Origin of the sequence: Methylacidiphilum sp. Yel (assembly GCF_004421185.1) — a bacterium.
GTDB lineage: Bacteria > Verrucomicrobiota > Verrucomicrobiia > Methylacidiphilales > Methylacidiphilaceae > Methylacidiphilum.
Genome location: NZ_LXQB01000011.1, coordinates 1 through 57,671, shown reverse-complemented (window position 1 = coordinate 57,671; position 57,671 = coordinate 1). Strand labels below are relative to the sequence as shown.

General features: G+C 41.3%; 48 protein-coding genes, 3 tRNA genes, 3 rRNA genes and 1 pseudogene (1 of these 55 running past the window's edge). 30 read left to right on the top strand and 25 right to left on the bottom strand.

The window, feature by feature from the left end:
• The 3 genes in view from A7Q09_RS01950 to A7Q09_RS01940 are tightly spaced (at most 20 nt apart) and all read left to right on the top strand, a layout consistent with a single transcriptional unit that may run on beyond the window.
• Positions 1–860: the 3' portion of an amylo-alpha-1,6-glucosidase gene (locus tag A7Q09_RS01950; RefSeq protein ID WP_134389638.1), read on the top strand. It extends 1,342 nt beyond the left edge of the window; only the last 860 of its 2,202 coding nucleotides appear in the window; the start codon falls outside the window, past its left edge; it ends in the stop codon at positions 858–860.
• Between the two features lie 20 nt (positions 861–880).
• Complete coding sequence (gene aceA, locus A7Q09_RS01945) at positions 881–2,101, top strand: isocitrate lyase (protein ID WP_134389637.1); 1,221 nt, start codon at positions 881–883, stop codon at positions 2,099–2,101.
• 3 nt (positions 2,102–2,104) lie between these two features.
• Positions 2,105–3,649 (top strand): malate synthase, encoded by a 1,545-nt coding sequence (locus A7Q09_RS01940; RefSeq protein WP_134389636.1) that lies wholly within the window; start codon positions 2,105–2,107, stop codon positions 3,647–3,649.
• 116 nt (positions 3,650–3,765) lie between these two features.
• Here the strand turns inward: A7Q09_RS01940 and A7Q09_RS01935 are convergent, their stop codons facing one another.
• Positions 3,766–4,236 (bottom strand): hypothetical protein, encoded by a 471-nt coding sequence (locus A7Q09_RS01935; RefSeq protein ID WP_134389635.1) that lies wholly within the window; start codon positions 4,234–4,236, stop codon positions 3,766–3,768.
• A gap of 230 nt (positions 4,237–4,466) precedes the next feature.
• Here A7Q09_RS01935 and A7Q09_RS01930 point away from each other — a divergent pair, with 230 nt between their 5' ends.
• The 3 genes from A7Q09_RS01930 to glcF are packed head-to-tail and all read left to right on the top strand — an operon-like array spanning position 4,467 to position 8,301.
• Entirely contained in the window at positions 4,467–5,951 is a 1,485-nt protein-coding gene (locus tag A7Q09_RS01930; RefSeq protein ID WP_134389634.1) for an FAD-linked oxidase C-terminal domain-containing protein, read from the top strand.
• A gap of 17 nt (positions 5,952–5,968) precedes the next feature.
• Complete coding sequence (gene glcE, locus A7Q09_RS01925) at positions 5,969–7,045, top strand: glycolate oxidase subunit GlcE (RefSeq protein WP_134389633.1); 1,077 nt, start codon at positions 5,969–5,971, stop codon at positions 7,043–7,045.
• Between the two features lie 8 nt (positions 7,046–7,053).
• Positions 7,054–8,301 (top strand): glycolate oxidase subunit GlcF, encoded by a 1,248-nt coding sequence (glcF, locus tag A7Q09_RS01920; protein ID WP_134389632.1) that lies wholly within the window; start codon positions 7,054–7,056, stop codon positions 8,299–8,301.
• 21 nt (positions 8,302–8,322) lie between these two features.
• On the opposite strand, the gene A7Q09_RS01915 is transcribed toward glcF, so the two are convergent.
• The 4 genes from A7Q09_RS01915 to A7Q09_RS01900 form a co-directional block, all read right to left on the bottom strand.
• Positions 8,323–9,240: a hypothetical protein gene (locus A7Q09_RS01915; protein ID WP_244228456.1), complete on the bottom strand. Its 918-nt coding sequence runs from the start codon at positions 9,238–9,240 to the stop codon at positions 8,323–8,325.
• Positions 9,241–9,301: 61 nt separating this feature from the next.
• Complete coding sequence (locus A7Q09_RS01910) at positions 9,302–10,594, bottom strand: efflux RND transporter periplasmic adaptor subunit (protein WP_134389631.1); 1,293 nt, start codon at positions 10,592–10,594, stop codon at positions 9,302–9,304.
• On the bottom strand, positions 10,578–12,062 hold the full coding sequence (locus tag A7Q09_RS01905) for an efflux transporter outer membrane subunit (protein WP_134389630.1): 1,485 nt from the start codon (positions 12,060–12,062) through the stop codon (positions 10,578–10,580). Before A7Q09_RS01905 ends, A7Q09_RS01910 begins: the two co-directional genes overlap by 17 nt.
• Before the next feature lie 81 nt (positions 12,063–12,143).
• Entirely contained in the window at positions 12,144–13,712 is a 1,569-nt protein-coding gene (locus A7Q09_RS01900; RefSeq protein ID WP_134389629.1) for an MFS transporter, read from the bottom strand.
• A 315-nt stretch (positions 13,713–14,027) separates the two neighbouring features.
• Between A7Q09_RS01900 and A7Q09_RS01895 the strand changes: the two genes are divergently transcribed.
• Positions 14,028–15,557 carry an MFS transporter gene (locus A7Q09_RS01895; RefSeq protein ID WP_134389628.1) on the top strand — a complete coding sequence of 510 codons (1,530 nt, stop codon included), beginning with the start codon at positions 14,028–14,030 and terminating at the stop codon, positions 15,555–15,557.
• Between the two features lie 19 nt (positions 15,558–15,576).
• Here A7Q09_RS01895 and A7Q09_RS01890 read toward each other — a convergent pair whose 3' ends face one another.
• The 8 genes from A7Q09_RS01890 to lptB all read right to left on the bottom strand — a co-directional run bounded on the left by A7Q09_RS01890 (position 15,577) and on the right by lptB (position 29,726).
• Positions 15,577–17,946, bottom strand: a complete 2,370-nt coding sequence (locus A7Q09_RS01890) for a phosphoketolase (RefSeq protein ID WP_134389627.1) — start codon at positions 17,944–17,946, stop codon at positions 15,577–15,579.
• 331 nt (positions 17,947–18,277) lie between these two features.
• Positions 18,278–20,851 (bottom strand): DNA topoisomerase III, encoded by a 2,574-nt coding sequence (locus A7Q09_RS01885; RefSeq protein WP_134389626.1) that lies wholly within the window; start codon positions 20,849–20,851, stop codon positions 18,278–18,280.
• A gap of 99 nt (positions 20,852–20,950) precedes the next feature.
• Positions 20,951–21,175 (bottom strand): hypothetical protein, encoded by a 225-nt coding sequence (locus A7Q09_RS01880; protein ID WP_134389625.1) that lies wholly within the window; start codon positions 21,173–21,175, stop codon positions 20,951–20,953.
• A gap of 120 nt (positions 21,176–21,295) precedes the next feature.
• Entirely contained in the window at positions 21,296–21,793 is a 498-nt protein-coding gene (locus A7Q09_RS01875) for a DNA-processing protein DprA (RefSeq protein ID WP_244228459.1), read from the bottom strand.
• A gap of 302 nt (positions 21,794–22,095) precedes the next feature.
• Entirely contained in the window at positions 22,096–23,178 is a 1,083-nt protein-coding gene (gene aroB, locus A7Q09_RS01870) for a 3-dehydroquinate synthase (RefSeq protein WP_134389623.1), read from the bottom strand.
• On the bottom strand, positions 23,175–26,660 hold the full coding sequence (gene dnaE / locus A7Q09_RS01865; protein ID WP_134389622.1) for a DNA polymerase III subunit alpha: 3,486 nt from the start codon (positions 26,658–26,660) through the stop codon (positions 23,175–23,177). Before dnaE ends, aroB begins: the two co-directional genes overlap by 4 nt.
• Positions 26,661–26,672: 12 nt before the next feature.
• On the bottom strand, positions 26,673–28,652 hold the full coding sequence (locus A7Q09_RS01860) for an ATP-dependent helicase (RefSeq protein WP_244228455.1): 1,980 nt from the start codon (positions 28,650–28,652) through the stop codon (positions 26,673–26,675).
• 90 nt (positions 28,653–28,742) lie between these two features.
• Positions 28,743–29,726 (bottom strand): LPS export ABC transporter ATP-binding protein, encoded by a 984-nt coding sequence (gene lptB / locus A7Q09_RS01855; protein ID WP_208526659.1) that lies wholly within the window; start codon positions 29,724–29,726, stop codon positions 28,743–28,745.
• A 136-nt stretch (positions 29,727–29,862) separates the two neighbouring features.
• On the opposite strand from lptB, the gene A7Q09_RS01850 reads away from it, so the two are divergent.
• The 3 genes and pseudogenes from A7Q09_RS01850 to tnpA all read left to right on the top strand — a co-directional run bounded on the left by A7Q09_RS01850 (position 29,863) and on the right by tnpA (position 31,478).
• Complete coding sequence (locus A7Q09_RS01850; protein ID WP_134389621.1) at positions 29,863–30,660, top strand: chlorite dismutase family protein; 798 nt, start codon at positions 29,863–29,865, stop codon at positions 30,658–30,660.
• 29 nt (positions 30,661–30,689) lie between these two features.
• The gene (locus A7Q09_RS01845) at positions 30,690–30,980 is read left to right on the top strand and encodes a glutaredoxin family protein (RefSeq protein WP_134389620.1); all 291 of its coding nucleotides are present in this window, start codon (positions 30,690–30,692) and stop codon (positions 30,978–30,980) included.
• 108 nt (positions 30,981–31,088) lie between these two features.
• Positions 31,089–31,478, top strand: a pseudogene (gene tnpA / locus A7Q09_RS01840) (IS200/IS605 family transposase).
• On the opposite strand, the gene A7Q09_RS01835 reads toward tnpA, so the two are convergent.
• The 5 genes from A7Q09_RS01835 to A7Q09_RS01815 form a co-directional block, all read right to left on the bottom strand.
• The gene (locus A7Q09_RS01835) at positions 31,437–31,886 is read right to left on the bottom strand and encodes a hypothetical protein (RefSeq protein ID WP_134389619.1); all 450 of its coding nucleotides are present in this window, start codon (positions 31,884–31,886) and stop codon (positions 31,437–31,439) included. The pseudogene tnpA and the gene A7Q09_RS01835 sit on opposite strands and share 42 nt — an antisense overlap.
• A gap of 687 nt (positions 31,887–32,573) precedes the next feature.
• Complete coding sequence (gene def, locus A7Q09_RS01830; RefSeq protein ID WP_134389618.1) at positions 32,574–33,146, bottom strand: peptide deformylase; 573 nt, start codon at positions 33,144–33,146, stop codon at positions 32,574–32,576.
• Positions 33,147–33,159: 13 nt separating this feature from the next.
• A complete protein-coding gene (locus tag A7Q09_RS01825) occupies positions 33,160–33,582 on the bottom strand; it encodes a biopolymer transporter ExbD (protein WP_134389617.1) in 423 nt (140 codons plus the stop codon).
• Positions 33,583–33,617: 35 nt separating this feature from the next.
• Positions 33,618–34,292 (bottom strand): MotA/TolQ/ExbB proton channel family protein, encoded by a 675-nt coding sequence (locus A7Q09_RS01820; protein ID WP_134389616.1) that lies wholly within the window; start codon positions 34,290–34,292, stop codon positions 33,618–33,620.
• Between the two features lie 49 nt (positions 34,293–34,341).
• Positions 34,342–35,559, bottom strand: a complete 1,218-nt coding sequence (locus A7Q09_RS01815) for a hypothetical protein (RefSeq protein ID WP_134389615.1) — start codon at positions 35,557–35,559, stop codon at positions 34,342–34,344.
• Between the two features lie 149 nt (positions 35,560–35,708).
• On the opposite strand from A7Q09_RS01815, the gene A7Q09_RS01810 reads away from it, so the two are divergent.
• The 8 genes from A7Q09_RS01810 to A7Q09_RS01775 all read left to right on the top strand — a co-directional run bounded on the left by A7Q09_RS01810 (position 35,709) and on the right by A7Q09_RS01775 (position 42,090).
• A complete protein-coding gene (locus A7Q09_RS01810; RefSeq protein ID WP_009058904.1) occupies positions 35,709–35,936 on the top strand; it encodes a PUR family DNA/RNA-binding protein in 228 nt (75 codons plus the stop codon).
• A gap of 150 nt (positions 35,937–36,086) precedes the next feature.
• Positions 36,087–37,163, top strand: coding sequence for a polyprenyl synthetase family protein (locus A7Q09_RS01805; protein WP_134389614.1), 1,077 nt, complete (start codon positions 36,087–36,089; stop codon positions 37,161–37,163).
• 38 nt (positions 37,164–37,201) lie between these two features.
• Positions 37,202–37,375 carry a 50S ribosomal protein L34 gene (gene rpmH, locus A7Q09_RS01800; RefSeq protein ID WP_134389613.1) on the top strand — a complete coding sequence of 58 codons (174 nt, stop codon included), beginning with the start codon at positions 37,202–37,204 and terminating at the stop codon, positions 37,373–37,375.
• A 64-nt stretch (positions 37,376–37,439) separates the two neighbouring features.
• Positions 37,440–37,799: a ribonuclease P protein component gene (gene rnpA, locus A7Q09_RS01795; protein ID WP_244228454.1), complete on the top strand. Its 360-nt coding sequence runs from the start codon at positions 37,440–37,442 to the stop codon at positions 37,797–37,799.
• The gene (gene yidD, locus A7Q09_RS01790; protein WP_134389611.1) at positions 37,796–38,062 is read left to right on the top strand and encodes a membrane protein insertion efficiency factor YidD; all 267 of its coding nucleotides are present in this window, start codon (positions 37,796–37,798) and stop codon (positions 38,060–38,062) included. The genes rnpA and yidD overlap by 4 nt, the downstream gene beginning before the upstream one ends.
• A 106-nt stretch (positions 38,063–38,168) precedes the next feature.
• The gene (gene yidC / locus A7Q09_RS01785) at positions 38,169–39,944 is read left to right on the top strand and encodes a membrane protein insertase YidC (protein WP_134389610.1); all 1,776 of its coding nucleotides are present in this window, start codon (positions 38,169–38,171) and stop codon (positions 39,942–39,944) included.
• 30 nt (positions 39,945–39,974) lie between these two features.
• Positions 39,975–41,549 (top strand): L-aspartate oxidase, encoded by a 1,575-nt coding sequence (nadB, locus tag A7Q09_RS01780; RefSeq protein WP_134389609.1) that lies wholly within the window; start codon positions 39,975–39,977, stop codon positions 41,547–41,549.
• A 163-nt stretch (positions 41,550–41,712) separates the two neighbouring features.
• Complete coding sequence (locus A7Q09_RS01775) at positions 41,713–42,090, top strand: helix-turn-helix domain-containing protein (RefSeq protein ID WP_244228453.1); 378 nt, start codon at positions 41,713–41,715, stop codon at positions 42,088–42,090.
• A gap of 159 nt (positions 42,091–42,249) precedes the next feature.
• Here A7Q09_RS01775 and A7Q09_RS01770 read toward each other — a convergent pair whose 3' ends face one another.
• From A7Q09_RS01770 to A7Q09_RS01750, 5 genes are all read right to left on the bottom strand, one after another.
• Positions 42,250–43,179, bottom strand: coding sequence for a multicopper oxidase domain-containing protein (locus A7Q09_RS01770; RefSeq protein WP_134389607.1), 930 nt, complete (start codon positions 43,177–43,179; stop codon positions 42,250–42,252).
• 22 nt (positions 43,180–43,201) lie between these two features.
• On the bottom strand, positions 43,202–43,621 hold the full coding sequence (locus tag A7Q09_RS01765; protein ID WP_208526657.1) for a cytochrome c: 420 nt from the start codon (positions 43,619–43,621) through the stop codon (positions 43,202–43,204).
• Positions 43,618–44,316, bottom strand: a complete 699-nt coding sequence (locus A7Q09_RS01760) for a cytochrome c (RefSeq protein ID WP_134389606.1) — start codon at positions 44,314–44,316, stop codon at positions 43,618–43,620. The genes A7Q09_RS01765 and A7Q09_RS01760 overlap by 4 nt, the downstream gene beginning before the upstream one ends.
• A 2-nt stretch (positions 44,317–44,318) precedes the next feature.
• Positions 44,319–45,398: a multicopper oxidase domain-containing protein gene (locus A7Q09_RS01755; RefSeq protein WP_134389605.1), complete on the bottom strand. Its 1,080-nt coding sequence runs from the start codon at positions 45,396–45,398 to the stop codon at positions 44,319–44,321.
• A 226-nt stretch (positions 45,399–45,624) separates the two neighbouring features.
• The gene (locus A7Q09_RS01750; protein WP_134389604.1) at positions 45,625–47,373 is read right to left on the bottom strand and encodes a glycosyltransferase family 39 protein; all 1,749 of its coding nucleotides are present in this window, start codon (positions 47,371–47,373) and stop codon (positions 45,625–45,627) included.
• 333 nt (positions 47,374–47,706) lie between these two features.
• On the opposite strand from A7Q09_RS01750, the gene A7Q09_RS01745 reads away from it, so the two are divergent.
• The 9 genes from A7Q09_RS01745 to A7Q09_RS01705 all read left to right on the top strand — a co-directional run bounded on the left by A7Q09_RS01745 (position 47,707) and on the right by A7Q09_RS01705 (position 55,866).
• A 16S ribosomal RNA gene (locus A7Q09_RS01745) occupies positions 47,707–49,230 on the top strand.
• A 406-nt stretch (positions 49,231–49,636) separates the two neighbouring features.
• Positions 49,637–49,712 (top strand) — tRNA-Ala (locus A7Q09_RS01740).
• A gap of 34 nt (positions 49,713–49,746) precedes the next feature.
• Positions 49,747–49,820 (top strand) — tRNA-Ile (locus A7Q09_RS01735).
• Between the two features lie 146 nt (positions 49,821–49,966).
• Positions 49,967–52,815 (top strand): 23S ribosomal RNA (locus A7Q09_RS01730).
• Between the two features lie 95 nt (positions 52,816–52,910).
• A 5S ribosomal RNA gene (gene rrf / locus A7Q09_RS01725) occupies positions 52,911–53,026 on the top strand.
• Together the 16S, 23S and 5S rRNA genes with 2 tRNA genes alongside form the textbook arrangement of a ribosomal RNA operon.
• 173 nt (positions 53,027–53,199) lie before the next feature.
• Positions 53,200–53,727 carry a hypothetical protein gene (locus A7Q09_RS01720; protein ID WP_134389603.1) on the top strand — a complete coding sequence of 176 codons (528 nt, stop codon included), beginning with the start codon at positions 53,200–53,202 and terminating at the stop codon, positions 53,725–53,727.
• 27 nt (positions 53,728–53,754) lie between these two features.
• Positions 53,755–54,243 carry a hypothetical protein gene (locus A7Q09_RS01715; protein ID WP_134389602.1) on the top strand — a complete coding sequence of 163 codons (489 nt, stop codon included), beginning with the start codon at positions 53,755–53,757 and terminating at the stop codon, positions 54,241–54,243.
• A 65-nt stretch (positions 54,244–54,308) separates the two neighbouring features.
• Positions 54,309–55,754: an NADP-dependent isocitrate dehydrogenase gene (locus tag A7Q09_RS01710; protein WP_134389601.1), complete on the top strand. Its 1,446-nt coding sequence runs from the start codon at positions 54,309–54,311 to the stop codon at positions 55,752–55,754.
• A 38-nt stretch (positions 55,755–55,792) separates the two neighbouring features.
• Positions 55,793–55,866, top strand: a tRNA-Gln gene (locus tag A7Q09_RS01705).
• A gap of 28 nt (positions 55,867–55,894) precedes the next feature.
• Here the strand turns inward: A7Q09_RS01705 and A7Q09_RS01700 are convergent.
• Together A7Q09_RS01700 and A7Q09_RS01695 are read right to left on the bottom strand one after the other, a co-directional pair.
• A complete protein-coding gene (locus A7Q09_RS01700; RefSeq protein ID WP_134389600.1) occupies positions 55,895–56,218 on the bottom strand; it encodes a hypothetical protein in 324 nt (107 codons plus the stop codon).
• A complete protein-coding gene (locus tag A7Q09_RS01695; protein ID WP_279636281.1) occupies positions 56,215–56,532 on the bottom strand; it encodes a zinc ribbon domain-containing protein in 318 nt (105 codons plus the stop codon). The genes A7Q09_RS01700 and A7Q09_RS01695 overlap by 4 nt, the downstream gene beginning before the upstream one ends.
• A 10-nt stretch (positions 56,533–56,542) precedes the next feature.
• Here A7Q09_RS01695 and A7Q09_RS01690 point away from each other — a divergent pair, with 10 nt between their 5' ends.
• From A7Q09_RS01690 to A7Q09_RS01680, 3 genes are all read left to right on the top strand, one after another.
• The gene (locus tag A7Q09_RS01690; protein ID WP_134389598.1) at positions 56,543–56,893 is read left to right on the top strand and encodes a hypothetical protein; all 351 of its coding nucleotides are present in this window, start codon (positions 56,543–56,545) and stop codon (positions 56,891–56,893) included.
• Positions 56,887–57,093: a hypothetical protein gene (locus A7Q09_RS01685; protein ID WP_134389597.1), complete on the top strand. Its 207-nt coding sequence runs from the start codon at positions 56,887–56,889 to the stop codon at positions 57,091–57,093. Before A7Q09_RS01690 ends, A7Q09_RS01685 begins: the two co-directional genes overlap by 7 nt.
• A 128-nt stretch (positions 57,094–57,221) precedes the next feature.
• A complete protein-coding gene (locus tag A7Q09_RS01680) occupies positions 57,222–57,572 on the top strand; it encodes a type III-B CRISPR-associated protein Cas10/Cmr2 (RefSeq protein WP_134389596.1) in 351 nt (116 codons plus the stop codon).
• Positions 57,573–57,671: the final 99 nt, after the last annotated feature.

Here is a 57,671-nt window from a genome sequence, read left to right as displayed (position 1 = left end):
TTGATTCTGTCTTCCAGAAGGATGGTTCATTTCCCGTAGGTCCAATTGCTTTATGTGAAGTGCAGGGGTTCGTTTTTGCCGCAAAGAAAAAAATTGCTTATCTTGCTTCTGTTTTAGGTCAGATCTCGCTGCATGACAGGCTGCTAAAGGAAGCTGAGATATTGAAAGAAAAATTCGAAAAGGAATTTTGGGTTGAAGAACTTTCTTCTTATGCTCTAGCCTTAGACGGACGAAAAGAAAAATGTAAGGTTCTTGCTTCAAATGCTGGCCTCTGCCTTTATTCAGGGATCGCCAAACAAGATAAAGCTGAGCTAATTGGCAAGCTTCTTATGAGCGATAAATTTTTTACCGGTTGGGGCATCCGTACTGTGGCCTCTACAGAAATACGCTATAATCCTATTTCCTATCACAATGGTTCGGTATGGCCTTTTGATACCGCTTTTATTGCTGCTGGAATGATGTCCTACGGAATGAAAGAGATGGCTATAAAACTTTTTAAAGGACTTTTTGAAGCCTCCCTTTTTTTCGACCTTCAACGGTTACCTGAACTTTTTGGAGGGATAGCTAAAAGAGGCCAAGAAGGACCAACACTTTATCCAGTTGCATGTGCACCCCATGCTTGGTCCAGTGGCGCTGTCTTTTTGCTCTTACAATCAGCCATTGGATTGAAAATTGACGCCACCAAAAATTTAGTGATTTTTGAGCAACCAAGACTACCTGACTTTCTGGAAAAAGTCATTATTCAAGACTTAAGGGTGGGTAATTGGAGAATCGATGTTGAACTATCGCGTTATCCACATAATGTAGGGGTGAGACTTCTCAAAAAAGAAGGTGAGGTGAAACTCATTGTTATCGATTAAGCTTTTCTAAAACTCTTCCTATGCTTTCTCTAGTTGAAAAAATATCGGAAGAATGGGCTTGTTCAGATCGATGGAAAGGGATCAAAAGAGCCTATACAGCAGCCGATGTTGTAAGACTTTCAGGATCGCTTTCTATTGAATATACCCTTGCTAGGCATGGAGCAACACGACTTTGGGAACTTCTCCAGGACAATGAACCAGTCATTGCTCTTGGAGCTGCAACAGGAATGCAAGCGGTTCAGATGGTCAAAGCAGGGCTTAAAGCTATTTATTGCTCAGGCTGGCAGATCGCTGCTGATGCTAATTTGGCTCAAGAGACATATCCTGATTTTTCTCTTTATCCTTCTAATTCTATGCCTTTACTTGTAAAAAGGATCAATGCTTCATTGAGAAGAGCCGATGCGATCGACTTTGCCGAAAACAAAAAAGATATCAATTATTTTGTGCCGATTGTTGTTGATGGGGAAGCAGGATTTGGAGGGGTATTGAATGCTTTCGAGTTGACAAAATGGTTAATTGAAGCAGGAGCGGCTGCGGTGCATTTTGAAGATCAGCTTCCTTCGGCTAAGAAGTGCGGACACATGCGTTCTAAGGTATTGGTTCCGACTAGAGAGGCTTTAGAAAAACTGATAGCTGCACGACTTGCCTCTGATATATTGGGAGTGAGCACCATTCTTATAGCACGGACGGATGCCGATGGGGCTTCTTTTTTGTCTTCGGATGTGGATGAAAGGGATCGAGAATTTATAAAGCGGAGAACTGAAGAAGGATTTTTTGAAATTCAAGGAGGATTGGACTTAGCAATAGCTCGTGCACTGGTTTTCGCTCCTTATGTGGATATGTTATGGTTTGAAAGCTCAAAGCCCGATTTATTGGCTGCCCAACGATTTGCTGAAGCTATCCATAGAACCTTCCCAGGGAAGTTGCTTGCTTATAATTGTTCTCCATCTTTTTATTGGAAAGAATATATGAAAGAAGGACAGATGGCAGCTTTTCACAATAAGTTGGCTTCCTGGGGCTATAAATTACAACTGATTACTTTGGCCGGTTTTCATGCCCTCTGTTATGGCATGTTTACAATGGCCAAGGAAATTAAAGAAAAAGGTTTGGTAGCTTATTCTGTATTTCAAGAAAAGGAAAAAGAAGCACAACAGGAGGGATATACTGCTCTCAGTCACCAACATGAAGTCGGAGCAAGCTATTTTGAACTGATTTATAATACCATTGTGGGTAAGATATAAAACATGAGTATTTATTCAGCCCCTTTAGGAGTAACGATTGTAGGTTCCTATCATAAGGAATGGGAAAAGATCCTTAGGTATGAGGCACTCCGTTTTATTGCTTCTCTTCATAGGCAGTTTGATGCCTTGCGTTTGGAACTACTGGAAAGAAGAAAAAAAATACAGAAAGCCTTAGATAATAATAGTCTTTCTTTAAACTTTCTTTCGGACACTCGTCTGATTCGTGAAGATAAATGGGAAGTAGCTGCGTTGCCTCAAAACTTGCCAGAGAGAAAAGTTGAGATTCTGGGAACTGCTTCTTTGGACTTTCTGAAGGATGCTGTGCAGTCAGGTGCCAATGGGATCATTATTGATTTAGAAGATTCTTTATCGCCGAGCTGGGAAAATATCATCGAAAGCCAGATTTCTTTGTTTGATTTCTTGAGGCAAAAAAATGATAGCAATACAAACTATCAGCCTCTTCTTCATCTTAGGCCAAGAGGAATACATCTTTTGGAAAAACATGTTCATGTAGATGGCAAACCCCTTGCGGCGAGTCTTTTTGATTTTGGTCTTTATGCATATCACAATGCTAAACTGCTTGTAGAAAGACAAAGTGGACCTTTTTTTTATGTTCCAAAAATAGAAAATTTTTATGAGGCCGAATTTTGGTCTTCTCTTTTTTCCTTTACTGAAAACGCTCTTTCCCTTCCTTCTGGGAGTATACGGGCAACTGTCATCATAGAGACTATTACGGCTGTTTTTGAAATGGAAGAAATCCTTCATTCCATGAAAAACCATGCTTGGGCCTTGAGCGTAGACCCACGAGACTATGTTTTCAGTGTCATAAAGAAATTCCGGAGGCGAAGAGAAGCACTTATACCTGACAGGTCGGAAATTACAATGGATGCAAACTTCCTGCAAGCCTATAGGAAGCTTCTTGTGGGGAGCTGTCATAAAAGAAAAGCTCTTGCCATCGGAGGAGTCTCTCTGTTAGAACCATCAGTCATTTATGAGGATGCAGAGCTCTTCGAAAAAATAAAGTTCGAAAAACAAAGAGATATTGCTCTAGGAATGGATGGTTGTATCGTTAATCATCCAAAGCTTGTTCCTGTGATAAGAGAAGCTTTTAAGAATGTTGCAAGAAAAGCCACTACGGAAGCAAAGGAACTTCCAGAGAGCATCTTAGTGAAACCGGAGGATTTGCTTGATTTTAAGATCCCTGGGGCTATTACTGAATCTGGTGTTAGAAACAATATTAGCCTTCTTTTCATGTATCTTTCTTCTTGGCTTTCTGGTCATGGAGCCGTAGATATCTTTAATCTTAAGGAAGATATTTCTTCTGCTGAAATTGCGCGCAGTCAGCTATGGCAATGGGTTCATTTGGAAGCTGAGATGGATAACGAAATTCCTTTTGACAAAGAACTTTTTCTATGCTGGAAAAGAGAAGAAAAAGAGCTACTCAAGCATCTTCCTTTTTTAGATCAAATAGATCGAGTGATTGAAGAAGTTGTGTTAACAAAAGATTTCGTAGAGTTTTTGACACTCATTACTTACGAGTATTTATAAGAGAAGCTAAATTTTCTCTTTGCCTGCCAGAAGAGCCCATCTTTTTGGAAGGTAAGAGGAGAAGCTGCGGAAAAAAAGCTGGTTATAAATTGTTTTGAGTCAAGAGAAGAGATGCTTTAGCTTTTAAGTTCCTTGACCACACCTAAGGCAAACAGAGTAACGAAGAAGACAATTAAGAATTCAATTTTTTCGTGAACTAGGTAATGGAGAGAAACAATTCCTGAAGGTATGAGCACAGAAGGCAGGATTTTGGGATGAATGGTTCTTGGAGAGAATCTTTTGATTAGTAATAACAATAGAGATAAACCAAGCAAAATTCCAATCCATCGATAGTCTTCAGGGATTGGTTTCCAAAATAACATTCCCAAAAAACTGAATAAAGCAAAAATAGAAAATAAAACGAGGGTCAAAGTATCAGGTTTTGCTTTCAATTTTCTTACATTCAATATTTGAATGGCAAAATAGGAAGCAATGGAGGATCCAAGTAATAATAAAGAAATGCTAATATAGCCTTGAAAAGAATTCCTATAGGAAATAGTATCAGGGGTGGGAGTAATGGCTAAAAAATAACTAGTAAAGCAATCCATAGACATTATAAATTACAAAAAAAACAGTCATTTCTCAAGATTACTGAATAAGGAATACCTCCTTCTTTTTTTCTTTTTCGTTGCTTTCCAAAGCAAAATAAAATTATTAGAAACGGTGTTTAGGGCTACTACATAGCTATTACGAATGCAATTTTATCTTTTTTGAATCTCAACGTTTATCTTGAAGCAATAGCAAATAATGTATTAATAGGATATTTTTTATATATATAATGTTTAAGGAAAGAAAAACAAAAAATTCTAAAAACCATTCGGAGTTAATCAAAACACTCTTACACTCTTTACCTAAAGAGGAAGTGATCCATGAACCTGAAGAACTCTCTGTGTATGAGTGCGATGGACTGACCGCTTTTAAGGTATTGCCTTTAGCTGTGGTGATTCCACAAAAAATTGCAGAGATCCTTGTGATCTTGTCTGCTTGCAAGCGATTCGGAGTACCCATAGTGGTGCGAGGAGGGGGTACGGGGCTTTCGGGAGGTGCAACACCTGTGGAGGGAGGGATTGTTCTTAGCCTGTCTAAATTCAATCAGATTCTTGAAATCGATCCTATAAATCGGATTGCTAGAGTAGAGCCTGGGGTCACTAATATGCAGGTAAGCCAGGCTGCTGCTCCTTATGGACTTTATTTTGCACCAGATCCTTCCTCTCAGATTGCTTGTACGATTGGAGGAAACATTGCTGAGAATGCTGGAGGAATCCATTGTTTGAAATATGGCCTTACAGTCAATAATGTGCTTGCGATAAAGATGCTGACTGTAGAAGGGGAGATTGTATCAATAGGGAATGTGGGGGGTGAAAGCCCTGGTTGTGATCTTCTTTCTTTAATAGTAGGATCCGAAGGAATGCTTGGAATAGTTATAGAAGCTACACTACGTCTTGTGCCAAAGCCGGAATGTGCAAAGCTTGTTGTAGGGTGTTTTGATGATATCACTAAGGCTAGTAAAACAGTAAGCCAGATTATTGCTTCAGGCATAGTGCCTGCAGGACTTGAAATTATGGACAAGCTAGTTATTGAAGCAGTCCAATTCTATATTCAAGTAGGCTTTCCAATTTCAGTTGCAGCCGTTCTGCTGTGTGAGCTTGATGGGATGTTTGAAGAGGTGGAGGAAGAGTGTAGGCTGGTGGAACAAATGATGATTCAGATGGGAGCTACGGAGATCATCCTCTCTAAGAATGAGGAAGAGAGGTTGCTCCTTTGGAAAGCAAGAAAATCAGCCTTTCCGGCTGCTGGGAGAATTTCTCCTGATTATTATTGTATGGATGGAACAATTCCAAGAAAAAGCCTTGCTTTTGTGCTCAACAGGATTGCCGAATTAGCCGCTCAATATAATCTTAGAGTTGGAAATGTTTTTCATGCGGGCGATGGGAATATCCATCCCCTTATTCTCTATGATAATAGTATTGCTGGGGAGAAGGAAAGAGTCGAAAGCTTAGGGGAAAAGATTCTTGAACTCTGTGTAGAAGTTGGAGGATCGATTACTGGAGAACATGGAGTGGGTCTTGAAAAGCTTGGGCCAATGTGCTTCCAATTTTCCTTGGAGGAAATTTGGCAGTTCCATCGGCTAAAAAGAGCTTTGGATCCACACGCATTGCTTAATCCAGGGAAAGCTATTCCCACGCTTCATAGATGTGCGGAATTTGGAAAGATGCATGTGCATCAAGGACAGATTGCTTTTAGAAATGTAGAAAGATTTTAATTTTTTACTAATTGAAAATGATAGACTTTCCTTCTTCAACCACCTCCTCAATCACAAACGAGCTTATAGAAAAAATAAGAAGGCTTATTAGTCTTAAAGAGAAGATAAAAATCATTGGCGGGGGAACGAAAGAAAGATTAGGTAGAAAAGTTTTTGGGAATCCTATTAACGTTTCTGAAAATAGAGGAATCATTACATATGATCCGGCGGAACTATTTGTAACAGTAAGGAGTGGGACTCCTATCGCCTACCTGGAAGCAGTCTTGAAGCAGCATGGCCAGTATTTACCTTTTGAACCTCCCCATCTGGGAGAACAAGCTACTGTAGGTGGAGTGGTTGCGTGTGGACTTTCTGGTCCATCAAGACCCTACAAAGGAGCATTGAAAGATTATCTTTTAAAAGTGAAGATCATTAATGGAAAGGGAGAGGTGCTAACCTTTGGTAGTCAGGTCATCAAAAATGTGGCTGGCTTTGATCTCTTCAGGCTTATGGCTGGAGCACAGGGAACCCTTGGGATAATTCTGGAAGTGACTTTTAAAGTACTTCCCCTCCCTCCATTTTCTACTACCGTAGTTTTAGAAAAAAATGCTACTGAGGCACTTCGTTTTCTTTCAATCATTGCAGCTAAATATTTTCCGATTTCTGCCAGTTGTTATTATAACAATCGACTTTATGTGAGAGTTTCTGGTTATGAAAAACCTGTAAGGAGGGCTGCAAAAGCAATTGGGGGAGACATCTTAGCCAACGATCATCAATTTTGGAACTCCGTCAAAGAAAGAACCCATCCTTTTTTTAGAAATAGCCAAAGACTCTGGCGCTTTGTCCTTCCCCAAGCTGCCCCTTTGACGCCGATTGAAGGGGAATGGTTTTTCGACTGGGGTGGAAGTCAGAGATGGTGGAAGGGAGAAGGAGACAATAGGGAGGCCATTTTTCGTTGGGCACGTGATCAAGGAGGATATGCTTGGTACCTTGATAAGGAAGAGACTTTGGCTTCTCCTTTGGATACTGCTCTTATGCGGATTCATAGAAGGATTAAAGAGGCTTTTGATCCTTTTGGGCTTTTAAATCCAGGTAGAATTTATGAGGAGTTTTAAATCATCTCATGGATACACAACTGCACCTAAAGTATAGCAAGCTTCAAGCCGGGAAGGAAGCCAAGGAACTTATCAAAGCATGTGTGCATTGTGGATTTTGTAATGCCACCTGTCCAACATACCAATTAATAAGCGACGAACTAGACGGACCGCGAGGAAGAATATATTTGATAAAGGCTTTTTTAGAAGGCAAGGCTTCTGGAGAAAAGACCAGAATGCATCTTGATCGTTGTCTGTTATGCCAAGGTTGTGAAACGTCTTGTCCTTCCAATGTGCAATTTGGAAGAATTGCAGATATTGGCAAAGAACTCGTTGAGCAGGTAAAAGAACGACCTTTTTTGGACAAAGCCTTTCGTTGGCTTCTTCTCTATTTTGTGTCAGAAAGGAAAAGGTTTTTTTATCTGTTTAAAATTGGAAATCTTTTGAGAGCTTTTTTACCTCCACATTTGCGCAGCAAATTACCTAATCTTTCTAACATCCAGAAAGGATGTTATGAGAAGCCTCAGTGGATGAGGGAAAGACAAGCTCAAATGATTCTTTTTAAAGGATGTGTTGAACCTGTGTTGTATCCTTTTGTTTTTGAAGCGACTAGAAGACTATTCGGCAGTTTGAATATTCAACTGATTGATGTTCAAAACGAAGGTTGTTGTGGGGCATTGGCTTATCATTTATCCTACAAAAAAAAGGCAAAGGAACAGATGAAAAACAATATCGACTTATGGACTCGCTACCTAGAAAAAGGAATAAATGGGATTATTGTCTGTTCTTCGGCCTGCTGTCAGATGATTAAAGACTACGGAGTTGTTTTTAAAGATGATCCAGTTTATAAAAATAGAGCTTTGAAGATAGCTACATTGACTTTTGATCCTGTCGAAATTTTAGAAAAAGAGGAGCTTCCTTTAAAACTTGCTGCGGACCTATTTCCCTCTGTGGCCTTTCACAGTCCTTGTACTTTACAACATGGGATGAAAATGAGGGGGAGGGTAGAAGCCCTTTTAAAAAAATTAGGTATTCACCTAATAGATATTCCAGATAATCACATTTGCTGCGGGGCAGCAGGTGCTTACTCCTTGTTCCAAAAAGATTATTCTCAAAAACTACTGGATGCAAAAATAAAAAATATTCTTTCTGGAAAACCAGGAGTGATTCTTACGGCTAATGTTGGCTGTCGGCTGCAGTTGCAATCGGCTACCACTCTTCCCGTTCTTCATTGGATAGAATACGTAGATAGCTTGTGGTTCAATAAGCCTGAATAAGAATAAAGTATTGTCGCTGTTTTACCAGAAAACATATTTGACACCAGCGACACCAATGTATTGGAAAAAGTTACCTAAAGCGAAAGAAGCTTGTGCCGGCGTATTTGTCATTACATTAAAGTGAGCCAAATTTTTGAAGATTGAAATTGAACTATCAAAGTAAATGAATTTCCCTTCAATAAAAACACTTAGATGATCAGTGATGTAATATTCTGCTCCCATAATTTCAGCAAGAACAAAGACTCCGGTTGTGCTGGAATGGGAAGTATCGAATCCACCAACTGGAGCAATCCCAGTAATATTAGAAGCTGTAACGATTCCTCCACCAACTCCAAATCCAATATATGGGGCAAAACGATAGGGAGTGATTAATTTGGTTAAAGAATTAATTGTCATAATCCCCACATTCAATTGCATGTCAGGAGTCACGCTGCTACCATGGAATACTGGCCCAGAAAAAGTCCCTATGTACCCATTCATTGGATTCGAATAGCCAGCATAGAACCCATCGAATTCCACTGCTTCGGTTACTCTATAAGGGGAATGACCGATCTGCCAACCTTTATATTGGTAACCGACTTTTAGCCCTCCAATTCCTCCCCAAGAGCCACCATAATTTCCCATCCCTATATTTCCTTTTGTATCTGTATAGGTCCATTGGCCTGAATCTAGGTATCCTCCACCCCCATACAGAGCCGCATAAACTCCTTGATGATAGTGAAAGGTATCGATTTTAGATAAATTCTTTAAATTTTTTGATAATTCTTCTTTTGCTTTAGGATCAGAATTTTCCACAGATACACTGTTGTCATCCCCAAAATCGGCACCCATAAGAGGCAAAGTAAGCAAAGTAAGAAGAGTGGAAAAATTAAGGATTAAAAAAAGGAAAAAAAAGACTACCTTGTTAATTTTAGGACGCATATGAAAACCATTGATCAAAGATATTTTTTTCTTTTTTGACAAAAATAGAAACAACAGTCAAAGAAAATTATTAAATTCATTAATCTTTTTCTTTTTTATCTGGATGGATAGGTTGTGATAAACGGTTCTTGTAAAGATTCGATTCGATGACTTTCTGGATAAGCTGGTCGGCTCCATCTAGTTCTCTTTCATAGATATGTGCTTCATATTTTTCCTTTGGGAACTTTACTAAAGAACTTAAAATAGGCTCTCCTTTTTTGTCTACATGGGTCAGTGCTATGACTGAAAGACCAGGTCGTAAGGGATGTCTTTTTAGTTCTTCTGGAGAAAGACGTATTCTGACAGGCACTCTTTCGACAATATGAATATAGTTTCCGGTTGCATTTTCAGGAGGCAGCAAAGCAAAAGCGCTCCCAGTACCTGGATGCAATCCTTCTACCTGACCGTGATAGATGAGCCTTCTTCCGTAATAATCCACTGTAATAGTAACGGGTTGACCTGGACGAATTTTTTTCATTTCTCTTTCTCTGTAGTTCGCTTCTACCCATAGGTAGTCCAGAGGCACAATTGACAAAAGATAAGTATCGGGATGGACTTCATCCCCTGGCTGAACTTTTCTATTGGCAATATAACCAGTAACAGGGGCGTAAACTTCCCTTCGGACATAATCCAAATAGGCATTTTTCAGTTCGGTGGCGGCTTGTTTGACTAGAGGGTGATCCTCTATTTTTGTGTTAAAGATTTGGGATTCGGCATCATAGAGAGAAGCTTCATCCTGTTTGACTTGTGCCTCAAGTTCTTTGACCTGCTGCTCGGTATCATCCACAAGCTGTTCGGATACGGCTCCATAAGAGACAACACTTTTATAGCGTGCTAAATCGTGCTTGAGCCGATCTAATCTAGCAATTTCTGCTAACAGTCGATTCCTACTGACCTGGACTTGGTAGAAGAGATCTTCAACCCTTCTGACCGTTTCCCCTAGATTAGCTTCTGCCCGTTCCAGGGCGACTCTTGAATCAAGCCTATCTAACCTGACTAGGACCTCTCCTTGATGCACAAGCTGAGTGTTTTCATAAAGTACTTCTGTGACTACACCACTGACTTGTGATTTCAAGGGGACAAGATTGCCTATGACATAGGCATCATTAGTGATCACTACTCGACAGAAAATAAAAAACCAAAGGAGGAAATAGAGAAATCCTAAAAAGAGTATGCCCAAGGTTAGGAGGACAAGCCGTCTATTGCGGATGACTCTTCTTCGGTATTTAGGTGGGGTAGAAGCGATTATTGACCTATTTAAATACCGCAAAATCTTCTTCCATGGGTCCTTGAGATTGGTTGTTTTTTTTTCCGCTTCATTCGATGGACTCATATCCACCCCCTAATGCTAAAAAAAGGCCGACAGCTGCTTCTAGATGTTCAGCAGTTCTATTACTTAATGTTATTTGAGATTGAATAAGTGTATACTGTAAGTCTAAAAGATCAGTCTTGGTGTTAATTCCAGCAGAAAAAAGTCTTGCCGATAGTTCAGCGTTAGATTGTGCTGAATTGGTAGATTGTTCCTGCGAACTCAGATTTTTATCCGTTTCTTTCCATACGGCTAATGCATCGGCTACTTGTTGGAAAGCCGAAAGCAGCGTGCTGTTGTAACTTTCCACAGCAATATTGTATTCTTCCTGAGCTACGACAAGTTCCGAACTGAGTCTGCCAGCAGTGAAAATAGGTAAATTCCAGGCAGGGCCAGCAATATACAATAAAGGTAAAGCGGGATTGAGAAAAAGGGTTGCAAAATTCAAAGTTTCAAAGCCGACGAGAGCAACGAGATCAAGATTTGGATAAAATGCCGTTTTTGTAACTTTGACTTGATGGGCAAGAGCTTCTGCTCTCCATCGGCTCACCGCCACATCAGGTCTTCTTCCTAAAAGATCCAGAGGAAGAGACTTTGGCAAGGGAAATCGTTTTGGGAAGGTCGATTCTTTTACTAAAATCGTTCTACCCCAATCGGGACTTTGTCCAGCCAGCCTGGCGATTTCATCTTTTAAGATTTTCGTTTCTCTTTCAAGGCTGTTAACGAGTTGGTTTATTGTTTCCAGCCTCTGTTCAATGGTATGGACTGGGAGTAGGTTTTCTATACCACTTTTTTTTCTCATCTGAACAAGATGAAGCAGTTCATTGATGATTTTTTGTCCACTCCTTGCCAGTCCTAATTCTTCTTCAGCAGAAGCCAATCTAATGTATCTACTGGCGAGGGTCGTGCTCAGAAAAAGTCGGGCGAGGGCATATTCTGCTTCAGAAGCTCTTGCCATGCCAATGGCTGCTCTCACCCGAGCTTTATCTTCTCCCCAAAGATCTAAGTGATAGTTTGAGAGGGCAGGAATGACACTCCAAAAAAAGAAACTGTTGTCTCCGAACGGACCAAAAAAACTGCTCCCAGGAAGTTGCAAGACTCCCAGGGGCACCGGGAAAAGAAATTGCGTGGAACTAAAGGAAGGAAGGTAGCGGCTGCGGGCACCGGCTGCAATGGCCCATGCTTGATGAATCCTTGAAAGTGAAGCTTTTAAATCAGGATTTTTCCCCAGTGCTATAGTTATAATCCGATTCATTTCAGGATTGTGAAACTCCTCCCACCAGCGAAGAGAAGGCCATTTTTTTACTATTTTTTCAGAAGAGTTGTCAAATTGGGCATGAAGCGTTTCTTTAATCTGTGGAGTTTCAAGGGGGGCTGCAACACGTGTGTCTTTTGGCAAAGTAGCGCAGCCCGTAATCATCATGCCAATCAGCATTGACATAAATAGGAGAAAATAAGCATTACAAAATCTGTCTTTTGTCAAGGGCTCCATAGATAAACAACACTCCATTATAATATTTTGTGAAGACCAGTTTTTCTCTTTTCGACAAACATTGTAGAAAATTTTAAGAAATTATATTTCTTTTCTTTTCATGGCTGGAATCCAGACTAAAATAGCCATCAGAAAAAAAATCCAGCTACAAAGCCTGTAGGTGTCATCCAGAGCTAAAATAATGGAATGGCTAGCCGCTTGCTCTACCAGCTTCGATTGGATCTGTAAGCTATTCAGACCTAGATGTTGGAGTGAGGCTATAAAGCTTAGACTTTCTGAATTCTGACTTGTAAATGTTTCAACAAGGCGTGTCTGCTGGAAATCACGCCTATGCTCCATCAGCATGGTTCCAAGGAGTCCTCCACCCCAAGTAAGAAAATAGGTGCGTAAGAGAATACTTGTATTCACGGCAGATTCTTGGTTTTTTTTTGATAATCCATTAATGGCTATAGCATTGAGTGCTGGAACAAGACCAACATAGGCACCATTGAGGACTTGACTAAAAAGAATGTATTGATTGAAAAATTGATCAAAAAAGGCTCTTTTGTTGAAAAAATCGTAATATCCAGTCCAGTAACAGAAGATGCCTAAGAGAGTTAAGAGAAAGGAAGCAATCAGTTTGGGATTGATTCTTGGAGATAAAAAAACGGAGAGAGGATAAATAATCGGTAGAAAAAACAATAAAGGAGCCATGGCTAGTCCAGCTTGAAAAGAGGAGAAGTTCGTATGGTTTTTCAATACCTGAAGGGTAAAAACAAGAGTCGAGAAAAGCCCATAGACAATGGCAAAGGAAATAGGGGTTATGATCGAGGAGATGAGAAAGGTTGGTTTTAAGAAAAGTTTGAGATTGATGAAAGGGTTTTTTTCACCCATTTCCCAAACAACAAAATAGAGAAGCGAGATCACACCAAAGAGAAAAAGAAGGTCAATAAAGGTGGAATTATACCAATCTTCATCCTGTCCACGCGTGACTAAGGTTTGAAAGCACAGAGCAGCAAAGAGCAAAAGCATAAATCCAATCCAATCGAAAGGAAGGGGAACTGGCTTATCGTCCTGTCTTTTCTCGGTAAGAACAATAAGAATCCAGCTTATAATTAGCCCACAGATGATATGAAGAGAGCAGCTTGTCAAAAAATAGGCTCTCCAGCCAAATGATTCATTAATAAACCCTCCGACTACTGGGCCAAACCCAAAGACAGAAACCTGAAGAAATCCGAAATAGGTGATCACAAAAGGCCATCGACTAATTGGATAGTAATCGAGCAGATTAAGCTGGCAGAGTGTCATGGTACTACCACCAGAAATACCAAGGAGCAGTCTAAAGAACAGGGAAAGATAGTAGTCTGAACTAATGGCAACAAGAAAATCGAATAGAGCAAAAAACCCGATTGAGAAAAGCAAAGATTGGACTCGACCAAAAGCTCGATCAAACCAAGGGCCTATAAATAGCCCGAAGGCCTGACCAGCGAAATAAATCGTCGAAATCCAGGACGCATGGCTTGGGCTTACCCCCAAATCGCCTGCTGGATAGAGATTAAAGGTGGCATAAGCAGGAGGACTATAGGTACCTAAAAGAAATTCGATACTAAAGAGCCCCTGTAACAAAACAAGCAAAGCCGGCTTAAGTTCTTTTTTAGTTTCAAAAGCCATTGTCTAAAATTTTTTTTCTTCGGTTTAAATATTTTCTAAAGAATCAAAACTTAAATTCAATACTATTAATTTTTTTTTGAAATGAAAAATTTTTGTAAGAATAAAAATTCAGTGCCTCTAGAAAAATATTAACATAAATAATAATATTTTATTTTTGCTTATTGACTTTATTTGATTCTAGAAAAATTTTTTTTGTAAAAAATCATAAAATTATCTAATATTTATAAAAAATAATAGAATATAAAACATATTTATATTTTAAAACATTTTTAGAGTTTAACTTTTTTATTGTATTAATAATATTTTTTTATAAATATGATAAGGATTCCTGCTTTGCGGCAGCAAATGGGTAAAGTTTCTTTTTTTTTTCTGCATCTTGTGCTAAGCACAGAATTTTTGCTGGCCGTTTACAGCTCATCTGCCTATGCGGTGCTTAACAGGCATGCTGTAGGAGAATTAGGCCAAAGCCCAAGTCATGCGATGTGGACTTCGACCATTTTTTTTATTGGTAGGGCTTTGGGTATGTTTCTCAGTCCATGGTTATCAACTGTTTATGGTAAAACGCGTTCGCTTTTAGGTGCCATTGTCATTCTTATTTTGAGTAATTTTATCTTGGCTATAACAACTGATTTCTATCTTTTTCTTTTTTTTAGGCTTCCTTTAGGCTTAGGAGCTGGAGCTGTGATGATGCTTTGTCAATATGTTTTGATGGATTTTTATCCGATCAGTAAATGGCCATTTGTTACGACCCTTTTTGGGTTTCTTCTATTGACAACATTTGGCTTTGGGCCACCCATTGGGGGGATCCTGCAAGAATTCCGATGGAATTGGAGAGATTATTTCTTAATTAATTTCCTTTTACATATGATTCTTTTTTGGGTACTCTTTGTTCTTCTAAGAAAAAAGAATAACTTAACTCGTAGCGTTCCCTTGGATTGGATTGGTCTTTCCTCTCTTAGCATTTGTTTTTTCTCCTTCCAGATAGTCGTCTCAAGGGGTCAGGATGAAGATTGGTATAATTCATTTTTTATTAATTGTTTCTTTTTTTTAGGGATAAGTTCTCTCATTTATTTTATTATCTGGGAATTGGGAGAAAAAGAACCATTCTTTGATGTTCGACATTTTCTAAAACTTAACTTTTCCATCGCTAACTTGCTTGGACCGATTTCTTTTGGCCTTCTATATGGTTCCTTTTCTGTGCTTATTGGAGCACTCCAGCAATTAGGTTATACATCATTTCTTTCTAGTCTGCCTCTTCTTCCTATGCTTTTGTGTCTTCCTTTTCTTTATCCTCTGTCTGTGTTTCTTTCTAATCGTTCTGATCCTAGGCCCGTAGCCAGCCTCTGCTTTGCCATACTCTCTCTCTTTTGCTACATGACAAGTAATTATGACTTTTTCAATCGTCGATCCTTTTTTATTCAGACAGTTCTGTTCTCCCAAATCTTGTTAGGAGGCATGGTTGGGTTATTGCCAGCAATCAATCGAATAAGTATAGAAGGTCTATCGAAGCGCAATCAGCAAAAGGCGATAAACGAGAGTATCTTGCTAAGGACTTTTTCTTTTTCTATTGGCGGAGGACTTTTAGGCACACTCTTAGAGCATCGAACTGCTTTCCAGCAAGTTCGTCTTGTTGAAACCCGTAGCTTATTCGACCCTCAGGTGGTTGAATTTCTCCAAAGACTCAGAGATTGGGGACTTGATTCCATGCAGGCATTAAAAATCTATGGGAATTTAGTCAGCCAAAGAAGCTATATTTTAGCGGTTGATGATACCTTCCGGTTTTGTGCCATTATTTATTTGTTTATCACCTTTTTCATATGGTTTGCCAGGATTAAAAAAACTTAAGCCTAACATCAGTTGAGCTTTAACTAGCTGAAGGATTGCTCCAGGTCCAATTTTTAATTTCTGGCATATCATCCAGGTGGGCCTTAACATAAGCAGAGTGTTCAGCTATTTTTCTTTCAAAAAAGGCGATCATATTTTCTCCTTTTGTTCGGAGATGAGGGACTCCTTTTAAAGCATATTTGATTGCATCAATGGCCAGGTGGTACCGGCTCATCTTATTGAGAACGACCATGTCAAAAGAGGTTGTGGTTGTTCCCTCTTCCTGGAAGCCACGGACGTGGAACCTGGCCGGATTAGGTCGTCCATGAATGAGGTCATGGACCATTCTAGGGTAGCCATGAAAAGCAAAAAGGACAGGTTGAGTGGCACTAAAAAGATGAATATACCTTTGTTCATCCATTCCATGAGGATGATAGGCTGGAGGAGAAAGGGTCATCAGATCGACAACATTCACTACTTTGACTTTAAGCTCAGGAAAATGTTTTTGTAGAAGCCAAGAAGCAGCCACTGTTTCCAATGTTGGGACATCCCCCGCACAGCCAAGAATGATATTCGGGTTTCCTTCATCATTACTAGCCCAGGTCCAAATAGAAGCCCCACGGGCACAATGAGCACGAGCTTCCTCCATATTAAGCCAATTAAGAGCTGGCTGCTTTTCAGCGATAATCAGATTAACATAGTTTCTGCTTCTTAAACAATGATCCATGACAGAAAGCAATGTATTTGTATCTGGTGGGAGATAGATTCTGATTACATATCCTTTTTTGTTAATCAGTGTATCGATAAATCCAGGGCCTTGATGGGTATAGCCATCGTATTCCTGGCGCCATACATGGGAAGACAATAGATAATTAAGAGAAGCTATAGGTTTTCTCCACGGTATTTCCCTGTAGAGTTTTAGCCACTTGGCATGTTGACTTGCCATTGAATCAAGAATCATGGCGAAAGCTTCGTAAGAAACCAACAGTCCATGTCTGCCGCTAAGAAGGTAGCCTTCGAGCCAACCTTGGCAGCAGTGTTCGCTCAAAATTTCCATGATCCTTCCATCAGCAGATAGATGATCGTCATCTGGATTTGTCCTGCCTACAAAACAGCGATTTGTTACCTCGAAAACAGCTGAAAGCCGATTCGAATCCGTTTCATCAGGACAAAAGATACGAAAGTTCGTTGGATTTCTTCGAAGCACATCCCGAAGATACTTCCCTAGAACATGTGTGGGTTCTGAGACGGTATTTCCAGGTTGTTTGACACCAACTTGGTATTCAGTGTAATCAGGCAAAACCAAATCGACTAAAAGACTACCTCCATTCGCATAGAGACTTGCACCCATTCGAAGACTCCCCTTTGGAGCAAGATTTGAAAGATCTTTTCGTAGTTTTCCAGATTCATCAAACAGTTTTTCAGGATGGTAACTCTTAAGCCAAGATTCTAAAAGTTTCAAATGTTCAGGATTTTCTCGTGCATCCATCAGTGGACTTCTATGAGAACGATAAGTGCCTTCTATTTTTACACCGTCCACTTCTTTGGGGCCCGTCCACCCATCAGGGGTTCTTAACACGATCATGGGCCATCGGGGCTTGGAATGCACTCCTTTTTCTTTTGCCTCTTGTTGAATCTGCCGAATCGTTGCGTAGGATTTTTCTAAAGCAATGCCTAGTTCCGTATGGACCTGCCTTGGATCGTTTCCACAAACAAAGAGAGGCTCATAACCCATGCCAGAAAAAAACATGGCTATGTCTTTATCTTCCATCCTTCCGAAGATGGTGGGTCCAGAAAGTTTTCCATCATTTACATGAAAAATCGGTAAGACAGCTCCATCCCTAGTGGGGTTGAGAAAATTTATTGATTGCCAGCTGGCAGCCAACGGTCCAGTTTCTGCTTCGCCATCACTCACAACAGCTGCTGCAATAAGCTCAGGATGATCGAATACGGCACCAAAAGCATGCAAAAGAGAGTAGCCCAGTTCCCCCCCTTCGTGGATAGATCCAGGCGTCATGGCGCTTACATGGCTGGGAACTCCACCAGGGGAAGAAAATTGCCTGCAAAAAAGAGTGAGACCATCTAGATCTTGAGAAATTTCAGGATAAAATTCTGAATAAGTCCCTTCCAGATACAGGTTTGCCAGAATCGCCGAGGAACAATGCCCAGGCCCGGTAATAAAAAGGAATTGAGCATTGGTTTTTTTAATTAACCTATTGAGCTGAACATAAATAAGATTTAATCCCGGGGCTGATCCCCAATGCCCTCGAATGCGTGGCTTTAGGTGTTCGGGTCTTAATGGAACAAGGAGCAGAGGATTTTCTTTTAAATAAAATTGGGCAGCTGCCAGATAATTTGCAGCGTTCCAATATTCAATGTGCAGATCGATGTTTTCGATATCAGCAGACATAAATAAATCTCCTGTAGCTTTAGAGTTTAGGAAGTGAGGCTTCTTTGAATTTCTATATCAATAAATGCTGAGAGAGAGAATAAGTTTCTAAAAGAATACTTTTCTTCGGCCTCGTTGAGCCATTAGACTCCCTAATTAATAAGCTTTCTATAGCTTACGTATTCTCTGGTATGGAGCTGTTGACCAAAGAACATTGCTCTAATTAGAGAAAAAGTAGCCGTTTGGCTTTTCTAAAGCCTATTTTAACAATAGCTCCTCCTGTGGTTCAATTACATAATTCAAAAGGTTTTCAGAGAACCTAAGGGGGAGGTATGGATGAAGCGGATGGTCATTAATTCTTGCTTTTTGGAGATTGCTTCTTTTTAGTTTTGGAGGTTTTTTTTGCTGATTTCCTTTTTTTAGAAGTTTCCCCTGTTTTGGATCGGCTAATAGCTCCATTCTTCTTGCTTGCTTTGGCAGGAAATTCGAAGCTGAGCTTTCCTTGTTCGTTCAAAACAAGATGGGCTGAAAAGTTTTTCTTTCTCTTTTTAGATCGGAATTGGGTAAGAAGAGAGGTTTTTTTCTCTTTCAGAAGCTTTTGGACTTCCTCTCTGGATAATTCTTGACCAAGAATTTCTTTATTTATTCTAAATGTACACTTGCGGTTTCCATTATGCGAGGATTGAAGAAAATTGGTACAGGCATAGTATCCTTTTGTTTCCACTACCGATGCTTGATCCAGAGGGCAACTCCCAAGAGATTCTTCAGAAATAATTTCTTCGATGTTTTCTTGTGGATTCTTTTTTTCATAAACAAAACTGACATGACCACTTTCGTCGTCTAATTTTAAAGAGGCGCTAAAGGGATCCCCGCTTTTATTATAAAATCCTTTGAGAGGGCCAATTTCTTTGTTGGCAAGCAGACCTTCCAGTTCATTGGGAAACAACGGCCGTCCAGCGATATACTTTGTCAATCGAAAGGAGTTATCATGGGATCTATATTCATATAAGGTTTCTTCGATGGTATGCCCTTGAGGAGTAGAAATGGGAAGAGGTTTTCTAAAATTATCGATTGAACCAAAAGCTTTGACTTTTTCGACAATCGATTCGGTCAGTTGGTAGATTTCTTTCATGAATCTTTCTTGAGGATAGTTCCCCTTTTCCATCTGCTGTAGTTTAAATTCCCATTCTCCAGTAAGTTCAGCGGATCTTAAGGTATGGATATTGATGGCTTCCAACAGTTCTATGAGAGCAAATGCCTTTGGGGTAGCCAAAAGTTCTTTTCCCTTTTGCCTTCGAATATAACCATCTTCTATCAATCCTTCAATAATTGCAGCTCTGGTTGCCGGGGTTCCCAACCCTTTTTTCGACATGGCTTCCCGAAGTATTTCATCTTCAACAAGATTGCCTGCACTTTCCATGGCTGAAAGAAGGGTTGCTTCTGTAAAATGAGCTGGGGGTTTTGTTTCTTTAGTAACGGTTTCTAATGCAATGGCTAAAACTCTTTCCCCTTGCTCGATTGGGCAAAGTGATTGTTCCTTTTCCTCTTTATTTTCTATAGATTCTACGGCTCCATAAACTTTTAACCAGCCAGCAGATCTAAGGCTTTTGCCTTCGGTTTTAAAAGCTTCCTCTTCGATAATTGTAATCCGTTTTGTTACATCCCATTCGGCTGGAGGATAGAAGGAAGCCAGAAATCTTCTTACAATAAGTTGATAAATTTTTTCCTCACTAGCATTGAGGGATTTGGGGGTATTAGTTGTTGGAATAATAGCAAAATGATCGGAAACCTTCTGGTTATTAAAGATCCTGTTCTTTGGATTCACCCATCCATGAGTTAAGATTTCTTTAGCAAAAGCTTGAAATGATTCATTAGAAAGACTTTTCAGCACTTCCTTAACTCTCTCGACGTAATCTTCGGGAAGAAATTTGGAATCCGTCCGAGGATAAGTAATCAGTTTGTGATTTTCATATAAGGATTGCGCAATCTGTAGGGTTTTCTGGGCGCTGTAGCCTAAACGATAATTAGCTTCTCTTTGAAGTGTTGTGAGGTCAAAGAGTAAAGGAGGAGACTGTAAGGAAAGTTTTTTTTCTTCAGTGGCATTCCCCCATTTGTTTAAGCATTTTTCCACAATTTTCTGACATTGTTCCTGATTCCATAGCCGTTCAGGGTGATTGTCTGCTTTGTCTGATTGAGAGTTTTTTTCTAAAAACCATTTCCCTTTATATTCTCCTTGAAAGGATCGAAATGTTCCCACGATTTCCCAATAAGTCTGTGGTTTGAATTGAAGGATTTCTTTATCCCTCGCTACAACCATTGCTAAAGTCGGAGTCTGCACTCTACCGACGGAAGTCAACCTAAATCCATTGGATTTGGAATGGATGGCTGTAAGGGCCCTTGTTCCATTTATGCCAATAAGCCAATCGCTTTCTGATCTTGATACTGCTGCACAGGCCAATCCCTCTACTTCACTTAGTGCTCTTAGATTTCTAAAAGCTTCGATAATGGCTTCTTTGGTCATCGACTGAAGCCAGAGCCTTTGTATGGGCTTATTGACATTCGCATAGCGAATGAGATACCTGAAAACAAGCTCTCCTTCTCTTCCGGCATCGCAAGCATTGATAATCAGATCAATGTCCTCTCTGTGGAGCAAGGAAACCAGAAGATCGAGTCTTTCTTTTGATTTTTCTATCGGTTTTAAGGAAAAGGAAGCTGGGAGAATGGGGAGATTAACCAAAGACCATTTTTTGTGTCGAACATCCATTTCCGCAGGCAGACAGAGTTCAACGACATGTCCGACTGCTGAACTAATCACCATCTTTTCATTTTCATAAACCGCATGCCGTCCTTTAGGAAAACCTCCCAAAGCTTCGGCAATATCCTGAGCCACACTCGGCTTCTCTGCAATAACCAATGTTTTACCCATCTCGTTCTTTTGTTTGTTTTGCTTATTCAATGATATTTATTAAAATATTTTACACAAGAAATCTAAAAGCATTTAAGTGAGCCATTCTAGTTTTTCCCTTTACAAAGTCCGGTCATAACGCCTTAAAGGAAGTTGACAAACGATTTTTTTCGTCCCTAATCGATTTAATACAGAAAAAAGGGTAGCAAGAGCTAAGCCTGTTTTTCTGACCAATTCTTCTATAGAAGTTTCTTCTGCTTCCATGGCTAGATACACCTGTTGTTCATCCTTAGAAAGTTTAATTTTTGAAGCTCTTTCTTTATCCCCTCTCTTCGAATAGACCAAAGGGGATAGATAACTAATCTCTAAGAATAACTAATCTCTTCAAGAATATCCTCTAAGGCACATACAAGCTTTGCTCCCTTTTTGATAAGCTGATTGGGGCCAAAAGCAAAGAGATTGTCTCTACGACCAGGAACGGTAAAAAGTTGTCTGCCCTGTTCCAGAGCTATTGAGAGCAGTTAAAAGGGAGGTACGTCCCTGGACAGCTTTCACCATCACCCCAATAGATAAGCCACTAATAATCCTATTTTTGAGAAGAACAGTAGATCGGCTAGGTGCTGTTCCAGGAGGAAATTCACTAGGGATCAATCCTTTTTTCATGACCTTTTCTAATAATTCAAGATTCTTTTGAGGGGGATGAAACCAACCCAGTCCTGAACCCATTATGGCCCATGTGATTCCCTCTGCAGCCACAGAGCTCACAGTTGAGCGTGGGTAGCTTATACCCAAAGCACCATCTGAAATGATACCAAATCCTACCCTAACAATTTGATAGGCGAGTCTTCTAGCTATTTGGATGCCATAAGGGGTTAGATTTCTGCTTCCCACAATGGCAATACCACAGTTCCGTTTTTCTGGAATCTGTCCTTTGCAATAAAGCATTAAGGGCGGAGAATCAATAGCTTTAAGTACCGAAGGATACGTAGGGTCCTCGTAACAAATTGCCTCTATGCCAAGGTTCCTATACTAATTGATTTTCTCATTAATCTTCTATTCATCAATAGGCAGGAAAATTTTCTGAGTGATTTTTTGGCTTAAACCACATTTTTCAACAATCTCTTTTGATGTAGTCTTGAAAAACATTTTCAATGCCACCACAATCGGTGATGATTTTTGCTTCCGGATCCTATTGCCGGGATTTGTAAAAATCGAAGATAAAGTCGAACTTTATATAATAATCATTGTTCATGCCAACAGTTCGATTAGCTCCCTTGTAGGATTTCTTTTAGTAGGCGGTCAATATCGGCTTTTTTTACCTCTTTGCTAATAACTGGAAAACCAATAGACTGAAGGAGAATCCAAGAATTAACGCCTTGAACTCTTTTTTTGTCTACAGCAAGGGCATGGAGGATTGCTTGTTTGGAAAACCCCTTAGCGATCAGAGGTAAAGAGTATAATCGCAAAATGTGTTTTAATCTTTCAATCGAAGAAAGTGGAAACGACAATAACCAATTGGAGAGCAAGCAGGCAGCATGCATTCCGATAGCAACGGCTTCACCATGCAAAAGATCTTTATACTGGTTGGCTGCTTCTAGGGCATGTCCTAGAGTATGGCCAAAATTGAGAATAGCTCTTTTCCCAGTTTTTTCTTGTTCGTCTTCGCTTACTATTTTTGCTTTGATTTCAACACTTCTTTTTATCAGATCGAGGAGATTGGCTTCCTCTTTTTTTTCAATTTCCTCCAGCAACTTTTCTTCAGCAATCATCCCGTATTTGATGACTTCAGCCATACCTGCACTGAGGAGTCTTGGCGAGAGCGTATGCAAAACTTCAGGATCGATCCATACTTCAAGTGGCTGATAGAACGAGCCAATTAAATTTTTCCCTTGAGGAAGATTAATGCCTGTTTTTCCTCCAATAGAGCTGTCAACCATTGCTAAAAGGGTTGTAGGAATGAGAATGAAAGATATTCCTCTAAGGAATATAGAAGCAGCAAATCCAACGAGATCGCCTGTAACACCACCGCCCAAAGCGAGTAGTGTACTTTTGCGATCCAACTTCATTTCTGCAAGCCTTTTGACAATTGCTTCTAGAGTCCTAAAACTTTTTGATTTTTCTCCCGAAGCAATAGAAATAATCCCAGGCTTGAAGCCATAGCCTTTCAGTGAATCGATTATTTGCAGGGCATAAGTTTTGACTGCTTCGTCATGTAAAAGAACGACTCGGTTTTCCAAACCTAATTGGGAGGCAAGCAAACCACTTGACTGTAGGAGGCCTCTGCCTATCCGAACCAAGTAGTTTCTACTTGGAGTCGATACCCTTATAATAAGACTTTCGTTATTCATGAGTAGGGAAGAGAGCTTTGCTTGGAATGATCGTAAGAAGATTTATTAAATTTCAGTTTTAAGGAATCTTGAGGGAGCAGAGCAGTTAACTCCTGCAAAAGGGAAGGCAGATGAGAAGGCAAAACATTAACATTAAAGGTTTCGCCGGTGGCGATTTCACATACGACTTCTTTTGTTAGATACCTTAATACAACAGGGGTATTGCCTGGATGCTTTAAAAGAATATCGTGAAGCTTCTTCCAGTGGTTTGGAGTCCAGTTTTCTTCAGCAATGGTCAAAAAAAGCCTAGGTTTTAAGTGCTCAATAGCTTCTTCTATAGTAAAAAGATGTGAAGATCGAATCGAAATACTTTCTTCTTTTTTATTTATCTGAGCATCTACAATAAAAGCCTTTGCTCCCCATTCATTGGTAGAAGTCGCTTGGAATGCGTCGGAAAAAAGAATGGCTTCGATATGTCCAGTCTGATCTTCGAGCATAAGCTTCAGATAGGGTTTTTTGGATTTTTGGGAAGTCTTTTTCTCAATTTGAGTGATAACTCCAGGGATGTAAAGCCGAGTATTATCCGCTAGCTCTTGCAGCTGGGAAATTGGGATTTGTTGGAATAATTTGATCAGAGGCATCCATTCATCAATTGGATGACCACTTAAATAGATTCCTAATAGTTCCTTTTCCCATTGGAGCCGAAGGTTCAGTGGATACTCTTCGGCTATTTCAGAAGCCTTAGGATTGTTCTCTTTGGGTTCTTCAAAAAGACACTGTTGGCCACTTAACCTTTCTTTGGAAGTTTTGTTTCCTTGAGCCATTGCCTCTCCAAGACTCTCAAGCAATTCTTTTCTACTTTTTCTAAGGCTATCACACGCACCAGATTTAATCAGACTTTCTAAAAACTTTTTATTTAATGGACAGTCAAGATGCGCACACAGCTCATACAGGGAAGCAAAATCGCCATGTTTTTTCCTTGCTCGTACTATTGCTTCCGCAACAGACTCTCCTACGTTTTTAATTGCTGAAAGTCCCCAGCGGATCGCTCCATTTTCTACTGAAAAGCGTACCTCGCTTTTGAGAATATCGGGTGGTAAAACGGCAATACCCATTCGTCTGCATTCGGAAACAAGTTGGGAGATTTTTTCGGTATCTCCTAACTCGTTAGATAAAAGCGTACAAAGGTAAAATACAGGGTAGTTTGCTTTGAGATAAGCAGTAACATAAGCCAAATAACCATAACAGGCGCTATGAGCTTTATTAAAACCATAACCAGCAAACTTTTCCAGCGTTTCGAAAATCTGATTGGCCTTTTCTTCAGGAATGTTGTTTTTTTCCTTGCATCCTTTGACAAATAGGCTGCGATGCTTTCGCATTTCTTCAGGCTTTTTTTTGCCCATGGCTCTTCTCAGAAGATCTGATTCTCCTAAAGAATAACCAGCCAAAACGCTAGCCGCTTGCATGACTTGTTCCTGATAGATCATAACCCCGTAGGTATCCTTTAGAATCGGTTCTAAAAGAGGATGGTCATAGGTTATAGGCACCTTGCCTAACTTTCTTTCAGCATAGGCAGGAATATTTTCCATTGGTCCTGGTCTATAAAGAGCCACTAGAGCGATGATATCTTCGATATTTCCTGGTTTAAGTTTTTTAGCTAGCTCAACCATACCCGGTGATTCCAGCTGGAATACCCCTACGGTCCATCCAAGTCCCAAAAGCTCGTATGTTTTCTTGTCATCAAGGGGAAAACGATTTGGATCAAGTGTTTGATTTTCCCCGCTTTTTTTTATAAGCTCCAAGCATTCAGAAATGACAGTTAGCGTTTTTAGCCCTAAGAAATCCATTTTCAGCAGTCCGATTTCTGCAATAGGTTCCATGGACCATTGAGTCACTATTTCTTCATTATCTCCGCGAGAAAGAGGGACAAAATCCAGCAGATCTCCATCAGAAATAACAACCCCAGCTGCATGCACACCAGCCTGTCTAGTTAATCCTTCCAGTTTGGAGGCGATATTGAGAACTTCTTGGCATTGTGGATCATGAGCATAGAGTTGTTGGAGGAGCGGATTCAGTTCTTTGGCCTTCTCTATGGTCATTGACGAGTCAGTTGGGATCATCTTGGCAATACGATCCGCTTCTTGATAGCTTAGACCCAGCACTCTAGCTACATCTCTTACCGCCATCTTTGCTCCCATCGTCCCAAAAGTGATAATTTGGGCGACAGATCTCTCTCCATATTTTTTTCTGACATAATCAATAACCTCTGAACGGCGGTTATAACAAAAATCGATGTCAATATCAGGAGGTGAAACCCTTTGTGGATTGAGAAATCTTTCGAAGACCAATTTATACTTTAAAGGGTCAATATCAGTGATTTCTAGGATATAGGCTGTTAGGCTACCTGCTGCACTGCCTCTGCCTGGACCTACAGGAATGCCTTCTTTTTTGGCATAATGGATAAAATCCCAGACTATTAAAAAATAACTCGAAAAACCTGTCTTTTCTATAACGGACAGTTCATAATCCAATCTTTCTTTTATTTTCTCCTTTTCCTCTAGGTTCCTGTCGCCATATCTTTTTTCTAAGCCTTCATAACAGAGCTTTTTTAAATATTCTTCTTGACTATAGGGAGCAGGAGGATGATAGGCAGGAAACCGGTTTTTACCTAACTCAATGAAAACATCACATTGGTTGGCTATAGTCAAAGTGTTTTCTAGAGCTTGAGGATATTCCTTAAAAAGCTCTTCCATTTGTTGGGGGGATTTGAAGTAAAATTCAGCGCAAGGGTATTTCTTTCTTTTAGTGTCATTGATCTGGCTGGCTGTTCCAATACAGAGTAAAACATCATGGTATTGGGCGTCTTCTTGCTCCATGTAGTGGACATCATTAGTAGCCACCAAAGGCAGTCCCAAACTCTTAGAAAAATCGGCGAGCACTTCTCTTATTGTGGCTTCTTCTTTTAAGCCATGGTTTTGTATTTCTAAATAAAAGCACTCGGGTTCAAATAGACGGCTATACTCTTCGGCAAGCTTTTTAGCCGCTTTGATGTCTCCTTCCAAAATCTTTTGTGGAATCTCTCCATTCATGCAGCCACTCGTACCAATAATCCCTTGGCCACATTCTTTAAGCAGAATCCGATCGATTCTGGGTTTGTAATAGAATCCTTCTAGATGAGATAAAGAAATGAGTCTTAAAAGATTCTTATACCCTTGTTGATTCTTAGCTAAAAGAGTAATATGGTAGATTTTCTCTCTACTGCCTTTGCGGTCAAAGCGGCTTCCAGCAGTTATATAAGCTTCACAGCCGATGATGGGTTTGATGTTTTCTTGAATGCAAGCTTTGTAAAATTCGATCGTCCCATAAAGATTTCCATGATCAGTGAGCGCTACCGCTGGCATGCCCAACTCTTTAGCTTTGTTGACGATATCTTTGATTCGAGCAGATGCATCAAGAAGACTGTATTCTGAATGGAGATGGAGATGAACAAAGCCCTCACTCATAATAGCAATAGATTAAGGCAGTTTTACTTCGACCAAAAGATTTTTTGGGATTTCTTCAACAAAACGTGAGGGGAGATAAAGAGTTTCTCGATAGTTAAAAGACCTACTGCAGGGATAACATAGAAAAAGTTGATCTTTTGCTCGTGTTGCAGCGACATAAAAAAGTCTTCTTTCTTCTTCAAGGAGTGCTGCATGCTTTAAAGAATAATTTGAAGGGAATAGTCCATCGCACAGCATAATCAAAAAAACTATTTTCCATTCCAATCCTTTGGCTTGATGGATCGTACTTAAACGTACCCCATTTTTTTCCTCCTGGGCTGTATCCACTCCTGTTAACAAGGAAACCTGGGAAAGAAAGTCTTCGGTGGCATCGTAATTGGAAGCAAAACTAATAAGCCCTTCAATGTCTTCAAGTCTTCTCTGATAGCTGTCATAAAGGACTTTTAAATGCTCCATATACACTCCATTAAGAACAGCTTCGAGTTGTTTGGAAGGATTATTTTCATACTCTTTAGATGCTAACATCTTTTGGAGGTCTAACCAATTTTTCCATGCCTTTGAGGAGACTTTGGGAGGGCTGAGTTTTTCTATTGACCCGGTGATAGTTATATATTCTTCCCAAAGTTTCGACACCGTTTTTTGTCCAACTCCAGGAAACATTTTTACAATTCGTTTAAAAGCAGTTTCATCGTATGGATTGATGTAAAATCGTAAAAAGGCACAAATGTCTTTTATATGAGCTTGTTCAAAAAAACGGATGCCACTAGTGATTTCAAAAGGAATCTTTCTGCGGGTCAATTCAAGTTGGATTTCTAATGCGTGAAAATGTGCTCTATAGAGAATAGCGATTTCGTTATAATTGATGCCCTGGGCTTTAAATTTTTCGATATGATTTGCAATCTCCATTGATTGAGTAGAAGCCGTTGAACAGCTGAGCAGAAGCGGCTTGCTTTCTTTGAGACTATTCCTAATGGCTTTTAATTCTTTTGGAAATTGGAACTGATTGCCTGCTATGGCTGCATTGGCTAAAGCTAAAATTTCGGGTGTGCTTCGATAGTTTGTCTTTATGTTAACGACTAAAGCTGATGGGTATTTTTTAGGGAATGTAAGGATATTTTCAATTTCTGCACCGCGCCAGGAATAAATGCTTTGAGCATCATCTCCTACCGCCATGACTTGATGAAAGCGTTGAGCGAGCATATCGATGAACTCTGCTTGAATCCGACTGGTATCTTGATATTCGTCAACAAGAATGTATTCAAAATAAGATTGATAAAAGCGACAGATCTTTTCATTTTCTTGAAAAAGTTTTACCGTATAGGATAGGAGATCATCATAATCTACAAGTTGAGACTTTTTTTTCCGTTCGTTGAAGAGTTTCTGAAGCTTTGAAATGTCTTCAGCATAAGTAGAAAAATGTGGGAAAGCTTCCTCGATGATTTTCCAAAGAGGCTTTACTTTATTGACTGATAAAGAGAAAATTTCAAGCAGGGCTTCTGGAGAAGGAAAAAGTTTGCCACTATGCTTTATATTCAGTTCTTGAATACATTCAGACAATAGACTTAGGGAATCTTCCCTGTCTAGGATCGTAAAGTTTTGCTCGAAACCTATGGCTGTAGCGTGATTTCTTAAAAACCTATTACAAAGATGATGAAAAGTACCTCCCCAAATTTTGGAGGTATCTGTTCTTACAAGCCGATCAACTCGGTGGAGCATTTCTCTAGCAGCCTTATTGGTAAAAGTGGCTAGAAGGATATGGTCGGGTTTGATTTGTTTTTCGATCAGATAGGAAACCCGATAGGTTAAAGTACGAGTTTTTCCGCTTCCAGCTCCTGCAATAACTAGGATTGGACCAAGTGGAGCGGTTACCGCTTTTCTCTGTTCTTCGTTGAGTTCAGATTCGTAATCGATCACAGGCTTCTTTTCTTTATCTTTTTGTAGTTTTGTATGGAAAAAATACTTAGGGTTTTTTAAAAAACCTCTTCTAAGCACCTCTCCTATTGGAAATGAAGAAATATAAGAATGAAAACAATAAAGTACAATTCGACTTTTTATTGGTAAAAAATAGCAAAGGAAGAGATTTTACATGCTAAATCGAGGACCAAGATAGAGTTCTCTTGTGATAGGATCGTTGATTAAAAATTCACTTGTGCCGTGGCTCATGACTTTTCCTTCATATATAAGATAAGCACGATCAACGATGGATAGAGTTTCTCTGACATTGTGGTCTGTTATGAGCACACTAACGCCCCGTTCTTTTAAACTTAAGACAAGCTGTTGCAGATCATAAACAGCCAGTGGATCGACTCCACTAAAAGGCTCGTCAAGCAGTAAAATCGAAGGGGAGGTTGTTAAGGCTCTTGCTATAGAGAGCCTCCTTTTTTCCCCTCCACTCAAAGACATCGCAATGGTTTTTTTTACTTTCTCCAACCCAAAATCACGAATAAGTTCTTCGAGCCGATGCATTCTCTCTTCCTTGGATATATCCAAAAATTCAAGAATAGCCATGAGATTTTCTTCTACCGTTAGCTTTCTAAATACCGATTCTTCTTGAGGAAGATATCCTAATCCTTTTCTAGCTCTCTTATACATCGGCATTTTTGTTACGTCCTCATTTTCAATAAATACCTTTCCTTTTGTTGGCGTCACTAAGCCTACAAGCATATAAAAGGTGGTTGTTTTACCTGCCCCATTAGGACCTAAAAGCCCTACAATTTCTCCTTTGTTAACAACAAGATCCACTCCATTAACCACTTTTCTTCCACCATATTCTTTCACCAGTTGAACAGATCTAATGAGGGCTTCACCACTTACTCCTTTGGAGGATGGACCTTTGGAGACCAGTTGAGTAGTGGACTTGGAAGAGAGAGTTTGACGTGGTTGTTCTAAAGATAAGGGAGAAGCATTGGAAGAGAAAGGGGAGGGGAGTTGGGTTTTTTGTTTAAAGGTTTTTAAGGCCTCACTTAAGGAATGAGAACGCATGGTATTGATATAAAGACCATTTGGATTTTTAGATAGCTCGTTGGGAGATGAAGGAGAACTATTCCCACTATATTTTGTATTCATTATGGAAAAGGCAGCTGAATTAGCATTTAGAAAGTGATACTTTCTAATACTATTTTTTGCTCAAAAAAATGTAATTATGCCATAGATACAATGCATTCTACCAAGTATTATGCAATCCAAAAAGGAGTTTTTTTAAATGAATAGATTGAAGGCAAAAGAAGGGCTTTTTGTTGTTCATTTGTTCTTTTCGATTGATCATTGGAAAAGAAAAGATGGGCATGTTCATCCAGATTTTGAAGTTGAAATCGGTTCTATAGTTGACCGAATGAAAAAGGAAGAAGGTTTTCAAATCGCAACTTTTTGTATGCTGTGTCATTGTGACATTGGATTTATGATTCTAGGACCTGATTTGCATAAAATGCAGGAGTTTGAAAAAAGTCTTACAAAAACTTTTAGCTTAGATGGTTGGAACCTTCATTATTCTTTTTTTTCGATGACAGAAAAATCCGAATATACTACGACAAGAGAAGAGTTCGAAGAAGAATTAATTGCTTCTGGCATTCAACCCGGAACAGAGGATTTTTTGAACCGAATGAGTGCTTTTGAAAAAGCTATGGAGTATTACACCACGGTTCGGCTGTATCCCACGTTGCCTGATTATCCCTTTTTCTCATTTTATCCAATGAGGAAAAAAAGAGAAAGCGGTCAAAATTGGTATGCTCTTGGATTTAAAGAGAGGAAGGAGTTGATGAAAGGCCATGCGACAGTAGGCAGAAAATATAGTGGGAGGGTCATTCAGTATATCACTGGATCTACGGGGCTTGATGATTGGGAATGGGCGGTAAGCTTATATGCAAATGATCCATATGATATTAAGTCGATCGTTTATGAAATGCGTTTTGATCCAGTGAGCGCTAAATTTGCAGAGTTCGGTTCGTTTTATTGTGGTTTGCAGATGTCTTTAAATGAAGCAATAAAAAGAGTTCAAAGATAAGAAGCAACCAAAGAAAGTTTTAAAAATGCATGAAAGAGCCAAAAATCATCCTTTACGTAAAAGAAGGCTGTCCTTGGTGTGAGGAAGCTGAAGATCTTTTAAAAAGGTTTGGCATTCGTTACCAGCGTATCGACGTCTTGAAAGACAGGGAATCTTACCAGCGGATGGTAAAGATTTCTGAGCAATCCAGAGCTCCTACACTGGAATGGGAAGATGAAGTTCTTGCCGATTTTGGAGGAAAAGAACTTTTGGATTTTTTTCGCAAAAAAGGGATAAAAGACATACCCGAGAAACAAACAGGAGATAAGGGATCAAAATGACCAAATGCGGCCGCCGCCTGCCCCTGGCAACAGCCATGGGGATAAGGCAGGTTAGGATTTTTCCCGTTAGGGGTTGAATTATACATCCATGTGTCTTATAATGGCTGAGTGGAGTACAAAACGAATAAAAATGTGGTCTACTCGTGCAAGTACCACGTCGTGTGGACGCCGAAGTAGCGGCCGGTACTCGTTCAGGGGGTCGACGTGCGGCTGAAGAAGATTCTTCAGGACATGGCGGCGGAGCGTCGTGCGGAGATTTTCAAATTAAAGATCATGCCGGATCACGTTCATCTGCTTGTCGAAGTGGATCCGCAGTATGGGATTCATAGGCTCATCCGACAGATGAAAGGTCGGTCATCACGGCTCCTGCGGCAGGAGTTCGCGTGGCTCAGGAGCCGCCTGCCGACGTTGTGGTCGAATTCGTACTTCGTGTCCACCGTAGGCGGCACTCCCCTTTCAGCCATCAAACGATACATCGAGAAGCAAAAGAATGTCTGAGAAGAATCGGGAACAGGCGCTGTCTTGTGAGAGTCGCTCCGGGTGCTGGCTCTCATGCGCAAGAGCCAAGACTGGCAGCGAGCCAGCCGCGAGCCACAAGCGTGGAAGCGCACTGCGCTCAGACGTGAGATTATCGACTGATTCGACTTCAAGCAGTCGGCTTTCGAGCGGTTCGCGATCGCCTGCCGACGCGGCTGTGCGACTGGCGATCACCTCAGTCCACATGAAGCGCAGACAGTGGACAAGCGTGCCTTCTACGCCATTCAGAAGTACGCCGTAGGACTGCGCGGCAGGCCTCGCTTCAAGGGATACCGCGAGCCTCCACTCGATCGAAGGCAAAAGCAACGCGGCAGCGATCCATTTCCGTGTCGGCAAGATCGAGTGGAAGGGCATTTCGATCCCAGCCATGTTCGATCCTCAGGGACCGCGACGGCTGGCAAGCCGCCGCACTCTCCTCCGAGACGAAATACTGCCGTGTCATTCGACGGAGGATCCGGGGCCAGGACCGCTGGTAGGTGCCGCTCGTCCAGAAGGGGACGACGCCTGCGAAGACCCGGCAGGCGCGCGATGAGGAGAACGCTTGCCCTGATATCGGCTCTTTTACAGTTTCGATCGTTGGGGAGACCGCAGCTTACCAGGAGAAGTTTTTCCCTAGGGTAGAGCAGCCCTGCCGCAAGCTTAGGCCCGTCCAGAGAGCGTGTTTGGCCGTTTGCGCCGGGCAACCAACCCGGACAATTTCCATGAGGACTGGACAGTGAAGAGAAAGGCGCTTAAGAGGTGGATCGCCTCCTTGCGGTATCGGCTACTTCGAGGAACAGCTTAAAGAAACTGAGCGCGGGGCGGCCGCCGAAAGGGAATGCCAGCCGCCGATGAGAACGGGCACGTCGTACCGATTGGCTTCTCAAGCAAGCAGGAGGGGCGCGAGGAATTGGCGTATCTCATCCCTAGCCCCCCCTGGCTTCAGCCATGGGTGGATCAGTTCTACTATTTTGAATTAGAAGGCGAGGTGTATTGGCAGGGCTAATGGACAAAGTGGAATGACAGTTATGCCTAAAATCATGCTTCTATTTGCTTCGGTGTCGCTACAAGTTTTAATTACTCCTTATCCTTACTGGATAGAATAGGTTCTCCTCGTTTGATTTTTTCGAGGTCTTCTTTGATTGTTTTCCTCTGTTCAGCTGAAAGATAATCAATAAAAAGTTTTCCCTGTAAATGATCGTATTCGTGCTGAATAGCAATGGCAAGAAAACCACCGGCTTCAAATTTTAGAGGTTTCCCATTAAGATCGTAGGTATTGAGCTCAACTCTTTTCGACCGAGGAACATCAATACGAAGCCCTGGAAAGCTTAAGCATCCTTCATTGCTTATTTCTTTGGATCGAGTGTATTTTATGGTAGGATTGATAAGAAAAAGCGGCATATGCTCTTCGACTGGAACAGGTTTTCCGCCAATAAGCAAGGAAGAAGGAATTTTAGAGTTGCTGACATCAACCACGGCAAACTGAAGGGCTTTACCTATCTGTTGAGCGGCTAACCCAACCCCTTTGTAAAAGGCCATGGTTTCAAGCATGTCAGAAGCTAAATCTTTAAGCTGTTGATCAAAGGCCTCGATTGCCTTTCCTCTTTTTCTCAGAATCGGATTATCGTAGAGTATAAGGTTTAATATCATAATGGAAACAAAATTAATTCCGGTTGGTTTTATCCTCTTCTGCAGTAAATGTAGGTAAATTTGGGATTCCTGCAAATTTGACTGCATCCATTACTTGGATGATTATTTCGAAAGGTGCATTTTTGCTTGCTTTTAAGGCAATTTTGGTGTCAGGATTTTCGGTAATTGTTTTTTTCAATAATTCTCCGAGATGCTCGGGTTCTACAGGTTTATTATCTAGAAAGATTTTCTTGTCTTCGGTAACGAAGATAATTTTAGGAAGATCGGATCTTATTGGTTTGGAACGAACTGAATTAGGTAAATCGATTTTAACGGCAGGTTCTTCTCTTTGAAAAGTTGTCGTTACGACAAAAAAGAGCAAAACAATGGATAGAATGTCGATTAAAGAAACTAAGTTAATTAACGGTCTTCGATTACTTTTAGGTCTGAATTCCATGTTTTTTGTTATAGAAAAAAATATTTTTGAAGCTGTCAATATTCAGGGGTAGGGGCTTCCGTATAAATTTTTGCTAAAAGCTCAGAACAAATATTTTCCATCTCAACAGCATAAGCTTCAACTTTTCTAGAAAAAAGACTGTGAGCAATTAAGCAGGGAACCGCAATTCCCAATCCTGCAAGGGTAGTGTGAAGAGCTTCAGAAATTCCATGAGCTATTGCCGCTCCTTGGGTTGCCATGCCATGGGTTCCGACATTACCAAAGATAGTAATAAGTCCCGATAAGGTGCCTAGCAAGCCAAGCAAAGGGCCTATTCCCACAATAATTTCCAAAATAACTAATCCTTTTTCCAATTGAGCTATTTCAGAGCGGGCTTTGACTTGAAGAGCTTCAGAATTCTCGAATTTCGACCAAGTCATATTTTGTAGACAAAGATAAACGAGCCGACTCAAAGTGGACTTTTGATCCTGACAAAGTTTTTCTATGCGTTCGGGATTTTCTCCCCAGCCAAGCTCTTCAATGGCTTTGACTAATTTCTTTGGAATAATTTTCGAACGACGTAAAGAAAAGGACCTTTCAAGAATGATTGCTAGTCCGATAATCGAACACAGAATGACTGGATAGATGAATAGACCGCTTCCTTCGATAAAATTCTTTATGGCAAAATAAGATGATAGTTGGTTCCAGTTAAAAGAGATGGCAAACGACATAAGCTCTCCTCAAGCGATATTATTCAAAAAAAATAGCACTGTTCTTCTATTAGTAAATGGTAAAGGTAATTTCTTCCCAAAATCCATCTCCAATCTGTCCTTTCATGGCTTCAGAAAAAGGACCGAAAGGGGCCGATAAACGAATAGAATCAAGAGATATTGATCTTAAAACTTCGGTTATGCCATCTTCACTGATAACTTGGAGACTGCTTATAGTACCATCGGATTGGACATAAAACCGAACTCTGACTGAGCCTATGGCAAGCAACCCCATATTTTGTTCTACTTCTAAGTACCATCTGGAGCCAATAGCACGATAAAGTCTTGCTTTATATCGACCAAGCTCGGTTTCACGTGCAGAGGGAGAAACAGGCCCTAGTTCAGCTGTACGTCCTCCGGAGATTTGCATTCTATGCTTTTCAAAGGATTCAGGAGAAGGAGGGGGATTGGGGGGAGGACTAAATTGGGAAGAAGAGTTGGGTTGGCTAGGATCCGTTTGTTTGGAAGTGGTAGAAGCTGCGGTTGCATTTTTTGAAGTTTCCTTTTCGGTGGCTTTTGCTGGCTCTTTGGGAGTTTTGTTCTGAAAGGGCATGAGAGGATCTCCATTTGGATCTTCTTTCTTTAAAAACTCTTCAGATGGTTTGTTAATCTCTTTGAGAAGTTTTTCTAGCACTTTGGAGGGGTTGTCTTCGGAAGGTTTTTCTGTAGGGGTTGGCTCTTCAGATTTTGTAGTCAGTTTTTGATTGTCTTTCTGGAGGTGATTTTCTTTAGTCTCTTGCTTGGATTTGTTTTCCATTTTGGCTTCATTGTTTGAAGAAGCTTGATTCTGTTGGTTTTCTTGTTCTATTTGTTTTGTGGGAACTGCTTGTTTTTGAGCTGGAGTGGATCGGCCGCTAGGCCTCGGAGGGGAAGGCCTTGAGGCAGGCTGATCAATATAGCTCATTGATGAGCGGGGATCTCCCGAAAGTTGAGGAAGAGGAGAGTCCGGTTTTTGCGGAGCTTCTTGGCTCCTTAAAGCGGTGGAACGATCGGATTGAAGAAGAGCGTGGGGGTCAGGATGATCTGTTTTTTGCCATTCTTCGGTAGGAATAAAACTTTCAGGTTGGACCATTTCAAGCATGGTTAAGGTTGGTGGTGGGGAATCAGGAGGAGGAGTTTTTGGAAAAAATTGTTTTAAAATTCCCGATCCTAGAAATAAAGTAATAGCCAAATGAATAACAAAAGAAAGGAGAAGGAAACCTCTTAGATGTGATTTTTGTTTAGTCACAATAAACGATGCTTTATGGCACAAAAAAATATTTTGCACATTAAAAGAGAAAAGGCAAAGTATAAACGGTTTCTTTTAAAGATCAAAAACGAGGATTTGACAAATAGGCGTTTTAAACATTACTCTAAAACCAGCGAGGAGTTCTAGAAATGGATGGCGAGCAAAAAAACATAAAAAGTGAAAAAATTACTGTTGAAAGAAAGAACTTCTTCTTTGATCTAAAAGAAAATGGAAGGGGGAGGTTTCTTCGAATTACTGAAGATGTAAGAGGAAGAAGGGATGCAATTATCATTCCTGCACCTGGATTGGAAGAATTTAGAAAAGCACTCGATTCCATGATCGATGCTTGTAAGGATTCTTCCAATGCAACGGCCTAAAGGGTCAAATTGGTTTGAAAGCTGCTATTGCTGTTAGGCTAACCAACTTGACGCAAGGGGACGGCTTGTATTTATCTTATGGTTTTTCTTTAAAAGAGAAAAACTGATGGGCAATTTTACTAGAGATATCAGTGGCGCTGGCTGCTGTTTATGATCGAAAATAAGATCGCCCGCAACAATGAAGCAAAGATGACAATATTTAAAAACAATGCAAAACCGATTGCATCAAAACCGGATATTTTTCATAATTTGACAAGTCAACTCAAAGACTATCTTGGCTGGATAGACAGGGAAATTTTAAACCAAGCGGAAGAATTTGATGCGGGTGTTGTTCCATTCTTTCGCTATGTTTTAGAGAGTGAAGGCAAGAGAATTAGGCCTCTTCTTGTTTTGCTTTCTGCAAAGGGAAGTGGAGGAATAATTGAGGATCATCTTTATCTTGCAGTTGTTGTTGAGATGATCCATTTGGCGACTCTTGTCCATGACGATATCCTTGATGGGGCTTCTATGCGTCGAGGACTTCCTTCGGTGACTTCCAGATGGGGTTCAGAAATTTCAGTACTTCTTGGTGATAGTTTGTTTGCACAGGCTCTTAAGGTATGTTGTCGGCTGCATCCTGACATTATTAAAAGTGTGGCTAACGGTGTCTGTGTGGTTTGCAGCGGAGAGATTCTTCAGACAAGAAGACGATTTGATTGGAATTTATTGGAAGAGGAATATTTGAAAATCATTCAAATGAAAACAGGCGAACTCTTTCGTATTCCATGTGAACTTGCCGCAAGACTGAATTCGGCTTCCCAATCTATTTCCGAAGCTTTGGGCAGATATGGCCAAGCACTAGGTTCATCCTATCAAATTTATGATGATTGTTTGGATCTTTTCGGAAATGAAGAAAATGTGGGAAAGACATTGGGAACAGATTTAGGAGGAGGGAAGTTGACTTTGCCGATCCTTTATCTTTACCAACAAGGCTCCGAGGAAATGAAAAGAACCATTGTCGAAATTTTTGAAAATGGCGTCTCTGAAGATTGGGAAAAAATTCAATTATGGATCGTAAAGGAAGGAGTTCTCCAAAAGACGTTTCAGACGGCTATGAATTTCCTTGAGCAAGGGAAAAAAGAGCTAGATCACTTACCAGAAAGTGATGAGAAAGAATATTTGCTCGATGTGGGCAATATTTTAGGAAAGCATTTAGCAGAACTTGTCAATGCCCAGTCAGTATTATAGTGTATTTATTTTTAATTTGTTAAAATGGGAAGGATCTTATGAAAAGGACATACCAACCCTCCAAAAGGACAAGAAAAAGACAGTATGGGTTTTTAAATCGTTCAAAGACTAAAGGTGGCCGATTAATATTGAAAAGGAGAAGAAAAAAAGGGAGATGGCGGTTAGTCCCTAAAAACACAGAAAGAAAATTTAGTCGTCACACTTCTTCGTGATTTTTTTTTCCGAGCGTTTTAGCTTTTAGTATATTTGATGGTCTATTTTGGTTGCTCAACCGGCTTGAACAATAAATTACCGAGGCGATTCATTGCTAAAAAAAAAGACGAAATTGCCCTCTTTTTTTCTCATGGGAAAAAGTTTTCTTCTCCTTTTTTTATCCTTTTTCTTTTACCAAGAGAAATCGATTCTTTTCCTAAAGTTTTTTTTGCTGTTTCGAAAAAGATCCGCGGAGCTGCCAAAAGAAATCTTATTAAAAGAAGAATGAGGGAGATATTTAGACAACACGCCCCCTTTAAGCTTGTGCCCTACTCCTTTGGTTGGATTGCAAAAGAAAGGATTTTGACCGCAAATTTTAAAGAAATGAAAAAAGATATGATCGAATTAGGCGAAAAAGCGATACATTTTTTTAATAGAGTATGAAAAAAATAATTTTTTTTCTTTTATCCTTTTACAGATACGGCCTAAGTTCGATTCGTCAAACCCTTGGAATTTATGGTGTTTGTCGGTATCATCCAACCTGTTCTCAGTATTGCAAAGAGGCGGTACAGAAACATGGGGTGATAGTAGGGCTATTACTTGCATCCAAAAGGTTGCTGAGATGTCATCCTTGGGGAGGTAAAGGATGGGATCCTGTTCCCGATGAGGTAAAAATCTCTCAGAAAAAAATCAGGATAAAAAAATAAGTTTCATCTAGAGTAGAAATTTTTTTTAAAATGGAAAAATCTCTTGTAAATATCGATAGAAGAAAGGAATCTTGGTTTTTCTTTAGTAATTAACAAACTATTTGTTATGGACAAAAAAGGTTGGATTGGTTTTGGCATTTGTCTTGTTTTGCTTTTGGTTTGGCAAATCTACGTTGAATATCATTACGTTAGGAACCAACCAACTCAGAGTGAGCAATCTCCTTCTTCGCTTCCACAGTCTTCTGCCTCTGAAGAGCTCTCCACCAACGCACCTGCTCCTAAGGATCATGAGGAAAGCCCGGTTCTAAGTCCCCTTGAAAGTTTCGAAAAATCACCTGCTCTTGGAAAAGAAACGCTAAGTTATCTTGAAAACGATAAAATTCGTGTGGCTTTGACTTCATGGGGAGGAGCAATTCAAAATATTGAACTAAAAGAGCACTTTTTTCGAGGTCCAAAGGGAAGAGAAAACATTCTTTTAAATCGTTTTGATGAAGAACCTCTACTGAATCTTTCTGGTTGGGATGGGAAGTATCATCTTAGTGGATATCAATCCGAAACTAAAGAGGGGAAAGTCATTTTTAAAAGAGATCTTTCTGGAGGAGTAAGCTTGGAAAGGGTTTTTACTCTTGGTCAAGATTACCAGATTATTATGGAACAGAGGCTTGTCAATAAATCTTCAGCTTCCGTAAATCTTCCAGCATCAAGACTCAATATAGGTTTAGCTTCTCCAATCCATGCCAAAGATGCGATCCAGACTCTCGCAGCTAACTGGCTCACTCTCAAGGGAGCTCGATTTGGTCGCATTGGCCTTCCAGACTTCAATCCTGCAGGCTTCTTAGGATTGTTTTACTGGAGAGGTCCTCGAACCGTTATTACTAGTCCGACAGAATCTCTCCGTTGGGCCGCTGTTAAGAACCAATATTTTACCATTGTTGTTATTCCTCCATCGAGTCTTCCTCCCTTTCAAATTGAAGCTATCCCTGTGGAGCTTTCCCAATTTCCTTTGGAACAGCAAGGCCAAAGCCGTATACCGGTAGGTCTAAAAGCCTGGGCGCGTTTTTCAGAGCTATCCTTAGAACCAAACTCTATATTAAGCGTTCAGTTTAAAGTTTATAGTGGCCCTAAAGAATATGCCCGACTTCACAAACTTGGTGATCATATTGAAAAAGTCATGGAGTATGGGATGTGGGGATGGGTAGTGAAACCCTTGGTGTGGTGCATGGTCCATTTTCACTCTTTCATCCCTAATTATGGCTTAGACATCATTCTATTTACCTTACTACTGAAAGGGATTTTTTGGCCGCTACAATCAAGCGCAAACCGCAATATGAAAGCCATGCAAGCGCTTTCTCCAAAACTCAAAGAACTTCAAGCACGCTACAAAGACCAGCCTGATAAGATGCAAGCAGAAATGATGAAGCTTTATAGAGAATATGGAGTGAATCCTCTTGGTGGTTGTTTACCAATGCTAGTTCAAGTACCCATTTTTATCGGTTTTTATACAATGCTTCAGGGTTCCGTCGAATTAAGAAACCAATCTTTTTTATGGATTAAAGATTTAACGCAACCAGATACTGTTTATCATTTGTCGATGCTTAATTTGGATATTAATCCTCTGCCATTAATAATGGTTGGTACACAAATTCTTCTGTCTCGGATGACTCCTCAAGCTTCAGACAATCCTCAATTAAAAGTTTTTCAATGGATGCCTGTCTTTTTCCTTGTATTTTTCTATAATTTTGCTTCGGCTCTGTCACTTTACTGGACAGTTAATAACTTAGTAACAATTGTACAAACTTATCGAAATTTGAAAAAACCTCTCCCTGTTTTACACCGGGTTAAGAAGCACAAAGCCTCTCATAAAATTTCGTTATTGAAATAAAATCATTCATTTTAGGTTTTAATAGAAATAATGGAAAGAGTTGAAACGGATTTTCTTGTCATTGGAGGAGGTATAGCAGGATTGTTTTTTGCCCTGGAAACTTCACGTTTTGGCAGAGTGGATGTCTTACTAAAAGGCAGTTTTACTCATTCCAGCTCTTGGTATGCTCAGGGAGGAATAGCTTGTGTAAGTTCCCCACAAGATTCATTTGAATCGCATATTTCCGATACACTCAAAGCTGGAGATGGATTGTGCAAGGCCGACGTTGTTAAATCTTTTGTCGAAGAAGCACCTATGCGGATAGCGGACTTAATACGCCTTGGCGTTCCATTTACAAAGACTGCCGAAGGAAATTATGACTTGGGATTAGAAGCGGGACATTCTCATCGAAGGATCTATCATGTTAAGGACCATACGGGCATGGCAATTATTGAAGCATTAAAAAAAGAAGCAAAGAAAAGGAAACAAATTCTCCTCTGGGAAAACCAATGGGCTATTGATCTTATTGTCATCGATAAGATTTGTTTTGGGGCCTATGTTTTTGATAAAACAAAAAAGATTACTAGAGCCTTTTTTTCGCCCCATACGTTGTTATCTACTGGTGGCTGCGGAGGAATTTATCTCCATACGACTAATCCATCGAGTGCAACAGGGGATGGAATTGCCATGGCGTATCGAGCTGGAGCTTTGTTGAAAAACATGGAGATGATTCAATTTCATCCTACGTGTTTTTTTCAACAAAGTTCCCAAAAATTTCTCATTAGTGAGGCGGTAAGAGGAGAAGGAGCAAAAATTATAAACCAAAGCGGGGAACATTTTTTAAAGTGTGCCGATCCGAGGGGAGAACTAGCACCCAGAGACATTGTTAGTCGGGCGATTTTTTTGGAAATGAAAGAAAAAAATATTCCCTATGTTTATTTGGATATTCGGGGAAAACAAAGAGAATGGTTGGAGGAAAGGTTCCCTTATATTTTTTCTTATTGTTTGAGCCAGGGGATTGATATGTCTAAAGATCTTGTGCCCATTGCTCCGGCTGCACATTATCAGTGCGGAGGTGTAGCTACAGATACTTATGGAAGGACTTCTATTGCTGGATTATGGGCAGCAGGAGAGGTGGCCTGCACAGGTTTTCATGGAGCAAATAGGTTAGCGAGCAATTCTTTGTTAGAAGCAATAGTCGTAGCTGGAAGAGCGGCAAAATCTTCAATAAGCCAAAATAATGTTTTAAGAACGCGTATTGATTGGAATTTTGCGTGTTGTCCTGTGGTTGAAAAAAAAGAGCAAAGTGCCAGTGATATCTTGATAGTTATCGAGGAAACAAGAAAATTAATGTGGGAGTGTGTTGGTATTGTTAGGTCGGTTGCTGGACTGGAAAAGGCAAAAAAGGAAATTGAGCTGAAGATCGATTTTTTCAAAAATAAAGAAAAAAAAGAAAAAATAGTATCCTTACTTGAAGTCAAAGCCAAGAATATTGTCTTGGTAGCAGCTGTTATTATTGAAAGTGCTCTGCAAAGAAAAGAGAGTAGAGGAGCTCATTGGATAGTGGATTATCCAAAAAAGTTAGATATAGTTCAAGATACCTGCGTTTCACTTTCTTCCCTATAAATTACAGCAGCTGTTTCGTTTTTTTTTAATACATCTGTAAGCAAAATAAGTAATAATCCCTATATTAAAAGTAGCAAGAAGATGATATAGAATTGACAATTTTTTTAAAGAAACTTATCCTTATTGCTAAAAGATGAACAACGAGCGGCCTAAAAGGGAAGTTGTGATACCGACCAGGAATTCGGAAGCTGCCCGGTTGGTAGAAAACATTTTTAAGTGCAAATGGACAGTTTCGGTCCTGGATTTGATTTGTCAGAATATCTGTAGACCAGGTCAAATGAAAAAGAATATTCCGGGGATAACGACAAAAGTTCTTAACGATCTTTTGAAGAAGCTTTGTGAATGGAGAATAGTGGAAAGAACTGTTTATCCCACTCTTCCGCCAAAAGTAGAATATAAACTAACATCTTTTGGTAAAAAATTTATGAAAGTGTTAAAAAGTGTAGAAGAATTACAAAAAGAAATAGAATTTAATCAGACTCAAGTAAGTACTGTTGAAGCAGAAACTGAAATTTGCTCCTTTCACAATGGCTGTTCATGATTGTGGTTAACTAGCAGCTATAATTATCCAGTCATAGCAGTACTCCTACCATAGGCAATTCTTACTTAGATCAACTCTTATTTTGGTTACCCACAAAGCACTTGCCTATTCGCTTAAGCTTTGCACAAAAGACAGAATCGAGTAAGTCTGACAGTTTTTTTAACGCACAAGGATCTGATCTCCATGTCCCATTTTAGGATCGGCATCTTTTGTAAACATGATTATAGCAATAGCTCCAGTCAAAGCCTCCTTCATAGAATGCGTCACTATGGCATTAGCTCCTTCTACGGGGGAAATGAGATCAAAAATGGCTCCATCCCCTGGTCCAACAGTAAAAGATTGAAGGCCATAGAGAACATTTTTGGGATTTCCTGACACATAGACCCTGTCCCAAATACCGGCGATTGGATGAAAAGAAGCAAACTCATTAGGGCCAGCGTTGACAAAATATATTCTAACTCTTTCTCCAGGTTTTGCTTGTAACCAAGTTGTTGCTCTTTCATCATGTACTGGATCATACTTAAACTTACAAAAATTGAATCCGACAAAATCCCACTTGCTCTCCATCAAACTTTTTTCGTCATCAGGATTGGAATAAATCTCTGATTGGACAAGAACATATTCTCTATCAGCTTTGGGCATAGCGTATGGATTTTTTGGATCTACTATAATTACTCCAAACATCCCTCTTGCAATATGCTGAACCATGGGATCGGCACCGCAATGATAGAAAAACACTCCCGGATAGTTAGCTTTGAAGGTGTAATGCTTTGTTTCCCCAGGCCTTATTTGGCCAAAATCCTTAGCAGCATCTAATTGAGCAGCATGAAAATCCATAGCATGAGATTTCTTGTTTGTTATTTCATTAATCAATGTGAAATCAACGATATCTCCTTCGGTCACTCTCACTAAGGGCCCTGGCACTTGTCCATTAAATGTCCAGGCTGAGTATTTAGTTCCTTTATTATCAATTACCACATCAGCTTCTTTTCCATGGAATGTTACTGAAACTGTTTTTGCCATTCCTATCGAAATGGTGCAAACAGTTATGAGCAATGCCATTAGGTGTTTTATGAATCGCTTTTTCATTTCTCCTCCTTTTTGGTTTGGTTTATTTGCTTTCTCCTCCACAATTACAGACATGTCTTAAGTAATCTTTTAATTCATAAATTTCTTGCTGTGTAAGGACTTTACCCCAAGCAGGCATGAGGATTGATTTTTGCACAGAAATCCCGCCATAAGTAATGGCTTTTATAATTTCTTCGTCAGGAATTTTTCCCATCTCCTTCGGATCTGTGTGATCCCTCGGTTGGACAGTCATAAATTTGGAATTAATTCCGGTTCCATTTCTTTCTATGCCATGGCATTGGACGCAATAGGTGTTATATAGCTTTTCTATTTTAGTCCATTTAGCATCATCGGCTCTTGCCACAGGAGGAATAAAGGAAGTAGGCAACAGCAGCACAAGAACAAAGAGAAGAGAGCGTTGAATCTGTTTGGTAAAAAAATCGATTGGATCCAGTCCTCTCATTTTCCCTCCTTTTGTTGAGATCTATGAAGACTCAGGAGATAAGATGAAAGTCTTTGCAGATCAGCTTCTGCAAGCTCAAGCTTAGGCATCCAGATATGTGGTTCAAACTTCTGTGGATCTTCAATAAATGAGTAAATGAAATCTCCTTGCAGTCGGTCACCTGCGTCATAAAGCTCTGGTCCTGACAGCCCTCCTCCACCCTCTTTTGTGGCATGACAGGCTGAGCAACCCCTTAATTTACCAAAAAACATTGCACCAATCGAAGGATTGACTGGTTCGTTTTTAAATTTGCCGGGAATAATCAGCCCTTCGGGTTTTAAACTCATTAAAGCATTAGCGACCGATTCTGCTTCATTAGGAGAAAGTTTTGGATGGGGGCTTAAAGATGAAGAATCTATTTCATCCCCGTTTGGAGTCTTTTTAATATGCTTAAAATAAAATTCTCCCGCTGGTCGAATGATAGTTGGTTGTTGTAACCATTTTACCAGCCATTTTTTTTGAAATTTTAGACCAGCATAGTAAAGATCGGGTCCTTTTCTTGTCCATAATCTTTCCAATGAATTATCGGTTGGTTTGGTTATGGCATGACAGCTAGAACACTGAGCTTGCAGTATCTGCATTCCATCGTCAGCAATGAGCCGGTTAGCAGCTAAATAGAAAAATAAAGAAAGAAAATAAAAGTAACCAATTTTCATTTTTATTGGGGGGCAGGTTCTCCTTTAAATGCTGGATTTATGAAAAGGCCATAGGGTTTTTTCATCGATTCTTCATAAAAAAAGTCAGGTATGAATTTTTTGTCTTTCCACTCATACCAAGAATCAGTCTTTTCGACCTCATCGTATTCGATTATGGTCATGATTCCTCCCATTGGATTGCCGCCATTGGTAGTATGAACATCCACATGATCGTGAACCATCCAACGGCCCGGATTATCTGCGTACATAAACAGATCGTATCTTTCTCCTGGAGAAATAAGGACAGTATCAGCTTCAATAGGATTTGGAAGGAAGTGTCCATCTTTACAACCAATCAAAAACACATGACCGTGAATGTGGAGAGAATGAACAGTATCACTTGTTGCAAAAATCCTAAAACGGATGAAATCTCCTTTTTTTACCCTGATTGGTTGGGTTTCAGGATAGCTTTTAGCGTTAATTGTAAAATAGTCTTCGACATCTCCAGGAATGCCTCCATATCCAGGTTTTCTTGCCCAGTGAGAAGGCCAACTGCTGAGCATCAATATAAAATCTTTGGTCACTTTTTTTTCTAATTGGTTAGGTTTGGGGGGATCGACAATCAATGGGCCCCACATTCCTCTCATCGATACATGTTCATTGACATTGACATGACAGTGATACCAATAAGTCCCTGCAGGTAAAGCCTTGAAATGATAAGTAAAGGTGTCTCCAGGTTTTATTTCAGGCTGAGTTGTATTTGGCACACCATCCATTTGCCAGGTGCCGGTTTGAAGAATTCCATGCCAGTGGATCGTATGTGGCAGAGTAGTGAGGTTTGTGACTTTGATAGTTAAGTCATCCCCATATTTAACATGGATAAGGGGACCGGGAACCTGGCCATTGAACGCAAAAGTGTGGAATTTTTGATCTTTGACTAGAGTAATAATTGTATCTTCTATAGTGAGCTCAAAAGTACGGGATTCACTGCGGAGAGTCTCTCGAAGTCCATTAAAGTACAATAGGAGAGCCAAAAGAAAGAGAAGCAGTTTTTGCAATGTATAAATGGCGCTCTTGAACCATGGGGATCTCTGAAAATGCATGGGTACATAGAAATCATTTTAAAGAGGAAAAACAAGTAGGCACAATTTAGGATGAAAGTTACTTTTTGGTTCTAATAGTTGATGGGCAAAGAAATATTTTTTAATTTATTTTAGAAATTTAGAAAAAAACAAAAAATCTTACTGGGCGACAAATCTTCAAGGTTGATTTGGCTCTTCTCTATGTTTAAGCATTTTTAATGAATCTCTCAAAGGAAACACTCTAGGTTCAATAATGATAATGATAAAAAATTTTTGACCACGACATTCTTCCAAGATTTAATCCTTCTATCTTTCCTTCTCCGAGGTTATCTTGATTTTTCAATGCAGAGGGTAAAGAAAGGGGGGGCGATGCAATTGCTTTTTCTTGTTTTTTTTGAGGCTGCTTGGTCTTTTCAAAGGACTGCATTAGTCCTTTTCCAAGGGAGGTTTCTTCTTCCAATTGGATCAAAAAAAAGGGTGGTTTAGGAGAAGTTGGCAAAGCTGTATCCCATCTCCAATTTCTATTCGAATAGAAAACTAAGCTTGGCTCTGTATATCCCCAGGCACAGTTTATCGATGTAGCGGGCATGTTTTTAAACATAGCAGAGAGTCTTATGGTGAGGGAAAGAAACCGTAAGTCTTTGGATAAAAAAGAGAAGGAAGAAGCAAGCAAAGCAGCCAGCAGGGCCATAATGAAGGCAAAAGGCATAGAGATGGAACGATTTTTTATACACGAAAGGAGTGTGAAACCAAAAAGGGATAAAAAAAGAAGGACCAAACCCCCAAGTATTGGAATATCCTTCAGGGAGGTGCCTTGAGGCCATCCTTGGTAAAGGCAAAAAAATATGAGGCTTAAAGCAAGGATTGTAAATAATCCAAGAAAAAAGAGAGCAAAAAGAAAAGAAAATCTGGTATGTTTGGCTTCGCCAATGCCTTGGGCTATTAACAAGAAGTAAGCGGGAAAGCCTGGCATGATATAATGGGGAAGCTCTGTGGCATAGAAAGAAAAAATGAGAATAGGAGCCAGAAACCAGGAAAGCAAAAAACTATTCTCCATTGACCAGTTTTTCTTTAAGGTTTCAAAAAAAAATACAAAAAATGCGGAGTTTGGATAGAGACTTACTAAAGAAGATAGAAAATAATAGAAAGGAATGAACGGGCGATTATCAAACGCTTCTATTCCTCTATGAATAATGTGTTCTCCAATGCCTATTTTAAAAAAAAGCCCTTTTGTTTCGATCAATGCTGGGATAGCCCAGCAACTGACGATTGCAAGGCACAACAGCGAACCTGGAATTGGAGCAATATTGGCAATAGGTAGAGGTTTCCTCCAGAAAACAAACCGGTGAAGCAAATAAGTAATTAAGGCTATGAACCAAATTATAGGTCCTTTAGCAAGAAAACCGAGGGCAAGAGAAATCCAAAAAATAAAAAACCACAAAGGCGACTTCTTTTTAAGTAGATTTAAAAATGCCCATTGAGAAAGTGTTCCAAAGAGCACCAGGACCATATCGGCGGTAGCTAATCTACCATGAATAAGGGTCTGCACGGAGACAATAAAACCTATAGGTGCCACCCATCGGATGGGAGAACAATAGCCATTGCTTATGCTATAGAGAATCGTGGCTAAAATTGAAGCAGACAGGATCGAAGGGAGTCTAGCAGAGAATTCATTAACTCCAAACAATTGATAAAAGAAGGCCATCAACCAATAAATTAATGGTGGCTTATCCAGCCTGAACTCCCCATTGAAGAAGGGAACGATGAAATCTTTTTTTTGAAGCATTCCCCTTGCCGCCTCTGCAAATCTTGGTTCGTCCCGATCAATGAGTGGTAGCGAATAAGATCCGGAGGAAAGCAGAACAAAGGCAAAGAAGAATAGGAAGAAAGGTGGCAAAAAAAACCATTGTTTAGAAGGATAAAAAAGATTTGTCCTATGGAAGGGGGGTGGGGTTTGGTTTTTTTCTATATGAGAATGGCTATTGATGGAATCCATTTGTTGGATGCGTTATAATTAGAAAGAATGAAGAATAATAACAGAGAACAATCTTATAACAAGATTATTTGGCTATTTGAAATTACTCAAGGAAGCATTATATTTGAAATGAAAAATAAATTTTCTTTTTTATAGTAAAAAAATCTATTGACTAAAATGGGAGAGTGAATAGGATAAACTCCCTACGAGAAAGCAAAATAATAAAAAAATTGTTCTTTGATAACTTTAGGTCGCCTAAAAACAGGATTGAGTTGTGCAGAACCTTATGTAAGGTTTTGCAGTAGTTTTGTGGCCTGCTCTAAAATTTAGAGCATTAAGCCAAGAATCTTTCTCTTTACGGAGAGTTTGATTCTGGCTCAGAGCGAACGCTGGCGGCGTGGATAAGACATGCAAGTCGAACGAAGCTTTTTCCTTGGCAACAAGGAAAAAGTTCAGTGGCGAACGGGTGAGTAACACGTGGGAACTTGCCCTGAAGTGGGGAATAGCCCATCGAAAGATGGGGTAATTCCGCATGTGATCGAAAGATCAAAGTAGGGGACCTGCAAAGGCCTTACGCTTCAGGAGAGGCCCGCGGCCCATCAGCTAGTTGGTGAGGTAATGGCCCACCAAGGCTAAGACGGGTAGCTGGCCTGAGAGGGTGGTCAGCCACACTGGGACTGAGACACGGCCCAGACACCTACGGGTGGCAGCAGTCGAGAATTTTTCACAATGGGCGAAAGCCTGATGGAGCGACGCCGCGTGGAGGATGAAGGCCTTCGGGTTGTAAACTCCTGTCACCCTGGACCAAGACTTTCAGCTTGAATAAAGCTGGAAGTTTGATTGTACAGGGAGAGGAAGGGACGGCAAACTCTGTGCCAGCAGCCGCGGTAATACAGAGGTCCCAAGCGTTGCTCGGATTTACTGGGCGTAAAGGGTGTGTAGGAGGTTAGATAAGTCGGATGTGAAATCCCTTTGCTTAACAAAGGAACTGCATTCGATACTGTCTAGCTAGAGGACCGGAGGGGGAAGCGGAACTCTCGGTGTAGCGGTGAAATGCGTGGATATCGAGAGGAACACCGGTGGCGAAGGCGGCTTCCTGGACGGTACCTGACTCTGATACACGAAAGCTAGGGGAGCGAACGGGATTAGATACCCCGGTAGTCCTAGCCGTAAACGGTGTGCGTTAGGCGTTGGCGGAATCGACCCCGCCAGTGCCGTAGCTAACGCGTTAAACGCACCGCCTGAGGAGTACGGCCGCAAGGCTAAAACTCAAAGAAATTGACGGGGGCCCGCACAAGCGGTGGAGCATGTGGCTTAATTCGATGCAACGCGAAGAACCTTACCAGGCCTTGACATGCCGTGTTCAGTTGCCGAAAGGCAATGGCCCGCAAGGGCGAACGGCACAGGTGCTGCATGGCTGTCGTCAGCTCGTGTCGTGAGATGTTGGGTTAAGTCCCGCAACGAGCGCAACCCCTATGTCCAGTTGCCGAAAGGCTCTCTGAACAGACTGCCTCGTATAACGGGGAGGAAGGTGGGGACGACGTCAAGTCAGGATGGCCCTTATGGCCTGGGCTGCACACGTGTTACAATGCCCGGTACAGAGGGAAGCAAGACCGCGAGGTGGAGCAAATCCCAAAAACCGGGCCCAGTTCAGATCGAAGGCTGCAACTCGCCTTCGTGAAGCCGGAATCGCTAGTAATGGCGCATCAGCTACGGCGCCGTGAATACGTTCCCGGGCCTTGTACACACCGCCCGTCACATCCTGAAAGCTGGTTGTACCCGAAGCCAACCGTAAGGTTGTCGAAGGTATGGCTAGTGATTGGGATGAAGTCGTAACAAGGTAGCCGTAGGGGAACCTGCGGCTGGATCACCTCCTTTCTAAGGAGTAAAGCAGCGAAAGTATTCGGTAAGATTCCGAAAATATTCGTTGCTTAGGTCGATTACTTGCCTTGCAATCATAGATTGGAGGCGAGTAAAAAAAATGATACTGCAACCTTATAATAAGGATTCTGCACAACTCAGTTCTGTTGAACTGGCGACCATAGCCTTTTAAAGCAAAAACCAACAGCTAAGAATAGTATCCAGTTTCAGTAGAAGCGAAGAAGGTCCATGTTGAGCTTAGTGAGATGATTTTGTTGTTGTGTATCTCATACTCAAAGGATAGGCATTTCTGAGGGATAGAGAAAGGCAACGACAAAATACTTTGTTAGGTAAAGCGGAATGGATCACAATGGCATGCTTTGGAAAAGGAGTAACGAAACGATAATCCTACAGATAGGTTATCGGGGGCATAGCTCAGCTGGGAGAGCGGCAGCTTTGCAAGCTGTAGGTCAGGGGTTCGAATCCCCTTGCCTCCACCAGCATGCGGTTGGCCCAAAACGTCGGGACTGCATTGGGCCTGTAGCTCAGTTGGTCAGAGCATGCGCTTGATAAGCGCAGGGTCACTGGTTCGAGCCCAGTCAGGCCCAGATGGTTATTGATAAAGAAAGGCATTCCGATTTTCCTGACAAAGTTTTTCTAATGATTGGGGTAGAGGATGCGTTTTAAAAGGCTATATGTTCTTTGAAAACTGCAGGTGATTGAGAGTAAAACATTTAAGAGTACTTAAAGAGAGTTACAAGCAAGTAAGGGCACATGGTGGATGCCTTGGCGCCAGGAGGCGATGAAGGACGTGGCTACCTGCGATAAGCCTCGGGGAGTGGGAAGCACGCTTTGATCCGGGGATTTCCGAATGGGGTAACCCGGTACGAGTAATGTCGTACCATACCAGGTTGAATCCATAGACCTGGATAAGCGAAACCCGCTGAAGTGAAACATCTCAGTAAGCGGAGGAAAAGAAAGCGAAAGCGATTCCGTTAGTAGTGGCGAGCGAAAGCGGAACAGCCCAAACCAGTCAGCTTGCTGACTGGGGTTGTAGGACCACCATATAGGCAGTTGTAGAGCTAGGAGAAGCGGATGGAAAGTCGCCCCATAGAAGGTGAGAGGCCTGTATCTTAAAGCTTGCGCAACGCCTGGTGGTATCCTGAGTAACGCGATGCACGGGAAACTTCGCGTGAATCTGCGCGGACCACCGCGTAAGGCTAAATACTACCTGGTGACCGATAGTGAACCAGTACCGTGAGGGAAAGGTGAAAAGAACCCCGATGAGGGGAGTGAAATAGAACCTGAAACCATGTGCCTACAAGGTGTCAGAGCCCGAAAGGGTGATGGCGTGCCTTTTGCTTAATGAGTCTGCGAGTTACTGTCTGTGGCAAGTCTAAATCCTTTTGGGATGGAGGCGAAGCGAAAGCGAGTCTGAATAGGGCGTTTGAGCTGCAGGCAGTAGACCCGAAGGGGAGGTGATCTACCCATGGCCAGGATGAAGTCACCTTAACCGGTGATGGAGGTCCGAACGGGTGACGGTTGAAAACGTCTCCGATGAGCTGTGGGTAGGAGCGAAAGACTAATCAAACCCCCTGATAGCTGGTTCTCCTCGAAATAGATTTAGGTCTAGCCTCATGTGCTGACCTGTGGGGGTAAAGCACTGAATGGACTAGGGCCCTTACCGGGGTACCGAATCCAATCAAACTCTGAATACCACAGGGTGGAACATGGGAGTAAGACGGTGGGGGATAAGCTTCATCGTCGAGAGGGAAACAACCCAGACCGCCAGCTAAGGTGCCAAAATGCAGCTAAGTGGAAAGGATGTGAAATTTCTTAGACAGTGAGGATGTTGGCTTAGAGGCAGCCATCATTTAAACAGTGCGTAATAGCTGACTCACCGAGAAATTTTGCGCCGAAAATGATTGGCGATTAAGCTGCATACCGAAGCTGCGGGTGTCGTTAAGACACGGTAGAGGAGCGTTCCAAATACTGTGAAGCGGGAGGGTAACCGACCGTGGAGTGTTTGGAAGTGAGAATGCAGACATGAGTAACGATAAGGCCGGTGAAAATCCGGCCCGCCGTAAACCCAAGGTTTCCTGGGGAAGGTTCGTCCTCCCAGGGTTAGTCGGGGACTAAGTTGAGGCCGAAGGGCGTAGACGATGTCAAGCTGGTTAATATTCCAGCACCACCGACATTTAACCGGAAGGGACGCATTTCAAGAGAAAGGCGAGGTGCTGAAAGTCCTTGTCCCGCAAGGGGACCTGAGGGAGAAATCCTGAGGGGATCTTTCAAATGAAATGCCAAGAAAAGCTTCCGGGTAGACTAAGGTGCCCGTACCGGAAACCGACACAGGTGGGTGGGTAGAGTATACTCAGGCGCGTGAGTGAAATCTCTTTAAGGAACTCGGCAAATTAGCCCCGTAACTTCGGGAAAAGGGGTGCCTCCTGCAAAGGAGGTCGCAGTGAACAGCGCCAACCGACTGTTTAACAAAAACACAGCTCTCTGCAAAGTCGTGAAGACGACGTATAGGGAGTGACACGTGACCAATGCTGGAAGATTAAGGGGAGAAGTTAGCCCTCAAGGCGAAGCTTTGAACCCAAGTCCCAGCGAATGTCGGCCGTAACTATGACGGTCCTAAGGTAGCGAAATTCCTTGTCGGGTAAGTTCCGACCTGCACGAATCGTGTAACGAGTTGGCGACTGTCTCAAAGAGATGCTCAGTGAAATTATAGTGGCGGTGAAGATGCCGCCTTCCCACAGTAGGACGGAAAGACCCCGTGCACCTTTACTGTACGCTGTTACTGGACTTCTGTTATGGATGCTTAGCGTAAGTGGGAGACTGTGAAGCTTCCTTTTCGGAGGAAGCAGAGTCGCCAATGAAACACCACTCTTCCGTAACGGAAGTTCTAACCAAACTCTCTGAATCGAGATTTGGGACAATGGCAGCTGGTCAGTTTGACTGGGGCGGTCTCCTCCTAAAAAGTAACGGAGGAGTTCTTAAGGTTCCCTCAGCACGGTTGGCAATCGTGCGTCGAGCGCATGGGTAGAAGGGAGCTTGACTGTGAGACCGACGGGTCGAGCAGGTACGAAAGTAGGACCAAGTGATCCGGTGGTTGAATGTGGAATCGCCATCGCTCATCGGACAAAAGGTACGCCGGGGATAACAGGCTGATCGAGCCCAAGAGTCCATATCGACGGCTCGGTTTGGCACCTCGATGTCGGCTCATCGCATCCTGGGGCTGGAGAAGGTCCCAAGGGTCCGTCTGTTCGCCGGTTAAAGCGGTACGCGAGCTGGGTTCAGAACGTCGTGAGACAGTTCGGTCCTTATCCACTGTGGGCGCTGGAGATCTGAGGGGTTCACTCCCTAGTACGAGAGGACCGGGAGTGACGGACCGCTGGTGTTCCGGTTGTGCCGTCAGGCGCAGCGCCGGGTAGCTATGTCCGGAAAGGATAAGCGCTGAAAGCATCTAAGCGCCAAGCCATTCCCAAGATGAGATCTCCCCATTAGGGCCGTGGTAGACTACCACGTTGATAGGCCGCGCGTGGAAGTGCAGTAATGCATGGAGCGGAGCGGTACTAATAGCCCGATTGGCTTGTAGTTCTCTAAGTGCTTAGGTCTTTTATTCTCAATTAACCTGCAGTTTTCAAAGAACGAAATGGTCATTAGACCTCTTCCTTTGTGTATAAAGGAAGAGGTCTGGTGACCATAGAGACATGGAACCACCCGTTCCCATCCCGAACACGGAAGTGAAACATGTCTTCGCCGATGGTAGTGTACCGATAGGGTACGTGAGAGTAGGGCGTTGCCAGAGATGAAATCCCTTACTTGAATAAAGTAAGGGATTTTTTTTCTAATTGGTGTTGGAGTTTTTTTGCATTCATTTTATAACTTTGACTCATCGACTGAGTTTAATTGTTAAAAAGAAAGCTGGTTCATTCAAAGAGTCTTCCGGTATATCGAATTTTAGCTTGACTAAATAGACCGATGAGTTTTCTTAAAAGTTCTTTTCTTCTACTTACAAAAATAATGGGGATAGCTGGAGTTTTTCTTTATTTTTGTGGCTGTGTTCATACAAATTATTTTCCATACCATGGAGATGGCATTCAGGAAGGAAAAGGAGGAGGCAAAAGGATTGTTAATGGAATAGAAGTTTGGTCTGATGGACTTCCACTCCATAAATATAAGATTATTGGGGTGATTCATGACGAAAGAAGCGGTTTTTTTTCTTCTGGATTGATTAAAGATATAGTGAAAAAAGCAAAGAAAATTGGTGCTGATGGTGTTATCGAATATCAAGCTTATGCAGTAGCAGCTAATCAATTAGCGGCCGCCGCTGCTGGTTTTGGAACCAATGCAATGTATTTTCCTCAATCTTATGGGTCTACTATGGGAAGTTGGTTGCCCTATGCTGGACCTGCATCTGCTGGACTTTCTGGAGCGCAAAGTGGACAGTCCCGCTGGTGGGTATTTAAATATGTTCATTCTCAGAATGAGAAAAAAAAGAAAGGATAAAAAAACATCCTAATTCCTAATGATTGTATGAAGAGCCTTGTAAAAAAAACACTAATGGTTTTTTTGCTTTTGTGGCTCTGGGCTTGTTCCTCAACAAATTATATACCTTATGAAGGAGGAGGAAGACAAAAAGGGAAAGGAGCTTCAGTTCAGAAAATTAATGGAATAGACATTTGGTATGATGGATTACCTCCTCGCCCATATAAAATTATTGGGATTATTCATGATAGAAGAAGTGGATTAATAAAATCCTCTTTACTGAAAGATATTACTAAAAAAGCAAAAAAAATGGGGGCGGATGGCTTATTGGAATATCAGGCTTATGGGATACTGCCAGGTGGTGCAACTGCTGCATTAGGCTCGGCTGCTGGACAAGCTATATGGGTTGCAGGAGCTTATGGGGCAACTGCAGCGACAGGTCCTGGTTTTTTTATTGCTGCTCCTGTTTTAGTCGGTCTCTCTTCTGCAACGGGTGGACAATCTCGATGGTGGGTAATTAAGTATCTAGCTAATTGACATGTGGCATTTAATAAGGATAAAAAAATAAAATAAATTAATTAATTTAACAAATTCTACAAAAAATGAAAAAAGTACCAATCACTGTAGCTTATGGAGATGGAATTGGCCCCGAAATTATGGAAGCCACATTAAAAGTGATTTTAGCGGCTGGGGCTGAGCTAGAAATCGAGACCATTGAGATCGGTCAAAAAATTTATATGCAAGGGAATCCCACCGGAATTGATCCTGCAGCTTGGGAAAGCCTTAAACGAACAAAAGTTTTTTTAAAGGCACCCATTACAACTCCTCAGGGAGGAGGCTTTAAGAGCTTAAATGTTACTTTTAGAAAAGCCTTAGGACTTTTTGCAAATGTACGGCCTTGCATTGCTTATCATCCCTTTGTATTTACAAAACATCCTAAGCTTGACTTAGTAATCATTCGAGAAAACGAAGAGGATCTTTATAGTGGAATAGAACACAGACAAAGTCTCGATTCGTATCAGGCGCTGAAGATTTTGTCTTTTCAAGGAACAGAACGAATTATTCGTTATGCTTTTGAATATGCCCGTTGTTTTGGGAGAAAGAAAGTAAGCTGTTTTACAAAGGATAATATATTAAAGATAACCGATGGCATGTTTCATAAGGTGTTCGAAAGGGTGGGGAAAGAATATCCCGAGATCGAAAAGGAACATTGGATCATTGATATTGGCTCGGCTAAACTTGCTGATAGCCCAGAATCCTTTGATGTTATCGTCCTTGCTAATCTCTACGGAGACATTCTTTCAGATGTAGCTGTTCAGATTGCTGGTTCTGTTGGTCTGGGTTCCTCTGCCAATATAGGAATGCGATATTCTATGTTTGAAGCTATACATGGTTCTGCACCGAGGAGAGCTGGACAGAATGTAGCAAATCCTTCAGGTCTTCTTTTAGCTGCTGTTCAAATGCTTGTCCATATTGGACAAAATTCTGTTGCCGATAGGGTATACAATGCATGGCTTCGGACGATTGAAGAAGGAATTCATACCTATGACATTTTTAGAGAAGGGGTTAGTAGAAAAAAAGTTGGCACAAAAGAATTTTCCGATCAAATTATCCAAAATTTAGGGAAAGAACCGGAGGTTTTAAAACCTTTTTGTTCCACTAAATTTAAAGAAAATCCTAAAACAAATTTTTCTATTGTTCTCCCTCAAGAGAGGAAAGAGCTAGTTGGAGTAGATGTTTTTGTTGAATATCCTCTTCATCCTGCTCAATTAGCGGACCATTTAAGAGGCTGTTCTGATCCATTTATTTTGGAATCGATTGCAAATAGAGGAATGTCAGTATGGCCTGCTTGCTTTGAGGAAGCTTTGCTGGCTGGTCCCTATCAATGCCGTTTTATTAAAAATAAAGAAAACAATTCAACCATTTCTCATGGTGATGTTGTTAGACTTTTGGATCGAATCCAGAAAATCGGATTGGAATTCACTAAAACAGAGTTATTGTATACTTTTAATGGGATGGAGGGGTATTCTCGTAGCCAAGGAGAATAAAGAAGCAACCAGGCTCGTAGAGAAAAATAGAGCTGTATTGCCCGGTGGTGTAATGGTAGCACAGAGGTCTTTGGAGCCTTTAGTCATGGTTCGAGTCCATGCCGGGCAGCCAGATTGGTGTCTGAGAGCGTATCTCAGATTCACATAAAGAAAGTAGTCCTATTTCTGGTGGACCCGAATAGGGCTAATTTTATGCTGTCTGGGGTAAGGATGGTCTTATGGAAGACAAGTCTCAAGAGTTCTTTCTGTTGATAAGGCTGGGTGTGCTCAAAGACATCCGGAAATTTATTCAAGGCAGGCATCACTAATTCTTGAGTGGCGGACTTCTTTTCTATTTCCTTGATCGTCGCTTCTAACGCCTGGATGCCAGTTTCAATCTCCTTTCTTCTTTTGCCTAACTGATCCAGTTTCTCTTTGAGGAAAAGACTGCTGTCCTCGCTTGCCAGGGATGCCCACTTATTCATAATGCCATCGGCAAAATTCTTGTTTCTGTAAGCTCCTTCTGGAGGAGTGTTTTTTGCTCTTTCAACTCCAGGAGTTCCTTCGGCAATTTTTCGTTGGTGGAGCTAATGATGCTCTCCATGATGTCTTTTTTGGTGGAGAGCTCTCTAATTCTTGTTAGGATAACTCCCTCGATTTCATCTGCAGGCAGCTTGAACTTGCATTCTTTGTTCTTGCAAGTGTAGTAATAATACCTCACACCCCTGGCCCCGGTTCCAGAGCGCCCTTCCATCTCGTTCCCGCACTTTCCGCACCAGAGAAGCCCACCGTTTAGGATGTAGTTATGTTTGACAGGCCAGCAGATCCAACAGTTCCGGAAGCGGCGTCAGCCGGTTGAGCGGGCGGCATTTGGATTGCCCATTGTGTTCTTACGTAATGGAGCCAAAGTGACCTCGGTAGGAGAGCGTCATCATCGCCGGGCTTCTCTCCTCTTTATCCATATGACCCGTCTATCTAATAGGAAATATGCATTAGTCCTGGCATTCTTCCAAGCTCAGCTTTTGGAAGAACACGAAAAGCTTAAGCTGGAGCGACAAGAACCGCCCGTCTATCCGGATCTGTCCTTGATTGATGACTTCATCCAAGAAGTTAGTTCTAAGGAAGAATTTCGCCCTGTGATGGAGGTAACGGGATGGTAACCAAGTGGACGCGTAAAATCGTCGCCTTTCTGCATGACCCGCCGGGGAAGGCACTGGTCTTGCGGTCGGTGTTTCATACTCCCCATGTCCAGCTTGCCGAAGCATTACAGCAGATTGTGTTGGGGCGTCCGGCCAATGCTGATGAAGAAAAAAACCTGGCGACGAAGACCGACCTTATCGTTCGCCCGCTGACCGGGTGAATTTCCCTGAGAAGACCGAGGCCTACTGGGACCGGGTGACTCCCACCCTCACTCATCCCCTATCGGCAGAGGCCCAAGCTCAACCCGTGTCACTACCCACTCAAAATCTGCAGCAACTGGATGAGGAAGTGCAGGAAAAAGCAGGCCAGCACATTCTCCAGCTCTTGGTGAATCAGCTAGCGGCCCAATCAGACAAAGAGAAACGCCTGTACTTCCACATTTGGCGGCTTTTATACGAGGAGCTTGCGAAAAAGACGAGCCTGAAGATGTGGATACATGTGCTTCCCGCGGATACTCGACAACCAGACCATCCCTTGGAGCAGCACCTCTCTATTTCGACAGCCATTGCCGATGCGCTACCGAATCCGGCCTTTCTGGTCTTCTTCCTCGGTCCTGTGCAAGAGTTCATTGCGGCAGCGCGGCGCACACAGAACCTCAGGATGGGCAGCTGGATCCTCTTTTACCATCCATCGCCGTAATGCCCCTGCCTTCAGGCATGGGGATATAAGGCGATAAATTATAGCTATGTGTAGTATAATTATGTATGAACAGAAAAGAACAATTGAAATCCAATAAAA

What these genes read in the sequence shown, in the direction of transcription:
- A7Q09_RS01885 (WP_134389626.1), bottom strand. Translation starts at nt 20,851, where the DNA reads ATGGGTAAAACATTGGTTATTGCAGAGAAGCCGAGTGTGGCTCAGGAT.
- A7Q09_RS01760 (WP_134389606.1), bottom strand. Translation starts at nt 44,316, where the DNA reads ATGAAAATTGGTTACTTTTATTTTCTTTCTTTATTTTTCTATTTAGCT.
- A7Q09_RS01700 (WP_134389600.1), bottom strand. Translation starts at nt 56,218, where the DNA reads ATGAATAAGTGGGCATCCCTGGCAAGCGAGGACAGCAGTCTTTTCCTC.
- A7Q09_RS01890 (WP_134389627.1), bottom strand. Translation starts at nt 17,946, where the DNA reads ATGTCTGCTGATATCGAAAACATCGATCTGCACATTGAATATTGGAAC.
- A7Q09_RS01710 (WP_134389601.1), top strand. Translation starts at nt 54,309, where the DNA reads ATGAAAAAAGTACCAATCACTGTAGCTTATGGAGATGGAATTGGCCCC.
- glcE (WP_134389633.1), top strand. Translation starts at nt 5,969, where the DNA reads ATGATAGACTTTCCTTCTTCAACCACCTCCTCAATCACAAACGAGCTT.
- A7Q09_RS01900 (WP_134389629.1), bottom strand. Translation starts at nt 13,712, where the DNA reads ATGGCTTTTGAAACTAAAAAAGAACTTAAGCCGGCTTTGCTTGTTTTG.
- A7Q09_RS01850 (WP_134389621.1), top strand. Translation starts at nt 29,863, where the DNA reads ATGAATAGATTGAAGGCAAAAGAAGGGCTTTTTGTTGTTCATTTGTTC.
- A7Q09_RS01805 (WP_134389614.1), top strand. Translation starts at nt 36,087, where the DNA reads ATGATCGAAAATAAGATCGCCCGCAACAATGAAGCAAAGATGACAATA.
- A7Q09_RS01685 (WP_134389597.1), top strand. Translation starts at nt 56,887, where the DNA reads ATGGTAACCAAGTGGACGCGTAAAATCGTCGCCTTTCTGCATGACCCG.
- A7Q09_RS01755 (WP_134389605.1), bottom strand. Translation starts at nt 45,398, where the DNA reads ATGCATTTTCAGAGATCCCCATGGTTCAAGAGCGCCATTTATACATTG.
- lptB (WP_208526659.1), bottom strand. Translation starts at nt 29,726, where the DNA reads ATGAATACAAAATATAGTGGGAATAGTTCTCCTTCATCTCCCAACGAG.
- dnaE (WP_134389622.1), bottom strand. Translation starts at nt 26,660, where the DNA reads ATGAGTGAGGGCTTTGTTCATCTCCATCTCCATTCAGAATACAGTCTT.
- A7Q09_RS01845 (WP_134389620.1), top strand. Translation starts at nt 30,690, where the DNA reads ATGAAAGAGCCAAAAATCATCCTTTACGTAAAAGAAGGCTGTCCTTGG.
- A7Q09_RS01895 (WP_134389628.1), top strand. Translation starts at nt 14,028, where the DNA reads ATGATAAGGATTCCTGCTTTGCGGCAGCAAATGGGTAAAGTTTCTTTT.
- glcF (WP_134389632.1), top strand. Translation starts at nt 7,054, where the DNA reads ATGGATACACAACTGCACCTAAAGTATAGCAAGCTTCAAGCCGGGAAG.
- aroB (WP_134389623.1), bottom strand. Translation starts at nt 23,178, where the DNA reads ATGAATAACGAAAGTCTTATTATAAGGGTATCGACTCCAAGTAGAAAC.
- A7Q09_RS01940 (WP_134389636.1), top strand. Translation starts at nt 2,105, where the DNA reads ATGAGTATTTATTCAGCCCCTTTAGGAGTAACGATTGTAGGTTCCTAT.
- A7Q09_RS01715 (WP_134389602.1), top strand. Translation starts at nt 53,755, where the DNA reads ATGAAGAGCCTTGTAAAAAAAACACTAATGGTTTTTTTGCTTTTGTGG.
- A7Q09_RS01835 (WP_134389619.1), bottom strand. Translation starts at nt 31,886, where the DNA reads ATGGCTGGGATCGAAATGCCCTTCCACTCGATCTTGCCGACACGGAAA.
- A7Q09_RS01720 (WP_134389603.1), top strand. Translation starts at nt 53,200, where the DNA reads ATGAGTTTTCTTAAAAGTTCTTTTCTTCTACTTACAAAAATAATGGGG.
- yidC (WP_134389610.1), top strand. Translation starts at nt 38,169, where the DNA reads ATGGACAAAAAAGGTTGGATTGGTTTTGGCATTTGTCTTGTTTTGCTT.
- yidD (WP_134389611.1), top strand. Translation starts at nt 37,796, where the DNA reads ATGAAAAAAATAATTTTTTTTCTTTTATCCTTTTACAGATACGGCCTA.
- def (WP_134389618.1), bottom strand. Translation starts at nt 33,146, where the DNA reads ATGATATTAAACCTTATACTCTACGATAATCCGATTCTGAGAAAAAGA.
- A7Q09_RS01905 (WP_134389630.1), bottom strand. Translation starts at nt 12,062, where the DNA reads ATGGAGCCCTTGACAAAAGACAGATTTTGTAATGCTTATTTTCTCCTA.
- A7Q09_RS01765 (WP_208526657.1), bottom strand. Translation starts at nt 43,621, where the DNA reads ATGAGAGGACTGGATCCAATCGATTTTTTTACCAAACAGATTCAACGC.
- A7Q09_RS01820 (WP_134389616.1), bottom strand. Translation starts at nt 34,292, where the DNA reads ATGTCGTTTGCCATCTCTTTTAACTGGAACCAACTATCATCTTATTTT.
- A7Q09_RS01810 (WP_009058904.1), top strand. Translation starts at nt 35,709, where the DNA reads ATGGATGGCGAGCAAAAAAACATAAAAAGTGAAAAAATTACTGTTGAA.
- A7Q09_RS01770 (WP_134389607.1), bottom strand. Translation starts at nt 43,179, where the DNA reads ATGAAAAAGCGATTCATAAAACACCTAATGGCATTGCTCATAACTGTT.
- nadB (WP_134389609.1), top strand. Translation starts at nt 39,975, where the DNA reads ATGGAAAGAGTTGAAACGGATTTTCTTGTCATTGGAGGAGGTATAGCA.
- A7Q09_RS01825 (WP_134389617.1), bottom strand. Translation starts at nt 33,582, where the DNA reads ATGGAATTCAGACCTAAAAGTAATCGAAGACCGTTAATTAACTTAGTT.
- A7Q09_RS01930 (WP_134389634.1), top strand. Translation starts at nt 4,467, where the DNA reads ATGTTTAAGGAAAGAAAAACAAAAAATTCTAAAAACCATTCGGAGTTA.
- A7Q09_RS01910 (WP_134389631.1), bottom strand. Translation starts at nt 10,594, where the DNA reads ATGAGTCCATCGAATGAAGCGGAAAAAAAAACAACCAATCTCAAGGAC.
- A7Q09_RS01750 (WP_134389604.1), bottom strand. Translation starts at nt 47,373, where the DNA reads ATGGATTCCATCAATAGCCATTCTCATATAGAAAAAAACCAAACCCCA.
- rpmH (WP_134389613.1), top strand. Translation starts at nt 37,202, where the DNA reads ATGAAAAGGACATACCAACCCTCCAAAAGGACAAGAAAAAGACAGTAT.
- aceA (WP_134389637.1), top strand. Translation starts at nt 881, where the DNA reads ATGCTTTCTCTAGTTGAAAAAATATCGGAAGAATGGGCTTGTTCAGAT.
- A7Q09_RS01935 (WP_134389635.1), bottom strand. Translation starts at nt 4,236, where the DNA reads ATGGATTGCTTTACTAGTTATTTTTTAGCCATTACTCCCACCCCTGAT.